This window comes from Methanothermobacter marburgensis str. Marburg, from assembly GCF_000145295.1.
Classification (GTDB): domain Archaea; phylum Methanobacteriota; class Methanobacteria; order Methanobacteriales; family Methanothermobacteraceae; genus Methanothermobacter; species Methanothermobacter marburgensis.
Genome location: NC_014408.1, coordinates 440,001 through 494,018 on the forward strand (window position 1 = coordinate 440,001; position 54,018 = coordinate 494,018).

Genomic DNA, 54,018 nt, shown 5'->3' on the forward strand with positions numbered 1-54,018 from the left:
CATCCACCTTAAACACCACACACGGGTTTAAGACGTTCCATGGCCTCCTGGATAAGCTCATAGGATGTGGCATAGGACATTCTAACATAATCTGAACCAGCCTCTCCAAATGCAGATCCAGGGACAACTGCAACACCGGCATCCAGAGCCCTTTCTGTAAAACCCCTGGAGTCACCCACCTGTGGGAACATGTAGAATGCACCGCCTGGAAGAATACACTCGAGCCCCATCTCAGTGAGGGACCTGAACATGAGGTCGCGCCTTCTTTTGAACTCATCCACCATCTCCTTCACACAGTTCTGGGGGCCCCTGAGGGCTGCAAGGGCAGCAACCTGCGACACAGATGGTGCGCAGGCGGTATTGTACTGGTGAACCTTGAGAAGCTCCTCAATTATATCCTCACGGCCAGCAACGTAACCTATCCTGAGTCCTGTCATGGCATAGGTCTTTGAGAAACCATTTATCACAAGGGCATTATCTGTGAAACAGGCGGGGCTGTAATGTTTTCCATCATAGATGATCTTTTCATAGATTTCATCGGAGATTATGATTAGATCCCTGTCCTCTGCTATTTCAGCGACCCCCTTAATGTCATCCTTACCCATGACGCTACCTGTTGGATTGGATGGTGAATTCATTATTATGACCCTTGTATCGTCTGTGATCAGTGATTCAACCCTTTCAGGGGTCATGGAGAATCCGTCCTCCATACTCAGGGGCACAGGGACACTTATGGCCTCTGCCAGCTTCACACAGGCATCGTATGATAGGAAACCAGGGTCAGGTATCAGTGCCTGGTCCCCCCTATCAAGAAGGGCCTGTGTGCACATGAATATAGCTTCACTGGCACCAACGGTTATTATTATTGATTCAGGTTCAACATGCACTCTATTCTCTGTTCTGAGTTTCTCTGAGATGGCCTCCCTGAGTTCATACATGCCCATGTTTGAGGTGTAGTGTGTCATTCCCTCGTCCACAGCTTCCTTGAGGGCTTCCCGCACATGTTCAGGTACATTGAAATCAGGTTCACCTATCCCGAGGTTTATTGTGTCCTCAACTGCCACTTCAAACATTTTCCTTATCTCTGAGAGCCTTATGTCCCTTATTCTTGAAGCAAATTCTGTCATCTTAATCGCCCTTCCTCCTGCCATGAACAGTGATCCATGCATCCATGGCATCCTGACTCCTCACACCATGGTGTTACTTTCTCCTCCTCCATCCTAATGTATTCTTTCATGAGGAAGTCCTTCCTCAGCCCGAGGTTGATATTATCCCAGGGGAGAACATCGCCCGGGTTTCTTCTGCTGCAGTGGAGCTCCCATTCCCTGAGGGGTACCTTTGAGAATGAGGCCCTTTCAATGAGTTTTCCGGTTTCAGGACCGCCTGTGGAGAGCACATACTGTATGAGTCCACTGAGGGGACTTCCAAATTTAACAGGAACCCCCCCGGTGAGTTTCCTGAGGAGTTTGATCTTCCTCTTCATTCTCCTCATGTCATATTCCATCCACTGGAGGGGGGTGTGCGGCTTGGGAATGAGTGGGTTGATGCTGAAAGTAACCATTCCCCTTCTTATTTCATGAAGTCCACGTATGAGGCGCGTCAGGTCCTTTAAGTCTTCCTCTGACTCCCCGGGGACTCCTGTAAGGAAGTACATTTTAACACGAAAACCCTTTTTTATAGCCTCTTCTGTTTTTTTAAATACCATACTATCGCTTATGGGCTTGTTAAGTTTTCTTCGCAATTTAAGGGTTGATTCTGGTGCCACTGTAACTGTTTTAAGTCCCCCTTCAAGTAACGTGTCCATGAGGTGGGCTGACAGTGATTCTATTCTGAGTGATGGCATTGAAACCATGAAATCCATATCCACGAGTCTGGAGGAGAGTTCATCTATACGTGAATAGTCAGAGGCAGCGGCACCTATAAGTGAGACCTTACTGTAACCTGTGGCATGACGGCCCCTCTCTGCAACATCAAGGAGCCTGGGGAGTGATGTCTCACGTTTGGGGCGGTATAGGTAGCCGGACATGCAGAAACGGCAGCCCCGTGAACAGCCCCTTGAAACACCCAGAAGGAATGACCTCCCCAGGGAGGGAACCATCCTTTTATCCTCTGTAACGGGAACTATCTGTCTTACCGGGTGGCATGCCCTGTCCATATCCTCAACAATGACCCTCTCTGCAGGGTTGTCGGGAATGTAAACACCCTTTATGTCCATGAATTCATCAATCTCACGGCGAGGATCATCCAGCTCAAGGTACCGATCCATTAACCTGTTGAGCACAGGTTCAGCCTCACCTATTATGAAGAGGTCAATGAAATCTGAGAGTGGAAGGGGGTTGGATGTTATGCAGGGCCCCCCTGCGATTACAAGGGGACCATCGCGTTCATCCCTCCTCGGTGAAATACTGCCATCCCTCAGCATCTGGAGGATCCTGAAATAGTCCTCCTCGTAGTGCACAGTGAAGCTGATTACATCAAAGTCCCTCAGTGGACTTCCAGATTCAAGGCTTCGTTTGTAGGGGTGTATCACCCGCTCACACCATGCATCATCCCTTGAATTTATAAGATGATAGATTATATGGTAACCGAGTGAGGACATGGCGGTCCTGTAGGGCCCGGGGTAACAGGATGCGACCCTGACATCAACCATCCGGGGGTTCTTGATGATGACATTGTATTCCCGAAGCTGCATGATCTATACTTTATAAAGTCATTGCACTTAAAGTGGCCATAATGGCAGGCTGCCGCATAATATAAATTTAACTCCAACATAATTAGGGTATTGGCTTCTGAAGATGATAGGATGAAGGTGAAGAAGTACTCACTTGTTGCTGTTGGAGGAACCTTTGACAGATTTCATAAGGGCCACAGAAGGCTCCTTGATGAGGCGTTTCGTATTGGGAATACCGTTATGATTGGTGTAACATCAGATGAATTTGCATCTGCAAAGGGAAACGATATAGAACCCTGCAGTGTCAGAATGAAGAACCTTGAGGAGTATCTTTCAGATAAGGATACTGAGTACCATATAATGAGGCTGGAGGACCCCTATGGCACCACAGTTACCGATGAAAGATTCGATGCCATAGTGGTGAGCAGGGAGACCGAGCCGGTTGCCCATGAAATAAATGAAATAAGAAAAAGAAAGGGATTCAGGGAACTTGATATCATAACCATTGACATGGTGCCCGCAGATGATGGCATACCCATCTCATCCACCCGGATAAGGAGGGGAGAGATAGACAGGATGGGCCATCTCCTTGAGAGGATACGCCATGCAATAAAGAGGAAGAGAAATCAGTGAATCCCGGGGTGTTTACATGAGGGTTAATGTGGGATCAACAAATCCAGTTAAGGTTAAGGCCACAGAGAATGTCCTTGGGAAGATATTCGATGAACTTGAGGTCAGGGGTGTTGAGGTTGACTCAGGAGTATCTGATCAGCCAGTAGGTCTTGAGGAGACTGTGGAGGGGGCCATCAACCGTGCAAGGGGGGCTTTCAGCAACTGTGATCTGAGTGTTGGCATCGAGTCAGGTCTACACAGGGTGCCGGGGTCAATCACGGGATTTGTTGACCTCCAGTGGTGCGCCATCTATGATGGTGATCATGTAACACTGGGGGTGAGCGCAGGCTTTGAATACCCTCCCCTGGTGGTTGAGGAGGTCCTCTCAGGCAGGGAGGTTGGGGACGTCATGGATGAACTCACAGGCGTGGATGAACTGGGCAGGAAGAGGGGTGCTGTGAGTTTCCTTTCCCATGGGCTGCTTGACCGTGTTGGAAATACCGAGCAGTGCGTCCTCATGGCCATGATACCCCGCATGAACCCATCACTATATGGTCTTGAATAGGTGGTGTTTTTCCTGGAAGTCAATGAAAATGTGAAGATCTTCCTTCTGATGGTACTCATATTCTTCACGGGTTTCATTCTGAGAGCTGAGACTGTTCATCTTGTAGACATCAATGGTACTGAGGGGCTATATCTTACAGATGATCAGGGCCTCCCCTACATGTACGAACTGGACTCCTACTACAACTACCGCATCACAGAGAACTACCTGAAAAACGGCCATCCTGGGGATACACTGAAAGCAGGGATTCCATGGGACTCCTATTCCTATTACCCCCCTGGAAGACCCGCTGTCTATCCACCAGTGATATCATGGGTTTCGATAATGCTCTACAGGCTTCTTGACCCCTTCACAGATATGAGCCTCTACGAGCTCTGCTTCTGGCTGCCGGCTGTTGTGGCACCCTTTGCAGGTACTGTGATGTTCTTCCTCATCAGAAAATATGCTGGTGACGCTGCAGGGTTCGCCGGGGGCATACTGATGGTCACAGCACCACTCTACTTTGCAAGAACCATCCCCGGGTTTTTTGATACAGACATGTTCAACTGTCTTATGCCAGCTTTAATTGTGCTTTTCTACACGAGTGTGGTGGAATCCAGGGATAAATATGGCTGCCTCGCTTCTGGGCTACTCTTTGCGGTTTCTATGCTGCTTTTTTCCCTTTCATGGACAGGATGGCCGTTCATGCTCTATGTTACCCTTGCATCGGCCTTTATTTATTCGATCATATCATGGAGGATGGGGGCGCTTGATTTTTTGTGCATCAAGAGGCTCTTCCTTCCAGTTTTACTGGCAATTTTTCTAATAGGATTATTCAATGGCCCCCAGCAGCTTTCAGGGATCAACCCAATCGCCATCCTTGACTCAACATCATCGACAGGACCATGGCCAGATATCTATGAGTCGGTCTCAGAACTTGGCCACCCCTCAGTTGAGGTGTTTCTCTCTGCTGCAGGACCCCTCAACCTGGGTTTCGGTGTTTTCGGGGCTCTTGTGATTATCAGCATCTTCATAAGGGGAGATATGAGGAGGAAACATCTCCCATCATTCAACCCATTCATCCTCACCCTTTCACTGGTATGGATGCTGTCAGGGCTTACAGCATACTATATCAGTGTTCGCTTCGGTATTCTCGCAATAACCCCCCTCACATTCATATCAAGCATATTCCTTGGCGTTGTCTTCTCATATATGAGGGTCCTCAGTGGTAGGTGGAACTTCAGGGCGGATATTCCTGTGGTTCTCCTACTGGCCCTCATAATCTCAGTGGCCACCATCGAGGCTGCTGAAGTCAGGAGGGTTCCATTTATAAATGATGATTTCTCGGATGCTGCGGCTTTCCTGAAGGATGGGACACGGGAGGGCACAGTTGTTGTGACTGAATGGAGCTATGGCCACTACATCACAGCCGCCGCAGAAAGACCGGTTCTTTTTGATGGGGGATCACAGAACACGCCAAGGGCCTACTGGATTTTCAGGGCATTTGAGACAGACAATGAGAGTTTATCTACTGGGATATTAACGATGCTCACATCGTCGGGTGACTCAGCAGTATCACTTCTTGAAAACAGGACAGGAAACACTTCACTAACGGTTCAGATACTCAACGATGTCCTTGGTGTTAACAGAAGATCTGCGGAGGAAATCCTCATCAGAAAGTACGGCCTTGAAAGGGGGTTTGCAGAGAAACTCCTTGTATATACCCATCCAGAGAGAAGGAACTATGTTATTCTAACAGCAGAGGGTATGAGGTACGTAGGTTACTGGTACCTTTACTATGGCTCATGGAACTTCACCTCGTTTACCCCCAGACCCCTCTACGAGGTTGTGGATACAGGGAGGTCTGAAATGATGAAATCTGTTGATGAGGGCTCATGGAGGGGTAAGAGACCCTACCGTTTCATAATAAAAGACGGGAACTCTGTGAAAAGGGTTGATGTGGATGAATCCAGCAATTTTTCTGTTATATTCCTCCCAGATGAGGGGGAGGTCATAATTATAGATAGAAGATTTGATGATTCCCTATTCGTGAGACTGGTACTCCTTGAGGAGAATTCCAAATACTTCAGGAAGTTATATAATAATGGCAATGTAATCATATGGCAATTAAAATAGATTGACAATTTTAAAGTAATGGTGGATGTGTTATGCAAGAGTCTCTTAAGGTATTCTTATTTATAAGCATAATATTTTTCACTGGATTCATTCTAAGGGCTGACACCGTTAATCTTCATCACTTTAATGCAAGTGAAAAGGATTATCTGACGGATTTTCAGGGTCTTCCATATATGTATGATGCGGATTGTTACTACAATTATCGTGTCACCCTAAATTATTTCAAAAATGGTCACCTGGGAGATAAGTACAATGGAAAATTCAGGTGGAATATTTATTCATATTATCCAGAAGGAAGACCTGCAAATTATCCCCCATTCATCGCATGGTTGGCTGTTTTCTTTTACAATTTTCTTGCTTTATTTGTGAATATAACCCTCTATGAGGCATGTTTTTGGTTGCCGGCAATTATAGCACCATTTACGGGTATAATGCTATTTTTATTAATGAGAAATCATGTTGATGACATTTCAGCATTTATTGCTGGTATTTTGGTGGTCACAACACCCATCTACTTCTCAAGGACAGTAGCTGGTTTCTTTGATACGGACATGTTAAATGTTTTAATTCCTCTTATAATAGTATTATTTTTTCATGGAGGCATTAGAACTGAAAATCTGTTTAAAAAGTATATTAAATGCATTCTTGCAGCGGTTTTTCTACTCCTCTTCTCGCTAACATGGAATGGCTGGGCATTTATTTTTATAATCATAGTTCTAACGTCTTTAATCTATGTCATAGTTCTTAAAGGTAGCGACAAGAGCTCAACGCCTTTCATTCAATTTTTCGCGGTTTTTATTTTGTTTTCTATTTTATTTATAGGGATGTTGAAATTATTCGGCGCGGGTATTTATTTAAATTTTCCCAACACTTCGCTTTTTTTAAAATCGAATTTTAATAATAACTGGCCAAACGCTAATTTATCAGTCTCAGAACTTTCGAAACCATCTTTCATTGAGTTTGTTTGGTTTTTAGGCGGTTTGAATATAGGTTTCGGTATTTTGGGTGTAATTGTAGTGGTCTTAAATTTATTATCAGCAAAGCTGAAGGATAAATCAGATTTGTTTTTCTACCTACTGATGTCAGTATGGCTTTTTGTGGGTCTGATTTCTTATTCTATGAGTATAAGATTCGGCATAATTTCATTCATACCCCTTGTAGCCTTTTCATCGATTTCTATCAACAAAATAATTGGAACTGTTTTTAAATTGAAAAATAACTTTATTAGAATTTTTATATTATTTTTAATTATTTCATCCTTGTTTGTAATTTCAGTAGCTCAAACCCAGGTATTTAAACTGCGACCAGCAGTAAACGATGATTTTGTAGATGCAGCAGCTTTTATAAATAAAACATTTTCATCCCCACCTGTTTTAGTAATGGACTGGAGTTATGGTCATTATTTCACTTCAGAGGGCATCCCAGTTTTAATGGATGGGGGCTGCTTAACTCCTCAAAGGAATTACTGGATTAGCAGAGCACTTTCTACAGATAATGAAACGCTTTCAAAAAACATATTAATAATGTTATCCTGTAGTGGGGATATTCCTATAGAAATGTTATATAAAAGGACAGGGAACATTTCTTTGACAGCCACTATATTGAATGAGATACTCTCTATGGATAAAAAAGATGCAAAATCAATTCTAATGGAAAAATATGGTATGAATCCTAACTTTTCGAATCAATTACTAAATTTCACCCATCCCTATCCAAAGAAAAGAATTGTTATTCTTACAGGTGACCATGAGATAAAAAGTGGCTACTGGAATTTTTATTATGGATATTGGAATTTTGCTAAATCTCAACCTCAGAAATTTGTTTATTCAGAAGGCGAGATAACATCAACAAATGATACATTAAAACATTATTCAAATAACATGTCTTTGGACTTAAAAAAAAGGTTCGCTTCTTGGAATGGAAAGAGACCTTATGAGGTTATATTGGTATATAAAAACCATAAAGATGAATTTAGGGTTTATAATGAGAGTAATCTAGTTTTCATAGTTTTCATGGAAAAAAATAGAGCTTTGGTGGTGGACAAAAAATCTAAAAATTCCCTTTTTATAAAAATTTCTGTCTTGAATGAAGGTACAGAACACTTTAAAAGAATCTATGCCAATGGACATGTTAGTTTATGGGAACTTAGATAATTTAATTTGATAAATATCCATAATTTAAAGGAAAAAAGCAGAGTCACTCAAGGACTAAATATCTAAAAAAATTTTCAAAGTTTGTTGATCGTGGAGTCACGGGCGGTGTTGATTACTTCGCTGATATTTCCCGCTATTGAGCCTGAGATGTTGAAAATGTAGGAGCCTACGGCTATCACGATTACCAGAAGTGCTCCTACGATCAGTATCATTTCAGCGCTTATCTGCGCCTCTTCCTCGATCAACAATTCAATCGGCTCTTAAATTGATGCACCGCTTCTGGCGTTCTGCCTAACTTCGCTTATGTCCTCTGCGGCGTTTAGGTTTGATTTGCTGAAGTATGCTCTGTAGATCAGTAGTGCGACGATTGCTATTACGATTACACCACCAAAGAGCAGTATGTATTCAGCTGCACCCTGTCCGGCTTCATCTTTCAGGAATTTCATAATTTCACACCTCCATTAATTCACCAGTTCTGGCTTGTTTCATCTTATGTTGTTAACCACTTATAAATTTAGCGGATAACCTTTCCGGTTTAACCATTCATTTCACATCGATATAAATATATTTAAATGGTTTTGTTCATAGTATCACAAAGGTGATGTGATGCCTCGGAAGTACAACATTGACAGGGTAATACTTGAAATCCTCCAGGAGGGTGATCTGAGCAGGGCAGAGATTGTGGATAGGATAAGATCCAGAATCGAGTTCAGTGTCACCGATAAGACAATAAATGAGGCCATCTTCAAGCTGCTCAAGGCAAGCAGAATAACTGTCACAGGCTATGACCTTAGCATATACAATGGCATTGATAGGGTGCAGTCCCTTAAACCTGACGGCATAATATTTGGTCTTGTGCAGAGGGATCCCCTTGAGATGAACCTCTTAATAAGAAAACTTGAATCTGAAAACCTGCATGAATCAGAATCAGCACTCAACAAACTCAGAAAAATCTTCAGGGCTAAAACGGCTGAGATTGGAGTTGACGCAGAAGCCATATTTGGAATGATAGTAAATGAAATACTGTCCCTGGACCCTGACCAGAAGCGTATCCTGACACAGAAACTTGCCTATGCCCTGAGTGACGAGGATGATGCCCCTGAACAGCTCAGGCACCTTATAACATACTTCGAGATCAGGGCAGGGAACATGTGATCATCTGCTTTTTACGCTTTCCCTGACATTGTTGAGGTCCGTGGTCACATTAAGAGGATTTGTTGTTTTTATGTACTCTGTATAGATAATAAGAGTTGCTATCGCAATAACAATCACACCACCAAAGAGAAGTATATACTCAGCGGCTCCCTGACCGCATTCATCAAAAACTATTATCACTGAAATCCACCCCAATTTTTATTTATATGGGATCTATAAAAACCACATTATAAATTTTCACCCTAAAAACCTTTTATAAATGAATGCAGATAATAGAATATTAATTTAAACTCTAGTAATTCCTGGGAGCGGGAGGCATTCAATGATATATTTACTGGTTACATTTGCTGGAATCCTAATGATATTTGCTGGCCTTTACTTCATGTCACTTGGCTTTGCAACACCGCCGGATATTTTGATGTTCTTTCTGGGCCTCATTCTCTTTGTACCTGGTCTTATAATCACCCTTCTATTTGCAGGAAGAATAGATCTTGAATCTATTAAAGCTGCATCAGAGAAAAAAACCCCTAAAAAGAAGGTTAAACCTGCTAAAAGGGCTCCTGTTAAAAGACAGCCAGCCTTTAAGGCCCCTGAGGCTGTTGAGGGGGCTCCTGAGAAGAAGGTTGTTGGTGTTGGGCGTTCAACTTTGAGGGCTCCTGAGGGGGCTCCAAAGAGGAGAGTTCCTTCGGCACTTAAAGAAAAACCAGAAAAGGAATCTGAGGGTTCAGAAAAGAGTATCCCTGAGATATCAACTGGAGCCAGACCGGTCACATCCGAAACACCCACGAAGGAATCAGAGGATATAAAATCCTCTACTGGGGAGTCATCGGCATCAGAGCCCATCGCTTCAGAGCCGTCAAGGATAGCCCCTATCAGGAAAATCACTCCTGAAAAGGCAATAAGACCTGCTCCCAAAAAGAAATCTCCTGACATGACTTCAGAAGGCGTTTCTAAATCTAAAAGCACTGAAACTCCCCGTAAAAGGCTGTTCAGCCTTCCAAAACTGAGAAAGGGTAAGGAGGATGAATCTAAAAAGGGCAGGGGTTTACCACCTAAAAAGAAAGCACAGAAACCAGTAAAACCCGCCCCAGTCAGAAGAACACCCTCAAAGACAGATAACAGCTACGTGACAGAAAGGCTCAAGAAGCTCAAGCAGGAGTACATCGAGAATGTTGATGATGTTGAGGACCTCCTGGAGGACAGGCTGGATTCATTCAAGGGGGCCATAAACAGGATAAGGGCTGAAACAAGGGAGCCGAGCATAATATGGTCATTTGATGCATCAGATGTGCAGGATGCAATGAGGGAGACCATAACGGCTGCTGAAGAAAGTGTTGTCCTCATGTACCCCTGGATAAGGAACATAGATGTCTCGGTGCTCAAGAAATTCATGGATACAGAGAGCCGCCTGATAATACAGGAGGCAAGTCTTGATGATGAGGCCTCAGTGGAACTTATAAAGGTTTTAATGGACAATAACGTTGAGATAAGGACCATGCCCCATATACATACCGTTGCAGCGGTTGCAGATGATAAGAACGGACTTATAATATCAACTGACCCGATATATGAGAGTTTCGAGGTTGGTGTTATCTACAAGGACAAGAAATCCATATCTGAAATTAAAAAACTCTTTGAGGAGGCATGGAATCTTTCAGATGAAATCAACCTGGAGGGAGTTTAGTGAAAATTCAGTGGTTTGGACACTCGGCATTTGAGATAACATCGGATGACACAAAAATACTCATAGACCCGTTCATAAGCAACAACCCTGTCTGCAGCACTGCGGTGGAGGAATTTGACCCTGACGTCATCTGTGTAACCCATGGTCACGCAGATCACCTGGGCGATGCAATGGAAATAGCCGACAGGTCAGGTGCCATTTTAATAGCTAACCACGAGCTCTCGGTTTTCTTTGGAAGGCAGGGGCTTGAAAGTAACGGTATGAACATCGGCGGAACTGTTTCTGTTGACGGAATCACCATAAGGATGGTGGATGCCAAGCACTCCTCAGATATAGACTTCACAGAGGAGGTCACATCAGGTGGAAGCGCCTGCGGTTACATCATTGAAACCCCTGAGGGGAAGGTGTACCATGCAGGTGACACAGGACTGTTCGCGGATATGAGGGATGTTATAGGTGCAATTTACCGGCCCGAAATTGCACTTCTACCCATAGGGGACCGCTACACGATGGGGCCAGAGGACGCATCCATCGCCGTGGAATGGATAAAACCAGAAAGGGTGTTTCCCATGCACTACAACACCTTTCCAGTAATTGAACAGGACCCGGAGATCTTTGCTGAAATGGTAGGGAGAACCTCCCCTGAGACAGAGGTCGTTGTCCTTGAGGTTGGGGGAGTCTATGAAGATTAATCATAAAGAAGTGATAAGGATGGCAAATTTTTTCACCAATTTCCTTGATAAACTGCTCGGAAGAAACAAGAAACTGAAGATAGGACTCTACGGTCACCCAAATTCCGGTAAAACAACCCTTGCAAACAGGATGTGCGAGGACTGGCTTGGAAAACCCCTTGGGCTGACCTCAGAGATACCACACGAGACAAGAACGGTGTATAAACAGGAGAGAATCACCATAGAGAGGGATGGGGCGGAGCTTGACTTTGACATCATTGACACGCCTGGAATAGCAACAAAGGTTGACTACAAGAACTTCCTTGAATTTGGGTTGTCAGAGCAGGAGGCCAAGGAACGGGCCAAGGAGGCCACCAAGGGGATAATAGAGGCAATAAAATGGCTCGATGATGTTACTGGGGTACTCCTTGTCATGGATTCATCACAGGACCCTCTGACACAGGCGAATATAACAATAATAGGGAACCTTGAGGCGAGGAAAATACCCTTCCTCATAGTTGCAAACAAGATAGACCTTCCAGAGTCATCTCCGGAGAGGATAATATCGGTTTTCCCCCAGCATACGGTTGTCCCTATCTCAGCACTGCACGGTGAAAACACAGAGGACCTTTACATGCAGATGGTTAAAAAATTCAGGTGAGGGGTTAAAAATGGATGGCTTGAAAATGGATTTTCTTTCATCAGAGGCTCTTGAGGATAAAAGCAGCATGGAAAAGATCTCAATGATCATAGACCGTGTGAAGGATGGGGACATACTGGTTCTGGAGGGAAGTCTTTCACCCTCAGAGGAGGCTGAACTCATAGAGACCACCATGAGGGAGATCGACATTGAAAACTTTGTGGGAATAGACATATACACACTTGAAAAGGATGAGAAGGCATTTCTGGGACTCTCAAAAAGAAGGACAGTTGGACTCACCATAATAGGACCTGCCAATGTAATGCGAACAGTCAAGAGGAAGTCAAACTTCCTCTCAATGATTGCAGAGATCGGTGATTCAGGTGCATCAGTGCATTAAGTGCGGGGAGAAGTTCAGGTCTTCAGAGGAACTAAAGAATGGATGTCCAAAATGTGGAAGCAGGTACTTCAGGTATGTGGCCGACAGGAGGGCCCCTGAACCGGTGGGGGACCCCATTGAGACCATAATGGTCAGGAAGAACGGTATATATGAGGTTAACCTAACCTCCCTGCTTGAGGATGACTCAATAATCGTCTCTGATGAGGAGGGCAAATACTTCATTGATCTGAACTTCCTGCTCAAGAAGAACCTTAAGAGGAGGGTTAAATAACCTAATCTCCCGTAACAATGTCACCCTTTCCAGGTGGAAGGACCCTTACAAAGTCCTCAAGCTGGAATAGATTCTCAGGATCGATTTTTGATTTTATGGCCTTTGCAAGGGCCTCTTTTTTGGTGTAACCGGGTTTTACCACGACAAAATTATCTGTTCTTTTTTTCACCGCTGATGGGGGGCCGCACATCACCCTCTCCCCATCGTGGTCCACCACACCAACAGCCACCTTGAGGGGAACACCCCTTATGTAATTCCTGGTGCCCCTTATGATGAAGGCCCCCCTTGCTACGAATTCCCCGGACCTGGGAGTCTTTGAAACCTGTTCTGGATGGACCCAGTAGACATCCAGGGATGTGAACCCCCGGGTCCAGGCACTTGAAAATGACGCTGCAAAAACCGCGGCTTCCTGAATGGTTGTTTCGGGGACCTCCCGACCCTCACTTTTTATAACCACCGATGGAGCACCATGGATATCTGAGTGGAGGTATATGTCCCTTGGCTCCATATGCCTCTTCACCACCATCTCGTTGGTGCCGGCGTCCCTTCCACCAATTACAAGGAAGTCGTCTGATGAGATGAACCAGCGGAATTTTTCAAACCAGCGGAGTTTCCTCTTAACCCTTTTCTGCGGGACCATGATGTTTCTGAGTGCGTCGTCCCTTCTCTTCTCAACCTTCTCAATTTCTCTCTCTGTTTTCTCGATTGCCTGGAGCACACCCTTTATTTTCCTTTTGGCTTTCTTGGCCTTTTCATAGTAGACCTCTGCGTTCTCTGGAACCCCCAGCGTCGGGTCAATCCTTATCCTTTCACCGTCAATAAGAAGTGTCATGTTTCCCATCCCATCGATCTCCTGGATCATCTGGGCCTCCACCATTCCCTTACTGCGGGCATCAGCTATTATCTTCCGTATTTCCTTCCAGGAGTATTTTTCACGGGCATCCCTTATTGTTCTAAGCACATCCTCAACGGCTGCGTAGTGTGCATATAGGAGGTCGCCCTTTCTTGTTGAGGTATCTATTGTGTCCTGGAATTTCTGGAGGGTCTCCCTCTGTATCCTGAGTCGCTTTCTGAATTTCTCAACCTCTTTCTCCCACTCAGCCTCATGGACCTTCCTGAGTTCCTCCCTGAATATTGAACTGAAGAACTCGTCTGCAGCCTCGTTGAAGGTTTCAAAGTACTCCCTCTCCCTATCACGGTACACCATGAGTTCAATGGGGAGCACGTCACCCTCACCGTTCTTTATGATGTGGGGGTTGAATTTGAGGTCCCTGAGCGGCTTGAAGAGTTCATTTATTGCAGACTCGATTTTTTCTATCTCATCTCTGCTCAGGGTGCTGGCTGCTCTTTTCTTGTCGAGACCGGACCTCAGGATGATCTCCTCTGCATAGAGGCCCCCAAACCCGTTTCTTGCAAGGGTCCTTATGAGGTCGGTGTCTGAGTTTTTCAGCATCTCCTCAAGTTCACCTATCTCATATCTGAGGGGGTGGATACCCCTTGAGGGGGGGTACTCATACCTTTCACGGGACGCTATTCGACGGTCACTCCAGGTTTTCCGTTTAAGGGGCAGTATTATCTCCCCTTCCTGGTTCAGGAGTATTATGTTCCCCTTTGAGAACAGTTCCACCACGAGGGTGTATTTCTGCTCCTTCTCGATTTCTATCTCCACTATCCTGTCAAAGCTGTGCTGCCGGACCTCCCTCACGATTCCACCCCTGAGGTGCTTTCGGAGGAGCATGGGGAATGATGGGGGAATCTTTGGATTTTCAGGGGGATAATCTGTTCTGTGTATCCTGACACCTGCCTGCATAACCACATCCATCCTCCCCTCGCCCGGCACATGGAATCTGATTATCACAGTGTCCCTGAGGGGTTGATAGGCCTTATCCACCCTGGCACCACTTAGAATATCATTGAGTTCCCTGGTAACTGCAAAAACATCAACGTTTGACATTGTCTTCATATTCAACACCTCGCAAGAAACAGAAGTCCGACGGCTTTAAGTATTTAATGATGGTATAATAATATCTTTCCATGGTTCGATGTCTTTCCATGGTTCGATGGAAAAGTTTTAAGACCATCAAGATAATAAAAACTCTCTGGAGGTTTTAATATGGATATTGATGCTAAAATGACTGCTCTTCACGTTCCAGCAGGTATAGTGGCTGCTGTGGTGTCATTTTACCTTTCAAATGGTTCAATAGCAGTTCTTGGAAAAAATCAGGCGCTCGGCACCTTCGTGGGCCTTGTGATTCTGTTGATTGTTGGAAATATTGCAGAAAGGTTATTCGGTAAGGAAGAGGTTGGGGGATTCAAGGGGTGGCTCTGGAGCGGTATAGTGCCATTTCTCTTCATCTGGTTCGTTGTATGGGCAATACTCATAACTTCAACCACAATAACCCCATAGATTCCTTTCAACAACATAACTCTATGGATTCCTCTTTTTTCAGGCCCAGTAGAATATCCAGGCAAAGACGAATATAAGTGCAAGTACGAATATGAGGGGTGCTATCAAACGGCTCACAGCAACGATTGAACTTATGGTTGATACGAGTTCCGTTGAATTGGTGGGGCCGAGGGTATTCAGACCCCTTATTCTAACGACCCGGCACCCTGCCCTTACCTCCTCAAGGTCATCAACCGCCTCTGAAACCGCCTTTTTGATCTCTTCTATGATCTCATCCCTTCTGTGTTTTCCGATGGGGTTGTGGCCTCCTGAAAGGGTGTTCACAAAGTGGGTGTCGGTTGTCATAACCTCGGCTTCATCTATGTCCAGCTTCAGAAGTTCCTCCAGTATCTCGTCCCTGAAGCCCATGACCATGTTATTGGCGTCAAGGAGCACGTAGGCAGTCCTCTGTTCTCCGGCCTCAACCACCATGACCATAACTCCGCTCTGTCCAATACCATCCTCCTTTGAGAGTCCATCCATTTTCCTCTGGGCACAGCCAACCCTCAGCTTATGGTGGCGTGGAGGGCACTCAATGGAGTCCACAGCATCAAGTAGGTCGAACATTTCAGGGTTACCTGCAAGTATCCGGCCTGTTTCGCCCTGGAATGAGTTGTGACAGTCCACAACAACCACATTTTTTGATCCGCAGCGGCCCCCTGCAAGGTTCATCATTGAAAGCCCCACACCAAATTCTATGTCATCAAATCCACTGGGGGCCATTGTTGCAAGGATCAGCATGCCATCGCCAAGGAACTGGACTCCGATGGTGGCGCTGTTTCTGGTGTATCTCCTGAATTTACTGGCGCCCTCATGGTACTCCATACCATCAAGTGCCTCCCTGACGGCACTCTCAACCTTTTCCAGTTCCCGCACGGATACCGGGTTGAAGTCATGGGTTGAAGGGCCATGGGCCACCATTGTGAATGTGTCAAATCTCTCAGAGAGTATGGTGGGCATGTTGGCACCGCCTATGGTCCCTATTGGACCCGGGTGTACAGAGGGGCTTATGAATAGGGCCTTTATATCGGAGCCCCTCTGGAATGCCACCACGCCCGCAAGGGTGTCCACGGGTTCACCGATCTCACTGAAGATGCTTTCAAGTTCAGGCGAATCCTCGGTTATATGTGAGAGAAAGAGGCTCAGGAACTCCAGTGAGCCGACTCCAAGGTTCTTTCTCATTGGTGACTCAACCACCATGACAAATGAGTAGATGGCAAGTATGAGCATTGCTGAGGCAACAAGTATCTTCAGTAAAAATCCTATCACACTGAAGTAGCCAATGTTTGTGGCGAGGCTCAGGAATGCCACAACGATGTTCATGCTCACTATTAGAACTGGTTGCACAGAGGATATCAGGGTTGAATTTGTGAAGCTTATGTTTGAGGTTCCCCAGATCACCAGCAGGCGGAAGGCGAATATAACAGCAGAGGCGAGTATTATGGAGTTGAGTATGAGGTCGCTCTGCAGTAGGGATGATGCCAGGCACCCCCCAAGGTAGATGAGGGAGAAGATCATCATGGAGAAGAATGCCAGGAACATGGACTGCTTCATCTTCATCCTTCTACCACCCAGCGAGTTGACCCATGGCTGGGTGATGGCACCGGCCATTATTGATGAAAATCCAAGGACAAGCACTCCATTGGTTCCCCCATAAAGTATGTCATGGAGTACGCTTATCCCAGGGACCATATCGATTATAAACCCCACAGCACCCACAACGAAGCTTATAAATATCATTGAGAGGAGTGATATTTCGGTTTTCGGGAGGGTCATGATGTACTTTGAGAGATCAGTCACATTCTTTGTGCTTGACATATTCTACCTCAACAAGTTCTGGGATCTACTGGAGAAAGATATTTAAAAATTTGATCCATATTAAATTTATTCAGCAGCATCACTCTTGGCATGCTCTGGAGTTTAACTTTAACTGATGAATGATCCACGTCGTTCTGCAGTGCATCCCACTGATCGCTTTATACAGGCACGGGAGATGTTTTTATGGAGATAAAACTTAAAACACCACTTTCAGATGAGGTAACCGAACTTAAAGCTGGTGACATCGTTTACATCACAGGAAAAATATTCACGGCCCGTGACAGGGCCCATAAAAGGATAATTGAGAGGGGAGCCCCCTTTGATATTGAGGGCTCTGTTATATTCCATGCAGGACCCATAATAAGGTTTGAAGAGGAACCTGATACCAGCGCTGAGTCGATAACTGAACCACCCGCACGGCTTGTGGTTGTGGGGCCCACCACAAGCGGGAGAATGAACCCCTTCCAGCCAGAGGTTATAGAGATGGGTGTGAGGGCGGTTATAGGTAAGGGGGGAATGGATGATAGAACCCGGAATGCCCTCAGAAAAAAAGGCGCTGTTTACCTTGCAGCCGTGGGGGGCTGTGCGGCACTCTATGGCTCGGCAGTTAAGGGTATAGCAGCAGTGCACTGGCTGGACCTCGGTGTGCCTGAGGCGGTATGGGAACTGGAGGTCGAGGACTTCGGGCCCCTCATAGTTGCCATGGACTCGGATGGTAGAAGCCTCTATGAAACCTCAGATGATGAATACGACCTTGAGGTCCAGAGGATACTCGATTGAGTGTGTGAGCGGGATGTTTGACTTCAGCCTCTCGGAGCACATTAAACTCGATGGACTTGTGGACACCCATATCCACACAGCCCCCGATGTGAGGGATAGATTCATGAATGACATTGAACTTGCTTCCGCCGCACTCAGGGAGGGTATGGAGGCTGTTGTGATAAAGAGCCACACTGAACCCACCTCAGGGAGGGCGGCGCTGGCCTCTGAGGTTACGGGTATGCGGGTCATTGGGGGCGTTACACTGAACACTCCGGTGGGGGGCCTCAACCCGGACGCGGTCCATGCCGCAGCCATGATGGGCGGAAGGTTCGTCTGGTTACCCACGGTCTCGGCCGGGAGGGCTGAGGGTGACCTTGATGGTGTTATTTCTGCTGTTGCTGAACATGACATGGTCCTGGGAACCGGGCACCTGAAGCCCCCTGAGATATTCCATGTGCTTGACCTTGCTGCAGATTATGGTGTCGGTAAAATTATCATTAACCATCCACTGACGGGTGTTGTGGGTGCCACCCTGGAGGAGCAGAGGGAGATGTCAAGGCGGGCTTACCTTGAGCACTGCCTTGTGGCCTGCATGCCCCGCCATGATGGACTTGACTTTGAACGCATAGTCGAATCTGTGAGGTATGTTGGTTCTGAAAGGTGCATAATGGCTACTGACTTTGGGCAGGGCCACAATCCATCCCCCATTGCAGGCATGAAGCAGTTCATATACCTCATGAGGGAGCATGGATTTTCCCACTTAGATATAACGATGATGTGCCGGGATAACCCCCTTGAACTGATATCCTGACGTTTTTTAAGAAAATCAGATTTATTAACCTTATCTTTCTGCTATCAAAAATTATATATGAGAAATTGGATTAAGGGTGAAATCAACCTTTATAACTGTGCGAGTGATATGATGTCCGATAAAAAGATTGAAAAGGAGCTTAAAAAGAGAATAAATCAATTTAAAAAGCTTTTGAAGAATGATGATGAACGTGAGAACTTTTATAACAACATATGTGGTTCCGAAATCCTTGTGAGGATTGAAATATTTCTCCCCTCAAGCAACCCTGAAAGGTACTATGACGGGCTTTTCCTTTACCTCAATGATGAGGGCAGAATAGTGAACGCAGAGTACTACTACAATGAGGGCGGCGAGGGGGCCATCACACAGCTCGACGATAAATCCCTTGAGGTTGTAAGGGAGCTCTTTGAGGATGAGCTATCCCTTGAGATCGAATGATCCTGGGATTTTTTGGGGGGCTACACCAGACTTAAGAAACTTTAACTTTATTTATAATAACTTCAATAATTATTATGATTAAATTTTTTTAGTGGAGGATTCAATACCATGCGAAGTTTTGAAAAACTGACTTCCCTTAAGGAATACATTCCCATCAAGAAAAAGGAGGGCGGTGAAAAGAACATTGGCCTTCTTGTGGATGGGCCGAACATGCTCAGAAAGGAATTCAGTCTGAACCTGGACCTTGTAAGGAAGATAATGTCTGAATACGGGAATATGCGTGTTGGAAAGGTTCTTCTGAACCAGTACGCCTCTGATAAACTGATAGAGGCCATTGTGAACCAGGGCTTTACACCAATTGTCGTGGCTGGAGATACCGATGTCTACATGGCTGTTGAGGCCATGGAACTGATATACAACCCTAATATTGATATAATAGCCCTCATGACACGCGACGCTGATTTTCTACCCATAATAAACAAGGCAAAGGAAAATGGTAAGGATACAATTGTGATAGGCGCCGAGCCAGGTTTCAGTGCTGCACTTCAGAATTCTGCGGACCATGCCATAATCCTGAAACCGGAGAATGGCAGGCCAAGGAAAGGGAATGTTGCCGGGGAAACTGATTGAATGGGTGATTTGATGTTTCATGATCACCTGAATGAGGTTAAGCGCAGGGAACACGCCCTCCAGATAATAGGGGAGCGTATTGCCAGCGGGGGCCGTGAGGGAATATATGATCTCACAGGTCTTTCAGGGGGCTTTCCCCTTGAGATGGAGGATATTGGTCTTCTTGAGACGTACGTGGGACCTGCGGTCTTTGAGGAGAGACTCCAGACAGCTGGCAGAAAGCACATGGGTGGTGAGATGGTGGCCGCCTTTAACAGGACAAGCAGCGCAATACTTGCATCCATACTGGAACTTGCAGAGCCAGGTTCACTGGTTGTGCACTACCTCCCGGAGCTCCCATCCCATCCATCCATCCCGTCAAGCACCCAACTGGCAGCAGCAAGGTACCATGAGACAGATGACTTCACCGAGGATATACCCGAAAACACATCTCTCGTGGTTGTGACAGGTTCGACAATGGACCACAGGGTGGTTGATGAATCGGAGCTCCAGCAGATAATTGAAAGGGCCCACTCTGCTGGGGTCCCGGTACTTGTGGATGATGCATCAGGCGCCAGGCTGAGGACGGTTCTATTTAACCAGAAGAGGGCATGTGACCTGGGAGCAGACCTTGCAGTTACAAGCACCGATAAACTGATGCACGGGCCAAGGGGGGGTCTTCTCGCAGGAAGATCCGACCTTGTGGAGCGGGTTAAATCAAGGGCCTACCGGTTCGGACTTGAGGCCCAGCCACCACTTATCGCTGCAATGGTGAGGGCACTGGAGAGCTTTGACCCATCTGAAATTCTCAACGCCCTTGAGAGGAAGGGGTACCTTCTTGAGGCTCTGAGGGACCTCAATGTGGAGGAGACACCCACGGGTATCATGATAAAACCTGATTCACTGGAGGAACTCTATGATTCCACATGCACCGGTGATGAAATCGCCGTGGCCCTTTCAATGCTGCTTCTCTCTGACCATGGAATAATAACCATACCCGCTGTGGGGATGCCAGGGGCATCAAAGACACTGAGGTTTGACCTGGCATCAAGGGATGCAGAGAGGCTTGTGCCTGAACTTCTGAGGGAGGCAATTGAGGACGCAGTGGATAAACTTTCTGGCATCATCAGCGACAGGAAAATGATGGAGAAACTTATCTTCGGGTCATGAGGTTTGTGGGCCTTCATGCGCTGAATGGGTTCTCAATGCCAGAATAATTTTTTTTATTCAAATCAAATTCCTACATTAGCACAAAAACTGAAAATGGGTACATCTGAACGATTCTGAGTTTATCAGGGAGGTGTCAGGCTGATAGTTATTGATGGATCAGAGGGTGAGGGCGGGGGAGCCGTTGTAAGGGTTTCCACAGCCCTTGCAGTCCTGAAATCACGCAGGATACGGATATGCAATATCAGGGCCCGCAGGCCAAGGAAGGGACTGTCACACCAGCACCTCACTGCTGTGAGGGCAATTGCAGAGATAAGCAATGGCAGACTCAGTGGGGATGAACTCGGGTCAATGGAACTTGAATTTTCACCGGGACGTGTTAGTGGCGGGAAATTTGAATTTGACATAAAAACCGCTGGAAGCACGGGACTTGTCCTCCAGGCCATAATGATAGCTTCCACAGCCTCCAGAGGGGAACTGGATGTAACCGTGAGGGGCGGCACCGATGTCCTCTGGGCACCCACAGCAGACTACCTCAGGGAGGTGACGCTCCCCATCCTTGGTATGATGGGTTACACCGCAAAACTTGAATTAATTGAGAGGGGCTACTATCCCGAGGGTGGGGGTGTGGTCAATGCAACCATTGAGCCATCCACCCTCAGACCCCTGGTACTTGAAGGTGCAGAAATTCACTGTATAAGGGGTGTTTCCCACTCCAGGAACCTTCCGATCCGTGTTGCTGAGAGGCAGGCGGAATCAGCCAGAAGGATCCTTGAGAGAACAGGGCTTGATGTTAATATACGTGTTGAGGACGCCTCCGGTTCACTGGGAAGGGGCTCGGGCATCACACTCTGGGCCGAGGGCAACACAAGGCTCGGTGCCACTTCACTGGGGAAACCAGGGAAGAGGGCAGAACTGGTTGGGGCAGAGGCCGCAGAGGAACTTCTGGGTTTCATAGAATCTGGCAGAGCCCTTGACAGGTACATGGGCGATCAGATCATCCCCTACATGGCCATCGCAGGAAATTCAAGAGTTTCAACTTGTGAACTCACACTTCACGCAGAGACCAATATAATGCTTGCAGAAAAGATAACCAGAAGGAAATTCAGGGTGAATGGTGAACGTGGGGGTCCAGCCAGAATAGAGGCCCTCTGATGGGTATTCAAAAAAATCAGGTTAAAGGTGGTAGCTAGAGGGCCACCACTATCAGAGGTGTATGCATTCACCGGATATTACTTTGCGGAGTGTTCCATCGTCCAGTTCCAGTATGAGGGCACCCTCACTGTTGATGCCGATGGCCTCACCACGGACGACTTCACCAAGCTGCTTCCTTATTTCAACACGTCTGCCAATTGTCTTTGACATCCTCCTCCATTCTCTTAGAATTTCATCCATTTTACCCTCCTTGAAGGAGTCATAGACGTCCTCAAAGTTTTTAAGGAACCTTGATATCAGTTCACTGGATTTTATGTCCCTCTGGAGTTCATTCTTAATGGAGGTTGCCCCTTCCCTGAGGTCCTCCGGGAAGTGGCTGATATCCACGTTGGTGTCGATTCCCACACCGACAACAACATATTCGAGGGTGTTGAACCTTGCATGGGCCTCTGTGAGTATTCCACATACCTTTTTATCACCGATGAGTATGTCATTGGGCCACTTTATTCCCACGTCCAGGCCACATTCCTCCTTCAGTGTCCGGGCAACTGCAACACCGGTTACCAGTGTTAGGAGGGGGGCCGTTGATGGGTGAACCTCTGGCCTGAGTATGATGGACATCCATATCCCGCCCTGAGGTGATATCCAGGGTTTACCCCGCCTACCCCTTCCACGGGACTGGGTCCTTGCAATTACAACTGTACCCTCCGGGGCGCCATCCTCTGCCATCCTCTTGGCCACATTGTTTGTGGAGTCCACCTCATCGAAGCATTTCACTTCATGCCCTATGTACCTGGTTTTTACCTCAACTTCGCATGGATCATAGTAATCCTCCATACCATCACCCCCTTCTTGAGTGCATGTATGCCCCTATGGCTGCAGATATTGCTGCAACCTTCTTTGGTGGTAGAAATGTTGAGTGGAGGCGTTCGACCATCTCCTGGTCCTCTTTGACAATCTTCTGCATCTCAGCGTCTATACCCCGCCTGTATTCATCCACGAAGTGTGTGTGAAGTTCCCCCCTCTGGAATGCCTCATTTTTCATTATTGCCTTGTGGAAGGGGATTGTGGTTCTGACGCCCAGTATGATGTACTCACTGAGGGCACGCCGCATCCGGTTTATTGCCTCCTCACGGTCCATTCCCCATACTATGAGTTTGGATATCATGGAGTCGTAGAATGGTGGTATCTCATAGTTCATGTAAACCCCACTGTCAACCCTGACCCCTATTCCGCCGGGGGACCTGTAACCTGTGATCTTACCGGGGTTCGGGGCGAAATCTGATAGGGGGTCCTCTGCATTTATCCTGCACTCAATTGCATGGCCCCTTATTGTTATGTCCTCCTGTCTGCAGGAGAGTTCCTCCCCTGAGGCGACCCTTATCTGTTCCTTAACAAGGTCCACACCGGTGATCACCTCGGTTATTGGGTGCTCAACCTGTATCCTGGTGTTCATCTCAAGGAAGTAGAAGTCCCCGTTTGAATACAGGAACTCAACCGTACCTGCGTTCTCATAACCTATATATTCGGCGGCCTTAACTGCTGCTGAACCCATTCTTTCCCTCAGTTCAGGGGTCATGATGGGTGATGGTGCCTCCTCCACCAGTTTCTGGTGCCGCCTCTGTATTGAACACTCCCTGTCTGCAAGGTGGATAACGTTTCCATGTTCATCTGCCATCACCTGGAATTCAATGTGACGGGGCTTTTCAAGGTACTTCTCTATATATACTGTTGGATCCCCGAATGCTGATGCCGCCACAGACTGGGTGGACTCCATGGCCCTTATGAGTTCGTCCTCCTCGTAGACGGTCCTCATGCCTATTCCACCCCCACCTGCTGACGCCTTTATGATGACCGGGTAGCCGATTGAATCGGCTATCTCAGCGGCCTCGTCAGGGTCACTCACACCCTTATCGGTTCCAGGGATCACAGGGACCCCCGCCTTCTTCATGAGCTTCTTTGATGTTATCTTATCCCCCATGGCCTCGATGACGGAACTTTTGGGACCTATAAGTTTGATTCCGTGTTTCTCACACTCCTCCCCGAGGCCAGGGTTCTCTGCCAGGAAACCGTAACCTGGATGGATGGCCTCGGCACCGCTTTCCTCGGCCACATCGATTATCCTGTCTATTCTCAGGTAGCTCTGGGATGGGGATGGTTTACCTATTTCGTATGCCTCATCGGCGTACCTTGTAAAGAGCGCATTCTTATCGGCTTCGGAGTAAACAGCCACGCTTTTTATCCCGAGCTCCCTGCATGCGCGCATAACTCTTATTGCTATTTCACCACGGTTTGCAACGAGGATTTTGCTGAACATCTGACTGCACCCTGAAATTTATAACACATATATATTATATTGGGGTAACTCTTTTTAAGTCTACCACCTTCAGTTATGGTACCATGAGGAGAAAGAGACACCTTGAGATGCTTCTTGAGCGCATCCCTCCCCACCCCCACCCTGACCCGGGCCTTGAACAGTACCTCACCCCGGCACATGTGGCAGCGGAGGTCCTCTGGGCAGCCAGGACCATGGGGGATATTGAGGGAAAAACCGTTGCGGACCTTGGATGCGGTACGGGTATCCTGGGTATTGGGGCGGCACTTCTTGGCGCAGAGAGGGTTTACTGTGTGGATGTGGATGCGGCTGCACTTGAAGTTGCAGAGGGTGCGTCAGAGGATCTGGGCCTGGGAAACATCCAGTTCATCAAGGCAGATATCCGTGATCAGGGGGATCTGGTTAGGGTCACAGGGAGGGTTGATACTGTAATCCAGAATCCACCCTTTGGTTCACAGGAAAGGGCTGATAGGGGTGCCGACAGGGTTTTCATGGAGGCAGCATCAGCCATGGGGAGGGTTGTGTACTCATTCCACATGGCAGGCTCTGAGGACTTTGTGAGGCGCTACTATGAGGGTCTGGGGGGGAGGGTGACCCACAGACTCCCTGTTGAATTCCCGATACGCCGCACCTACAGTTTCCACAGAATGGAGGTCTCCAATGTGGATGTTGTGGTGGTGAGGGTTGTTTTTGGGTGATCTGTTGTTTTGGGTGGTTTGCTGGTTGAGGGTGTGGATGTTGTGGTGGTGAGGGTTGTTTTTGGGTGATCTGTTGTTTCATGTGGCTGCTGGTTGAGGATCTGCCTCTGAAGTTTAAGCATGGGATTATTTTAGCGCCACGTGTGGGACCTCCAGCGGAAACTTTAAATATGGTTACTGTACAATTTTTAGTACCTATTGCAATCTGCGGTGGATCCGCTCACATTGTATAACGGGATATACGATGTGGTCTGTGGTTTTACTTGCCCAGTCTGCATTGTGGAAATATTTATAAAAGATTAGGACAAAGATTAATAAATGAATAGAGTAGATTTGTCCATATTTATCCCGGATTCGCTGACGGCAGAGACAGGGGATCTCAAAATAAAGACCTACAAGGTGGGTCTTATTGGAAGGGCTGCAGCGATATTCGGGGTTAACCGCATAGTGATCTATCACGATGATGCAGACGGAGAGGCAGGATTTATCAGGGATATCCTGAACTATATGGATACCCCCCAGTACCTTCGCAGGAAGGTTTTCCCGATAATGAAGGAGTTGAAACATGTGGGTATACTCCCACCTCTGAGAACTCCTCATCACCCAACTGGAAAACCCGTGGCTGGAGAATACAGACAGGGATTAACAGTTAAAAGGGTAAAAAAAGGAACTCTTGTGGATATTGGCGCAGATAAACTTGCACTGTGCAGGGAAAAACTCACTGTAAATAGGGTAATGAGTTTCAGGGTTATCCGGCTGGGTAAGGAAATACTGATAGAGCCAGATGAACCAGAGGATAGATACTGGGGATATGAGGTTCTGAGCACCGAACAGGGCCTCTCAAAAAGCCTGAAAACAGTGGATGCCGATGTTGTGGTGGCAACATCAAGGTATGCTTCGCCCATTACTTCTATTCTGGATGAAGTAAAGTCAAAGGTGGAGGGCGCCCGCAGGGTGGCCATCCTGTTTGGCGGTCCTTACAAGGGATTACCAGAGATCGATGCGGATGTGTGGGTTAACACCATTCCAGGACAGCGTACAGAAACTGTAAGGACTGAAGAGGCTGTTTTAGCTACTCTCTCAGTATTCAATATGCTAACTCAGATTGATGAAAAATGAATATGAATGATGTAAGGAGGTAAACTTAAATGGCTAGACATCATCAACCAAGAAAAGGATCAGTTGCATTCAGTCCAAGAAAAAGGGCGGCAAGGGAAACCCCCAGGGTCAAGTCATGGCCCCAGGTGGATGAACCTGGACTGCTTGCCCTGGCAGGCTACAAGGCAGGGATGACCCACGTAATGATGGTTGATAACCAGAAAAATTCCCCTACAGAGGGGATGGAGGTTTCAACTCCAGTCACAATACTTGAGGTCCCACCCCTAACCGTGATGGCCGTTAGGGCCTATGAAAAGACAAGCAGGGGCCTTAAGACCCTTGGAGAGGTCCTGGCCACCGAGACAAAGGAGGACCTCAGAAGGAAGCTCACCCCACCTGCAGAGGACTATGACCAGGAGGCCGCAATCGAAAGGATAAGGTCAAACATGGAATACGTTGCAGATGTCAGGGTTATTGTACACACAAACCCCAGACTTGCAAGCGTGCCCAAAAAGAAACCTGAGGTCTTTGAGTGCGGCCTTGGAGGTAAGACCCCTGAGGAGAAATTCGAATACGCACTGGGAATCCTCGGCAAGGATGTGAGGGCATCAGAGATATTCTCCGAGGGAGCCTTCGTTGATGCCATAGCCGTGACTAAGGGTAAGGGATTCCAGGGTCCCGTTAAGAGATGGGGTATAAGGATACAGTACGGTAAGGCTGCAAGAAGCAGTAAGGGAAGACACATAGGGTCACTGGGTCCATGGACACCATCAAGGACCATGTGGACAGTTCCACAGGCAGGGCAGATGGGTTACCACAGGAGGACCGAGTACAACAAACAGATACTCAAGATCGGCGATGCCAGCGAGGCAGACCAGGTAAACCCCAGCGGCGGATTCGTAAGGTATGGTCTTGTCAGGAACGATTATGTAATGGTTAAGGGGTCAGTTCCAGGCCCAACAAAGAGGCTTGTGGTGCTCAGGAAGGCCATAAGGGCTGCAGGTAAGCAGGAAGAGGCACCCCAGATAAACTACATCAGCACAGCATCAAAACAAGGAGTATAAGAGTGGTTCAAAATGAAGATCAAGGTTTATTCCCTAGAAGGTGAAGCCATAGATGAAATGGAACTTCCTGAAATTTTCAATGAGGAGTTCAGGCCCGACGTGATAAAGAGGGCCGTTCTATCAGCACAGACCGCGAGGGTACAGCCATGGGGTCCAGACCCAATGGCAGGTAAAAGGACCTCTGCCAAGTCCTATGGTGCCGGGCGCGGTGTTGCAATGGTTCCACGTATAAAGAATGGTTCAAGGGCAGCCTTCGTTCCCCAGGCAGTTGGCGGTAGAAGGGCCCACCCACCGAGGCCACAGAAGAACTACCATGAGAGGATAAACAGAAAGGAAAGGAGACTGGCAATAAGGTCCGCCGTTGCAGCAACAGCCATGAGGGACCTTGTGGAGGCAAGGGGTCACCGGATAGAGAATGTACCCCAGGTGCCCCTGGTGGTTGACGATGAACTCTCCAGAATCAAAAGGACAGCAGATACAAGGGAAGTCTTCAGGAAACTTGGAATCATGGACGACATCGTGAGGGCAAAGGAAGGTAAAAAGATAAGAGCTGGAAAGGGAAAGATGAGGGGAAGGAAGTACAGGACACCCAAAGGTCCGCTCATAGTTGTTGGTGATGATAAAGGTATTGCGCTGGGCGCAAGAAACCACCCTGGCGTGGACGTTGTTACAGTGGAAAACCTCAACGCGGAACTCCTCGCACCTGGAACCCACCCTGGAAGACTGACCGTCTTTACAAGATCAGCAATAGAAAAACTTGAGGGACTCTTTCAGTAAAAATTAAGGTGACGGTGTAATTATGGATCCATATGCTGTTATCATGAAGCCACATGTCACAGAAAAGAGCATGAACCTTATAGACCAGAACAACGAGCTGGCATTTGTGGTTATGAGAAAAAGCACAAAAAAGGATGTTAGAAGGGCATTCGAGGAACTCTTTGCAGTTAAGGTTGAGAGGGTTAACACCCAGGTAACCCCAGGGGGTCAGAAGATTGCCTACATAAAACTGGCAAAGGAACACAGTGCAGAGGATATAGCTGTTAAACTGGGAGTATTCTAAAGATAATGAGGAGGATATTCAGATGGGAAAAAGGTTAATATCACAGAGGAGAGGAAGGGGAACTCCCACTTACAGAAGTGCATCCCACCGCTTCAAGGGCAAAATAAAATACCGTGCATACGACTCCCTTGAAAGTGACGGATGTCTCAGGGGAAAGGTCGTTGACATAATGCACGACCCTGGAAGGACAGCCCCTGTTGCCCTTGTGAAATTTGAAAACGGTGAGAAGAACCTCATCCTCGCACCTGAGGCTTTAATGCTTGACGAAGAGATTGAGTGCGGGGCAAAGGCAAAGGTCAAACCTGGAAACTCACTCCCACTCAGTGAAATTCCAGAGGGGACACCCATATACAACATTGAAAACAGACCCGGAGACGGAGGCAAACTGGTGAGGTCCTCCGGTACCTACGCTTCTCTAATCACCCATGATGCTGACAAGGCGGTTATTGAACTCCCATCAGGTGAACTCAAGGCACTCAACCCACAGTGCCGTGCAACCGTCGGTGTCGTTGCTGGAGGAGGAAGAAGGGAGAAACCATTCCTCAAGGCAGGTAAGAAGTACCATGCCCTTAGGGCCAAGGGTAAGAAGTCAGTTACAGTCAGGGGTGTTGCAATGAACGCAGTCGACCACCCACACGGTGGTGGAAACAGACAGCACCCAGGTAGGCCAACAACTGTCTCAAGGCATGCTCCTCCAGGAAGGAAGGTTGGTTCAATAGCTGCCAGAAGAACAGGGAAAAGGAGATAAAAGAAGGAGGTGACCTATTGGCACGTAAAGAATTTAGGTATCGCGGCTACACCTTGGAAGAACTGCAGGAGATGCCACTTGACGATGTAATCAAGTTGTTCCCATCAAGGCAGAGAAGATCCCTCAAGAGGGGATTCCTACCAAGGCAGAAGAAGGTACTTGAGAAGATAAGGAAGATAAAAAAAGAGGGAAAAACTGAGGGAAGACCACCGGTCATCAGGACACACTGCAGGGACATGATAGTGCTGCCTGAGATGGTTGGGATGACCTTCGGCATCCACAACGGAACCGAATTTGTGGAGGTCACAATCCAGCCAGAAATGATCGGCTGCTACTTCGGCGAATTTGCACCCACAAGGAAGAAGGTTGAGCACGGAGATCCCGGTATGGGAGCTACAAGATCCTCAATGTTCGTGCCTCTTAAATAAGGAGACTAGACAATGGCTAAGGTTAAATACGCTTATAAAGAGGAAGACAGGTCAAAAACAGCCAGGGCTTCAGCGACTCACCTCAAAATTTCACCAAAGCACGCTGTGGAGATATGCGGGGAGATCCGGGGAATGGAACTCGAGAAGGCCAAAAGATACCTTGAAGAGGTTATCAGGATGGAGAGGCCGGTGGCATTCAAGAGATACAACCGGAAGGTCGGGCACAGGAGGGGCCTCAGCGGATGGGCCAGCGGCCGTTACCCTGTTAAGGCAGCAGGTCAGATACTGAAGGTCCTTGAAAATGCCGAGGCCAACGCAGAGTACAAGGGACTCGACACCGAGAAACTCAGAATAGTCCACATATCCAGCCACCGCGGGCCAGTTATAAGGGGCTGGATTCCAAGGGCCTTTGGAAGGGCCACACCATTCAACACACCAACAACACACGTTCAGATAGTTCTGGGGGAGGCATAGATTTTGATAGAGAAAGATTTTGTCGTTGAAGGGCTCAGAAGGACAAGGATAGACGAATACCTTGAAAAGGAACTTGAAAGGGCAGGCTACGGTGGCATGGATGTTCAGGTCACCCCTATGGGTACAATGGTTGTCGTTTACGCTGAAAGGCCAGGTATGGTAATTGGACGTGGCGGTAAGACTGTGAGGGCAATTACCCAGAAACTCAAAAGCAAGTTCAACCTTGAAAACCCCCAGGTTGAGGTCAAGGAGGTTGATGTGCCTGAACTCAACCCCCGCATAATGGCCCACAAGATAGCCGCCATGCTCCAGAGGGGCATGCACTTCAGGAGGGTTGCATACACCACAATGAGGAGGATCATGGCTGCAGGTGCCCAGGGTGTTGAGGTTACCATCTCAGGTAAGATAAGGGGTGCCCGTTCAGCCACAGCCAAATTCACAGACGGCTACATAAAGAAGTGCGGCGAACCCTCAACCAAACACGTCAAGGAAGGATTCGCAACAGTGCAGCTCAAACCAGGTGTTCTGGGGGTATACGTCCGCATAATGCCTCCCGAGGTTGTACTTCCAGACAAGGTTGAAATAGAGGCTCCTAAAGTAACTGAAACTCCCTCAGAAGAACCTGCAGAACAGGTTGAAGCTGTTGAGGAGATTGAGGATCTTGAAGAGGTCGAGGATCTCGAGGAGCTAGAGGAGATTGAGGATCTTGAGGATCTTGAGGATCTTGAGGAGATTGAGGATCTTGAGGAGGTCGAGGACCTCGAGGAAGACCTTGAATCAGCGGAAGAAACAGAGAAAGAGGACACAGATGGTGAAGAATCTGAAAAGTAATATATATGGACAGATTCATATCAGTGAATAATAGAAAGGGATTGAAATGGCGATACTTAGGAGCGAAGAGATAAGGGAAATGGATAGGGAGGAACTCCAGAAGAAGCTGGATGAACTCAAGGCAGAATACGCCAGATACATTTCCAAGAGCGCTGCTGCCGGGATCCATGAAAACCCTGGCAAGATGAGGGAAATCCGAAGAACAATAGCCCGTGTTCTCACCATCATGAATGAAAAATAGAAGGAGAAATAAATGAAAATCTGCGATGTTTGCGGTCTTCCGGAGGAACTTTGCGTCTGTGAGGAAATAGCACGCGAAGTTCAGACATTAAAGGTATACACAGTGAGGCGAAGATTCGGTAAAGTGATGACCATCATAGAGGGCATCGATGAACACGATATTGACATAAAGGAGCTCACAAAGATACTGAAGGCAAGATGTGCCTGTGGAGGTACTGCCAAGAAAGGCCAGATAGAACTTCAGGGGGACCATAAGAAGAAGGTCAAGGAAGTTCTAGCGGATATGGGCTTTTCATCAGACACGATAGAGATAAGGTAGGGGTTTACATTGATAACCCCCCGTAACATTTTCAGACATGAGCTTATTGGCCTTTCTGTGAGAATAGCCAGGAGTGTTCACAGGGACATTCAGGGAATATCGGGAAGAGTCGTGGATGAAACCAGGAACACCCTTAAAATTGAACTGGAGGATGGCAGGGAGATAACGGTTCCAAAGGGAATAGCCGTCTTCCATTTCAGAACACCAGAGGGTGAAGTGGTTGAGATTGATGGTGGAGCTCTGGTAGCTCGTCCTGAGGAGAGAATAAAGAAGAAATTTAGAAAACCATAGTGGTGATAGAATGGTCGGCATTGATGTTCCAGAACCTAAATCTAAATGTAGTGATCCTAACTGTCCTTTCCACGGGGACCTCCCATTGAGGGGTCAGATACTGGAAGGAACTGTCGTCAGTGACAAGGCAGAAAGGACAGTAACCGTTGAAAGGAGTTTCTACAAATTTATACGCAAATATGAGAGATACGAAAAGAGAAAATCCAAGATAAAGGCTCACAAACCTGACTGCATAGATGTCAGGGTAGGGGACACAGTGAAAATTGCTGAATGCAGACCCCTCAGCAAGACTAAGAACTTTGTAGTGGTCGAGGTGAAGGGGGAAGAGTAAGATGAAGGCAATAGCATCCAAGGTTACAAGGGCTTTACCTGTAGGGGCCAGACTTCAGTGTGTTGACAACACAGGCGCAAGGGAAGTTGAGATAATCTCTGTCAGAGGATACAAGGGTGTTCGCAGGAGACTCGCAGCAGCCGGTGTTGGCGACATGGTCGTGGTCTCTGTGAAGAAGGGAACAGTGGACATGAGGAGGGAAGTCCTCAACGCTGTTGTTGTGAGACAGAAAAAGGAATACAGAAGACCTGACGGATTGAGGGTGAAATTCGAGGATAACGCTGCAGTTATAGTGAGCCCAGAGGGAGTCCTCAAGGGTTCAGAGATAAGGGGTCCTGTTGCAAAGGAAGCAGCCGACAGGTGGCCCAGCGTGGGAAGTGCAGCCAGCATAATAGTATAGGGTGATAGAATGTCAAAACAACCCAGAAAGCAGAGGAAATACATTTATGAAGCACCATTACACGCTCGTCGCAAAATGATGAGCGCAGCCCTAAGCAGGGAACTCAGGGAGGAATACGGTAGAAGGTCCCTGCCAGTGAGGAAGGGAGATAAGGTTGAGGTTCTCCGCGGTGACTTCAAGGGACATGAGGGTAAGGTCGAGAAGGTGGACCTCAAGAGGTACAGGGTCTACGTTGAGGGCGCCACAATACAGAAGGTGGATGGGACCTCAGTTTACTTCCCGATACACCCCTCAAACATCAGAATAATTGACCTCAACCTTGACGATGAGAAGAGAATGAAAATATTAGAACGGAAGGGATAAACATGGCGATAATGGCATCAAGAAAGCACCTTAAACGTTTCAGATCACCAAGTCACTGGCCCATTCATCCCAAGGAATACAAGTGGACCGTAAAGCCATCCCCGGGTCCCCATGCAATTGAGGCATCATTACCTCTGATGATTATTGTGAGGGACATCCTTGGGGTTGCAGACAATGCAAGGGAAGCCAGGAAGATCATAAACAGTGGTGAGGTCCTGGTGGACGGAAGGCCAAGGAAGAACTACAAATTCCCTGTTGGGTTCATGGACGTTGTGAGCATACCCCGCACAGGTGAGGTCTACAGGGTTCTCCCTGATGAAAGGGGAAGGCTGGTCTTACATCCCATTGGTGAGGAGAACGCGGGCTTCAAGCTCTGCAAGATAGTTAACAAGACAACCATCAGGGGCGGGAAAACCCAGCTCAACCTCCATGACGGCCGCAACTACCTCTCAGAGGACGAGTTCCGCGTGGGGGATGTTGTGAAGCTGGCGGTGCCTGAACAGGAAATCCTTGAGAGGATACCCTTTGAGAAGGGCAGCCTTGGCCTTGTAACAGGGGGCCGCCACACAGGTGAAATTGGAAGAATCAAGAAGATAAACATAACCAGGTCATCAATGCCAAACACAGCGGTCATTGAGACCGAAGCAGGGAAGACATTCCTCACACTCAAGGATTACGTGTTTGTCATTGGAAAGGACGAGTCAGTGATCTCACTTCCAGGAGGTAAATAGATGAACCCCATGGAGGAAGTAAGGATATTCAAGGTCACCCTTAACATAGGTGTCGGTGAAGGGGGTGAAAGGCTTGCAAGGGCTGAAAGGCTTCTTGAGGAGATGACAGGCCAGAAGCCTGTGAGGACCCACTCAAAGGTCACAAACCCCGAGTTTGGTATAAGGAAAAAGCAGCCCATCGCATGCAAGGTCACCCTCCGCGGTGAAAGGGCCGAAAAGGTACTCAGAATGTTCCTTGAGGGAATAGGGAACAGATTGAAGGCCAGCCAGTTTGATGAGTACGGCAATGTTTCAATGGGTATCGAGGAACACATCGACATACCTGGAATGAAGTACGACCCTGAGATAGGGATATTCGGTATGAACCTTTCTGTAACCTTTGAGAAGCCGGGTCACAGGATAAGCAGACGAAGGATACAGCGCAAAAAGGTTCCTGAAAAGCACAGGGTCAGCCGTGAAGAGGCAATTGACTTCATGAAGGAAAAATTCCAGGTTAAAATAGTCTGAAGGTGATTGTTTTGCCAAGGAAATATGGAAAGGCATCAAGGAAATGCTCAAGATGCGGGGATCACTCTGCCCTGGTCAGAAGATATGGATTAATGCTCTGCAGGCAGTGCTTCAGGGAACTCGCACCTAAAATCGGGTTTAAAAAGTACAACTGAAAGAGGTGTTTACTGTGACTCTTATGGATCCTCTCGCAAACGCCCTGACCAACATAAGGAACAATGAGATAAGGGGTAATGTCAAGTGCAGGATAACCCCTGCATCAAAGCTCATAGGGCGTGTGCTGAGAACAATGCAGAAGGAAGGCTACATCGGGGAATTTGAATACGTTGATGACGGCAGGGCCGGAAAATTCATCGTTGAACTTGAGGGAAACATAAACCAGTGTGGGGTTATAAAACCCAGACACGCTGTTAAGAAGGACGAATTCGAAAAATTTGAGAAAAGATATCTGCCAGCTAAGAACTTCGGGATAATAATCGTATCAACCCCTGAGGGAATAATGACCCATAAAGAGGCCAAGGACAGGGGTATCGGCGGTAGACTGCTGGCTTACGTCTACTAGGTGATAACATGGTTCTAGCAGCTATGATCCGGGAAGAAATACCCATCCCTGAGGATGTTAACGTCACCATCGATGGTGAAGTTACGGTTAAGGGTCCAAAGGGTGAACTCTCCCGAAAATTTAACCACTCAGAGATATCAATGGCCGTTGAGGACGATAAGGTGGTCCTTGAGGTTAAATTCCCAAAGAAAAAGGACAAGGCAATGATAGGGACAGTTAAGGCCCATATAAACAACATGATAAGGGGCGTCACCGAGGGATTCACCTACCGCATGAAGATAGTGTACGCCCACTTTCCAATGAGTGTGAAGGTGGCAGGGGATAAGGTTTTAATAGAGAACTTCCTCGGGGAACGCCACCCAAGGACTGCAAAGATAGTGGGAGATACAAAGGTCCAGGTAAAGGGCGACGAGGTTGAAGTAACAGGCATCAACAAGGAACACGTGGGACAGACAATGGCGAACCTTGAACAGGCCACCAAGATTAAGGGAAGGGACCCAAGGGTTTTCCAGGACGGCATATACCTTGTGAGCAAGGAATAGGGATGGTGATTCGATGAGGAAAAAATTTAAACGACAGGAATACGCCCGATACAAAAAACTGGGGGAAAAATGGAGGAGGCCCAGGGGTAAAACAAGTAAAATGAGAAAATATGAAAAGGGCAAACCTGCAATGCCTGCGATTGGCTACAGGAAGCCAAGGGACCAGAGGGGTCTCCACCCATCAGGATATGAGGACATCCTTGTTTCCAGCATGAGGGAACTTGAGGAACTGGACCCTGAAAAACAGGCTGCAAGGATAGCATCAACTGTGGGTGCCAGGAAGAAGACACTCATGCTTGAAAAGGCAAGGGAACTTGGCATAAAAGTTCTGAATCCATAATATGGGGCTGGAAGGGGTCTTATTTTCCAGTCCAGGGAAAACACTTTAAGGGGATGCCCGATTTTTCGGGTCTATCAGCAAATTGCTGAACACAAGGAGGTTTCTTGAATGAATCTTACTACTCAGAAAAGATTAGCTGCAGACATACTGAAAGTAGGGGTTAACAGGATATGGATTGACCCTGAGAGGATCGATGAGGTCTCAAGGGCAATAACCAGGGACGGTGTAAAGCAGCTAATAAAGGACGGCGCAATAAAGGCTAAACCAAAAAAGGGCATAAGCAGTTACAGGTCAAAAAAGATAGCCCAGCAAAAAAAGAAGGGAAGAAGAAGAGGACCTGGAAGCATAAAAGGTGCTAAGGGCGCCAGAAAACCAAGGAAAGAGGAATGGATGACCACGATAAGGGCTCTGAGGAAGGACCTCAGGGAGATGAGGGACAACCGTGAAATAAACAAGAGCACCTATCGTAAACTCTACAAGATGGCAAAGGGCGGAGCCTTCAAGAGCAAATCTTACATGAAAACCTATGCCCGGGACCACGACATGCTCAGGTAGGAGGGATCTGATTGGCACATGGACCAAGATACAAGATGGCATTTAGAAGACGAAGGGAAGGTAAAACTGATTACCGGGCCCGCTATAAGATGGTGGAAACAGGCAAATCCAGGCTTGTTGTCAGAATAACCACGTATCATGTTATTGCACAGATAATCAACGTGGGAATGGATGGGGACGAAACACTGGTCTCAGCCCACTCAAAGCAGCTCCAGAAAATGGGATGGCTTGGAGGCACAAGCAATACAGCAGCAGCATACCTGACAGGATACCTCTGCGGTAAAAGGGCTCTGAAGGCAGGTATAGAGGAAGCTGTCCTTGACATAGGACTCAGACCTGCCATAAGGGGTTCAAAGGTATTCGCAGCACTTAAAGGGGCTGTTGACGCAGGGCTCAAAGTACCACACGGTGAATCAGTACTTCCCGACGAATCAAGGATAAGGGGCGAGCACATAAAGGAATATGCAGAATCCCTTGACGAGGAAGAACGCAAGAAGAGGTTTTCAAGGTACCTTGAAAGGGGTCTTTCCCCTGAGGACCTGCCTGAACACTTTGAAGAAATAAAAAACAGGATAGATGAAGAGGTATGATTATGAACTTCAACATGGAGGAATGGGAGCCAAGGACCAACCTTGGACGCCTTGTGAAGGAGGGTGTCATAACAAGTATCGATGAGATCTTTGAAGAGGGACACCCAATAATGGAACTTGAGATAATCGATGCACTGCTTCCTGACCTCGAGGAGGAGGTCATTGACGTTAACCTTGTCCAGAGGATGCACAAATCAGGAAGGAAGGTCAACTTCAGGGTCATAGTTGCAGTGGGCAACAAGGACGGATACGTTGGACTCGGACAGGGCAAGGCCAGAGAGGTTGGACCTGCAATCAGGAAGGCAGTTGACGATGCAAAATTCAACCTTATAAAGGTCAGGAGAGGCTGCGGTGACTGGGGATGTGTCTGTGGAAGGGAACACACGGTACCCTTCAAGGTCTCAGGCAAGAGTGGAAGTGTCCGCGTAACCCTCATACCAGCACCGGGTGGTGTTGGACTTGCAATAGGTGACGTTGGCAAGACCATAATGAGGCTTGCAGGTATAGATGATGTATGGTCACATACACGTGGACAGACACAGACCACAGTCAACTTTGCCAGGGCAACCTTCGATGCCCTCAAACAGCTGAGCAAGGTAAAGGCAAGCGAAAAGGACCTTAAAAACCTGGGTGTTTGCAGTACCTGAAGGTGATTTCAGATGTTCGCAGTAGTAAGGGTAAGGGGATCAGCGGGTGTCCGAAGGGACATAGCTGACACCATGGAGATGTTAAGACTCAACAGGATAAACCACGCAGTACTGGTTGAGGACACACCCAGCCACCTTGGCATGCTCCAGAAGGCCAAGGACTACATAACCTGGGGTGAAATTGACCAGGAAACCCTGACAGCCATGATAGCCAAGAGGGCAAGAATCATCGGAGGGGAAAGGTTAACCGATGAATACATAAAGGAAAACACAGAGTATGATTCAGTGGAAGAATTTGCAGGGGCTGTCTTCAGGGGTGAGGTTAAACTTGAGGACGCAGGAATAAAACCTGTGTTCAGGTTACACCCCCCGAGAAAGGGATATGAGGCCATAAAAAAGGCCTTCAATGAGGGCGGAAGCCTCGGATACCGTGGCGAGAAGATAAATGACCTCTTGAAGAGGATGATCTAAGCGGAGGAATTACTCATGATCCGAAAAAGACGAAAGATCACAAGGATGAGGGGCTCACGTACCGTCGGTGGAGGATGCTCCAAGAAGAGAAGGGGAGCAGGTCACCGCGGAGGTAGAGGACAGGCCGGTGGACACAAACACCACTGGACATGGATCGTCAAGTACGACCCAAAACACTTTGGAAAGTACGGTTTCAAAAGGCCCCAGAAACTCATAAAGAGGCTGGAAACAGTTAACCTTGCCTACATCGACGAAAGGATTCCTGGCCTCCTTGAGAAGGGAATCGCATCTGAAGAGGACGGAATGGTGGTTCTGGATGTGAGGGACCTTGGCTTCGAAAAGGTCCTTGGAAGCGGAAGGATCACACGACCCGTCCACATTAAGGCCCTTGAGTTCTCTGAGAGTGCCGTTGAGAAGATCACAGAGGCCGGGGGAAAGGCTGAAGTGATAGAGTAAACCAGCATTGACAAGGAGTGGAGCAGTTGAAGGAAAAATTTGAGCCCATATTCTCAGTCCTGCCACAGGTTAAATCACCTGGCTACAGGGTACCATTCAGGGAGAAACTCAAATGGACAGGTATAATCCTTGTCCTCTATTTCTTCCTGGCCCAGATACCACTCTACGGTTTAAGCCCAAGGGCTGTGGACCAGTTTGCCCAGCTGAGGGCTGTTCTTGCAGGAAACTTCGGTTCAATACTCACACTGGGTATAGGACCCATTGTGTCAGCATCAATCATACTCCAGCTTCTGGTTGGAGGTAAGATACTGAAACTGGACCTCTCGAAGCATGAGGATAAGGCCTTTTTCCAGGGACTGCAGAAACTCCTTGCCATCGTATTCACCTTCTTTGAGGCACTGATATTTGTACTGACAGGGTCACTGGCACCATCAGCCCCCCAGTTTGTCTGGATACTCATACTGCAGCTCACAATTGGAGGAATACTCATAATATTCCTCGATGAGGTTGTATCCAAATGGGGCTTTGGTAGCGGTGTTGGACTTTTCATTGCAGCAGGCGTATCCCAGGAGATAATTGTGGGTGCCTTCAACCCCCTCTCTGCACCCACGCAGCCAGGGGTACCCGCCGGTAGAATAACAGGTTTCCTCTACCTCCTCTTCACAGGGCAGAGTCCTGATTTCCAGTACTACGTCCTGCCTGTACTGGCCCTCATTGGAGTTTTCCTCGTCGTTGTCTATGCCGAGAGTATGAGGGTGGAGATACCCATATCCATGGGAGGGGGTAAGAGGCTCTCAAGGGGCGCTGTCGGAAAGTATCCCCTGCGTTTCATATACGCCAGTAACATGCCGGTTATACTGACAAGCGCACTCCTCCTGAATGTTCAGTTAATGGCGAACGTATTCCAGAAACTTGGCTACCCCATACTTGGTACTGTAAGCAATGGGCAGGCGGTTGATGGGCTCGCATATCTTCTCACGGCTCCACGCTCAATCGACGCCATCATACTGGACCCATTCAAGGTACTGTTCTATGCGGTTGTATTCATAGGGCTCTGTATCCTCTTTGCCTGGCTCTGGGTTGAGATAAGTAACATAGGTCCAAAGCATGTTGCAAAACAGCTTTACCAGATGGGTATGCAGATTCCTGGTTTCAGGAGCAGCAGGGGGCAGTTCGAGAAGATACTGAAACGCTACATACCCACGATAACGATCCTGGGAGGGGCATTTGTGGGGCTCCTTGCATTCGTAGCTGACCTGACGGGTTCTCTTGGTGGAGGTACAGGTGTCCTTCTAACGGTGGGTATAGTTTACAGGCTCTATGAGGAGATTGCCCAGGAGCAGCTGATGGATATGCACCCCATACTCAGAAGCTTCCTGGGAGATTAGGATAATCTTTTAATCCATGGGAGTGGTACAATGAAGGTTGTTGTAGTTGCAGGTATACCTGGTTCAGGAAGCACGACGGTCCTTGAGAACACCCTCAGGGAGCTTGACTATCTCAATGTGAATTACGGGGATGTCATGCTTGAAATAGCCCGTGAAAAGGGACTTGTTGAAAACAGGGATCAGATGAGAACCCTTGAACCTGGAGTTCAGAAGGAGATACAGAGGGCGGCTGCGAAAAGTATAAGAGAAAGGTCACTGGAAAATAATATAATCGTCGATACACACTGCACCATAAAGACGCCTGCTGGTTTTCTGCCAGGTCTTCCAGTATGGGTTCTTGAGGAACTGGAACCTGACATGTTTGTGCTTGTGGAGGCTGATCCAGAGGAGATCTTCACAAGAAGAATTAGTGATACTTCCAGAAACAGGGATATGGAATCCCTGCAGGAGATCGACCTCCATCAGCAGATGAACAGGGCGGCTGCAATGGCCTACGCCACCCTCACAGGCGCAACAGTTAAGATTGTTAAGAACCACAACAACCAGCTTGAGTCTGCAGTCAGTGAGATGAAGAACATTCTGGAGTAAGATAAAGAGGAAACAAAAATGGTTCTTGAAGTCGTATACGGGGCACTGAACGCTGTATTCGGTCCATTCATTGCAATGGACCCGAATCCACAGAACCCCATCCTCACGGTATTCCTGATATCAGCAATAGTGGCCTTTATCATCACACTGGCAAACAAGTTGCTCGTGGACCAGGAAAGGCTCGAAGAACTTAAAGCTGAAATGCAGGAATTCCAGCAGGAGATGATGGAGGCAAGAAAGAAGAATGACATGCAGGCGCTTGAGGAGATCCAGAAAAAACAGATGGAGTTCATGGACAAACAGCGCGAAATGATGACCATGTCATTCAAACCAATGATAGTCACATTCGTGCCCATAATCCTTGTCTTCTACTGGATGGGACAGGAACCACACATAGTCAAGACACTGGTGATATTGCCCCAGATTGCATACTATGTCCTCCTTGTCCCCCTGTGGCATATGTTCTATGGCATGCCACCAAACGCCCCATCCTATGCCATAGGATGGCTTGGCTGGTACATCTTATGCTCCTTTGCAATGTCCCAGATATTCAGAAAGTTCATGGGACTTAAAGGTGGAATGTAACTTTATGGAGAGATTGAAATGCCAGAGTTAAGATACAGATCCAGATCATATAAGAGAATCTTCAAGAGAACTCCTGGAGGAAGGACGGTTATACATTACCGCAGAAAGAAACCATCAAAGCATGTATGTGCTGGCTGCGGAAAGCCACTCCATGGTGTTCCAAGAGGAAGACCCTACGAGATAAGAAAACTCTCAAAGTCCAAGAAGAGACCCAACAGACCATACGGTGGTTACTACTGTTCAAGCTGCGCACGCAAAGTCTTTAAGAAAGAGGCAAGGTCATAATGATCATAACCATCGGTGGTCTGGCCGGCACTGGCACAACAACCGTTGCCAGGATTCTGTCTGAGAGGACCGGGATACCCTGTGTATCTGCAGGTGATGTGTTCAGGCAGATGGCTGCTGAGAGGAAACTTGACATACTGGAGTTCAGCAAACTCGCAGAGGAGAATCCAGAGATAGACATAGAGATCGACAGGAGACAGGCCAGACTTGCAGATGAACATGAGGACCTCATACTTGAGGGAAGACTCTCTGCACACTTTGCAAGGGCGGATCTGAAGGTTCTGCTGATGGCACCCTTTGATGTGAGGGCACAGCGAATAAGTATCCGGGAATCCAAGGACCTGGAGACGGTCAAGAATGAGATCCGGATACGTGAGGCCAGTGAAGCCCAGAGGTACAGGGAGATTCACGGTATAGATGTGGATGACCTTGAGGTATACGACATTGTGATAAACACCAGCCATTTTGACGCTGAAGGCGTGGCTGAAATCATACTAAAAGTTACCGAGGTGATTTAATGGCAGCAATAGAAGTTGGAAGAGTATGTGTGAAAACCGCAGGTAGAGAAGCCGGTGAAAAATGCGTGATACTTGATATCATCGACAAAAACTTCGTTGAAGTTGTGGGTGTCAATGTTAAGAACAGGAGGTGTAACATAGGACACCTTGAACCAACAGAGAAGAAGATAGAGATCAAATCCGATGATGTCGAGGAAATAAAGAAGGAACTTGAATCCCTTGAATAAATCCACCTCTTATTTTTGCAGGTATCCCTCATGGCAGAATTCATAGAGTTAAAGGAGTCACGCACGGACCCTGCATATGGGTGTCCGCCCCACGAGAGGGACATTGAGACCCACATATCACATGGCGTTGTTAACCTTGATAAACCATCTGGCCCCACCTCCCACCAGGTGGATGCATGGGTTCGGGACATGCTCCACGCAGAGAAGGTGGGGCATGGGGGCACACTGGACCCCAAGGTTACAGGTGTTCTGCCCCTGGGCATAAACAGGGCGACAAGGGTCATGCAGCTCCTCCTTGAGGCCCCCAAGGAATACGTATGCCTCATGAGGGTTCACAGGGAGGTGGATGAGGACAGGATAAGGGAGGTACTGGGGGAGTTTCAGGGAAAGATCTTCCAGATACCCCCCCTCAAGTCAGCTGTTAAAAGGGAGCTCCGTGTAAGGACAATCTATGATGTTAATATACTTGAGATTGATGGGCAGGATGTTCTCTTCAGGATAGCCTGTGAGGCAGGGACCTACGTGAGGAAGTACTGCCATGATGTAGGTGAGGCCCTTGGTACAGGGGCCCATATGGCTGAACTCAGACGGACACGTGTGGGTCCCTTCACAGAGGAGGGGCTGGTAACACTCCACGACCTCAAGGACGCCTACCAGTTCTGGGTTGAGGATGGTGATGAGAGATTTCTGAGGGAATGCACTCTCCCAATGGAGTTTGCAGTATCCCACCTCCCCCGTGCCGTCATCCTTGACTCTGCAGTTGATGCAGTATGCCATGGTGCCGACCTTGCACGTGGGGGCATAGCGGGCCTGGATGATAACATAAAGAAGGGCGACACAGTTGCGGTGATGACCCTTAAGGGGGAACTCGTGGCTGTTGGTGAGGCACTGATGCCGTCCCTTGATATTGTGGCCGCAGACAGTGGCCTTGTGATTGAGACAGATAAGGTCTTCATGAAGCCCGGGACCTACCCCCGGATGTGGCGCCAGTCTCTGTAGCAGTGCTTTGGATGTGGTGTCATTCCACACACAGCAATACTTAAATAGGCTTCAATCCATACACTTAAAATGATACATCATATGCCGGGATAGCCTAGCCAGGTAAGGCGCAAGACTGGAAATCTTGTGGAGCTTTGCTCCTCCTGGGTTCAAATCCCAGTCCCGGCGTCGGTTAAAGCAACAATGTTGCACCTACGACTGTTATCTGGAATTCGCAACCCCCGTCCCGCGAATTCACTCTTACTGGAGGTTAATGAATGGAAGAAGAATTCAAACATATGGTTCGTATTGCCAGAAAGGACATTGATGGTAATAAGACCATGGAAAATGCCCTTACAAGTATAAAGGGCGTTGGAAAGGCTCTTTCAAGGGCAATAATCATGTCAGCAGGATACGATCTTAACCAGAGGATAGGCTACCTTTCAGATGAGGAAATAGAGAGGCTTGAAGAGGCCATAAAGAACCCTGCAAAGTACAACATCCCATCATGGATGATCAACAGGCGTAACGATTACGAGACCGGTGAGGACAAACACCTCATAGAGTCAGACCTTGACATGTGCCTCAGAGAGGACCTGAACCGCATGAGGAAAACAAGAAGCTACAAGGGAAGAAGACACGAACTTGGACTACCTGTCAGGGGACAGAGGACAAAGTCCACATTCAGGAAGGGCTCCTCAGTTGGTGTGAGAAGGAAGAAAAGGTAGATAAGGAGAGGTTAAAATGGGACACCCACGTAAGGCAAGAAAAAAGTATGACACTCCACCTCACCCATGGAACGCTGAAAGAATAAAGGAAGAAAACAGGCTCGTGGCAAAGTACGGCCTCAAGAACAAGAAGGAAGTCTGGAAAGCAGAAACAATGGTGAGGAGATACAGGAGGGATGCAAGGTACCTCCTGGGTATATCAGGTGAACACACAAAGAAGGAGAGGGAACAGCTCCTGGGACACCTTGTGAGGGCAGGAATACTCAACGAGGGCGCAAACCTTGAGGACGTCCTTGACCTCACAGTGGAGGACGTGCTCAGGAGGAGACTCCAGACACTGGTTCACAAGAGGGGACTTGCAAGGACGGTGAACGAGGCCAGACAGATGGTGGTTCACGGCCACATAGCCCTCGACGGCAGGAAAATCGACGCCCCGGGATACATAGTTAAAAGGGGAGAAGAGGACAAAATAGGATTCTACCCATCATCCCCAATGAAAAAACAGATCGAAGCAGCCCAGGACGCTGAATAAATTCAGGGAGAGATAAAATGGCTGAAAAGGAAAAATGGGGAATCGCAAATATTTACTCATCATTCAACAACACAATAATCACCATTACAGACATAACCGGTGCAGAGACCATCACACAGTGGTCCGGTGGTAAGGTTGTGAGGGCTGACCGTCAGGAGTCATCACCCTTCGCTGCCATGGAGGCTGCAACAAGGGCTGCTGATGATGCAAAGGAGAAGGGTATCGTCGGCCTGCACATCAAGGTGAGGGCCCCAGGTGGAAACGGCCCAAGAACACCGGGACCAGGTGCACAGGCAGCCATAAGGGCCCTTGCAAGGGCAGGAATGAAGATAGGCAAAATTGAGGATGTAACTCCCATACCTCATGATGGCACAGGAAGACCTGGAGGTAAGAGGGGAAGAAGGGTCTAAAATGGATATTGCTCTTAAGGAAAAAACTGATACCGAAATGGTCTTTGTGGTCACTGGCGTAACCGTTCCATTCATAAACGCCATAAGGAGGATCTGCATGATGGAGGTCCCCAAACTGGCAATCGAGTACGTTAACATGTACAGGAACGACGCCAGGATGTTTGATGAGGTACTCGCCCACAGGCTTGGACTGGTACCCCTCAAAGCTGACCCTGAATTCATTGAGGGCCTGAAAATGCCTGAGGAGTGTGACTGTGAGGAATACTGCTCCGAATGCAGTGTATCATTCACACTCAAAAAGAAGGGTCCCGGTGTCGTCTACTCCCGGGATCTTCTATCAGAAACACCTGCAGTTGAACCAGTATATCCCGATATCCCCCTGGTGAAGCTTGGGGATGAGGATGAGGTTGAACTGGAGGCTGTTGCACAGCTCGGCGTGGGAAGGGATCATGCCAAATGGGAGCCCACAACAGCATGCGCATACAAGTACTACCCCATGATAACATTCACAGAGGAATGCGATGAGTGCCTGGAATGTGTGGATGCATGTCCAAGGGGAGTCCTTGGGGATGAATCAGGGAAACCTGAGGTACTTGACGTTGAAAACTGTTCAATGTGCAAGAGCTGTGTGAGGGCATGTGATAAAGGGGCCATAATTGTGGGATATGAGGAAGGCAAGTTCATATTCAGGATAGAGACCGACGGATCAGTTGACCCTCAGGATGTCCTTCTTAAGGCATGTGACATCCTCAGAGACAAGGCTGAAAGGGTAATAACATTTTGTGAAGGAGGCTAAGCCATGGCTAGGAAGATTACCAAGACAAATCCCAATCTCATAAAACTCATACGCAACCTCAGAAAGAAATCATCCCAGGAGGGCGCGGCGATCTGGAAGGACGTTGCAAGGAGGCTTGAAAGACCCACAAGGAACAGGGCCGCGGTTAACATTTCCAAGATAAACAGGTACACAGATGAAAATGAAACCGTCGTTGTACCTGGAAAGGTCCTTGGAAGCGGGAGCCTCGACCATAAGGTTCAGGTTGTCGCCCTATCGTTTTCACAGACAGCCAGGGATAAGATAGAGGGCGCTGGTGGAGAGTGCCTGACACTCGGAAAGATCGTTGAAGAGAATCCAGCCATAAAGAACATCAGGATAATCGAATAAAGGTGTTGCTCATGATCATCAATGGAGAAGGACATATCCTTGGAAGACTGGCAAGCGTGGTCAGCCAGAAACTCCTGGAAGGGGAGGAAGTGGTTGTCCTCAATGCTGAGAAAATCATAATCACAGGCTCAAAGCAGTGGGCATACAGCAAGTACAAGCAGAGGATTGACAGGGCCAGCATATCAAACCCCCGCAGAATGGGTCCAAAGTACCCGAGAAGACCCGATGACATATTCAGAAGAACCGTGAGGGGAATGCTCCCCTACAGGAAATCAAGGGGCAGAGAGGCCTTCAAGGGACTGAAGGCATATGTTGGCGTTCCAAGGGAATTCAAGGACGAAGAAATGGTTGAAATACCTGAGGCAAGGGCAGGTAACATAAAGAAGGGAATGGAGCTTGGAGAGATCTCAGAACTTCTGGGCGCTAAATTCTAACTTAGGGAGTGTAATCATGAGGAAGGTTATTCACACAAGCGGCAAAAGGAAAACCGCCATTGCAAGGGGAACCATCAGCGAAGGTAAGGGTAGAGTGAGGATCAATAAGGTGCCTGTGGAACTCTACACCCCTGAACTTGCAAGGCTCAAGATCATGGAACCACTGCAGCTGGCCGGTGACATCGTTAATGATGTGGACATAAACATCAAGGTCGTCGGAGGCGGAATCGTAGGTCAGGCAGAGGCTGCAAGGATGGTCATAGCAAGGGGCCTCGTGGAATGGACACAGGACATGGACCTCAAGGAGAAGTTTGTCAGGTACGACAGGACAATGCTTGTAGGGGACCCCAGGCGTTCAGAGCCCAAGAAGTACGGTGGACGCGGCGCCCGTGCAAGGAGACAGAAGAGTTACAGGTAGATCAAGCGATAACTTTATATATTTTTATTTTATAAAATTAAAGAGTAGAATGATTCAGTATGATTCCAGTAAGATGTTTAAGCTGCGGAAAACCGGTATCAGCCTATTTCAATGAGTATCAGAAAAGAGTGGCTGATGGAGAGGACCCAAAGGATGTCCTTGATGACCTGGGTCTTAAGAGGTACTGCTGCAGACGAATGTTAATTTCACATGTTGAGACATGGTAAGGGGACCGTAGGGTAGCTTGGTCCATCCTCCCAGCCATTGAAGAAGTTTCAGTGCTTTTCAACTGGAACGGGGATGGTCAGCACCGGAACGCTGGAGACCCGAGTTCAAATCTCGGCGGTCCCATCAAAACAATCCAAGAACCTCTATTTTAAGTTTTTCTTGGAGGCAATGAAATGGCGTCAAAAAAACTCACACGTTTTGAAAGGGCTAGGTTAATAGGTGCCAGGGCACTCCAGATATCAATGGGTGCAAGGCCCCAGGTTGATATTCAGGAGTCACTGGACCCTGTTGATATAGCCAGGAAGGAACTTGAAAAGAAGGTAATGCCACTGGATGTTAGAAGAGACAAATAAACTCTAATAAACCACTATTTTTCCATGTAGAGTTTATTGTGAGGTGTTTTTGTGGAAAGTATAATTGAAGATGTTAGAGTAAGAAAAATTCTTGATAGCAGGGGAAACCCAACGGTTGAGGTTGATGTTATAACCTGGAACGGCTTTGGAAGGGCAGCAGCCCCCAGCGGTGCAAGTACAGGTTCTAGGGAGGTCACCGCCTTCCCATCAGGTGGGGTTGATGAGATCATAACAGAGGTTGAGGATATAATCTCATCAGAACTCATAGGAATGGATGCCGTTGACCTGCAGGACATAGACCTCGTTTTAAAGGAGATTGATGGAACCGAGAACCTTTCATCACTTGGTGGAAACACTGTGGTGGCTGTCTCAATGGCAACCGCCAGGGCGGCTGCGTCATCATACAACATGCCACTCTACAGGTTCCTTGGCGGCAACCTTGCAACCGCCATACCATACCCTCTGGGCAACATGATAAACGGCGGAGCCCATGCCGGAGAGAACGCACCTGATATACAGGAGTTCCTTGTGGTGCCTGTGGGTGCAGAGGACATAACAGAGGCAGTTTTTGCAAATGCAGCAGTCCACAAGAAGATAAGGGAACTAATACAGAAAAAGGACCCCTCCTTCACAGGGGGTAAGGGTGATGAGGGAGGATGGGTGCCAAGCCTATCAAACCATGATGCCCTTGAGATCCAGGTAACCGCTTGTGAGGAGGTCACAGATGAACTCGGCGTTGAGGTCAGGCCATCACTGGACCTTGCAGCAAGTGAATTCTGGGACCCTGAACTTGAAAAGTACGTCTACAAACAGGAGAAGGTCCAGAAGGACACCGGTGAACAGATAGAGTTTGTAAGGGAGATCATCGAGACCTACGACATGTACTATGTTGAGGACCCATTCCATGAGGGCGACTTCGAGGGCTTCGCGGAACTCACATCACTTGTGGGGGACCGCTGCATAATCTGCGGTGACGATATCTTCGTAACCAACAGGGAGATACTCAGAGAGGGCATAGAGATGGGTGCCGCCAATGCAATAATCATTAAACCAAACCAGATAGGTACACTCACAGACACCTACCTGACAGTCAAACTTGCCCGTGAGAACCGTTACACCCCTGTGGTCTCCCACAGGTCAGGTGAGACAACAGATGATACAATAGCCCACCTTGCAGTGGCATTCGGTGCACCATTCATCAAGACAGGTGCCATAGGCGGCGAGAGGATAGCCAAACTGAATGAACTCATACGCATACAGGAAGAGATTCCATATTCCACCATGGCTGAACTGCCATTTTAACGTCAAACTTACTGAGGTGATATATTGTCAGAACTACTGATACCACTAGACAAATACCTTGCAGCAGGACTGCACATTGGAACACAGCAGAAGACAGCTGATATGGAGAAATACATCTACCGTGTAAGATCAGATGGACTCTACGTCCTTGATATAAGGAAAACAAATGACAGGATAATAGCGGCCTCAAAGTTCCTTGCAAAGTATGAACCAGACGATATACTGGCCGTATCAACGAGGCAGTATGGACAGGAACCTGTCAGGAAATTCGGTGAGGTGACAGGTGCAAGGACAATACCGGGCAGGTTCATCCCCGGGACACTGACAAACCCCAACTATGCAAAGTTCATTGAACCACAGGTGCTGGTTGCCACTGATCCAAGATCAGATTCACAAGCAATAGTCGAGGCCAAACAGATAGGCCTGCCTGTTGTGGCACTCTGCGACACAGAGAACCTCCTTGGAAATGTTGACATTGCAATACCCGTCAACAACAAGGGTCGTAAGGCCATAGCCCTTGTTTACTGGCTCCTGGCAAGGCAGCTGCTCAGGGAGAAGGGTGTGCTCAAGGAGGATGAGGACCTGGATGTGCCTCCCACTGAATTTGAACTGAAAATTTAGAGTGGTTCTATGAAAAGAAGACCTGCAGTGGCGGGAGCTTTCTATGAGCGGGACCCTGCAGCGCTCAGAAGACGAATTGAGTGGTGCTTCAACCATGAACTGGGGCCAGGTGGCCTGCCAGCCAGGGGTTCCGCCAGGAAAATAAAGGGGGTGATCGCCCCCCACGCAGGTTACATGTACTCAGGACCTGTGGCAGCCCACGCATACCATGAGCTGGTATCAGACGGTATACCTGAAACATTCGTGATAATCTGCCCCAACCACACAGGCATGGGGTCAGGCGTCTCACTGATGCAGAGGGGAGCATGGGAAACACCCCTCGGTGTCGTGGATATTGACAGTGAACTTGCAGAGGTCATTGTAAGGGAATCCGGTATCATTGATATTGATGGGACAGCCCACCTCGGAGAGCACAGCTGTGAGGTCCATGTACCATTCATCCAGTACTTCACAGATAGATTCAGGATAGTCCCCATCACCATGTGGATGCAGGACCAGGAGACAGCCACAGACGTTGGACATGCAGTGGCTGCAGCGATTGAGAGGACAGAAAGGGACGCGGTTGTCATTGCAAGCACTGACTTCACCCACTACAGCCCCGCCGATGTTGCAGGATCCATTGACAGCAGGATAATTGAGAGGATAACCGAAATGGATGATACAGGCATGTACGGTGTTATAACGGAACTCAATGCAACCATGTGTGGTTACGGGCCAGTGGCCGCCAGCATCACAGCATCCAGGATGCTCGGAGCCAGTGAGTGCAGGCTCCTGAAGTATGCCACGAGTGGTGATATAACAGGGGACCAGAGTTCAGTTGTGGGCTATGCCTCCCTTGTCCTGAGAGGCTGAGGGTGAAACATTGAAGTCACGGGCATCAGCACCTGCCAAGGCCATTCTTTTTGGTGAACATGCCGTTGTATATGGGAAACCGGCGATTGCAGCTGCAGTAGATAGAAGGGTGACTGTAACCCTAGGGGATTCATCTGAAAACCGGGTTACCATACCATCCCTGGGAGTTGATTTCAGGTCTGAATCCAGCCCAAGGGGAGGTATTCTTGACTACGTTGGGAAAACCCTCAAACTCTACCATGACGGGTCACCACTCAGTATCCAGATCGAAATGGAGATACCGGTGGGGTCGGGCCTTGGCTCATCAGCAGCACTCACAGTTGCACTCATAGGGGCCCTTGATGAATACCATGGAAGGGAATCAGAACCTGAGGATACCGCAGCGAGGGCCCACAGGGTTGAACTCGAAGTCCAGGGAGCCGCAAGTCCCCTTGACACCACAGTGAGCACATATGGCGGTCTGGTGTACCTTGACAGTCAGAGGAATGTGGAAAAGGTTAATGCGCGGCTTCATGATCTTGTAATAGCGCACCTGGACCATTCAGGTGACACCGCAGAGATGGTTGCAGGAGTCGCAGAGCTCCGAAGCAGATTCCCGGATGTCATGGATGGAATCATGGATGCAGTTGAGATGATAACCATGAGGGCATACAGGGCACTTATGAGTAACAGCCCGGAACCCATAGGGGACCTTATGAACATAAACCAGGGGCTCCTTGACGCCATGGGCGTGTCCACAGGGGAACTTTCAATGATGGTCTATGAGGCCAGGAGTGCAGGTGCAGCCGGCTCCAAGATCACAGGTGCCGGGGGAGGCGGAAGCATAATAGCATACTGCCCTGGCTGCGCAGAAGATGTTGCTGAGGCCCTTAACAGGAACTGGAATGCAATGAAGGCCAGGTTTTCAGAAGAGGGCCTGATCAGGTAAAACTTCTTATCACTTAAAGGGGCATCTTGATGATCATTCTCAAGGTAGGTGGAAGTGTAATTACCAGAAAGGACTCTGAGGAACCTGAAATAGATTCAGAAAACCTTCAGAGGATAGCCTCAGAGATTGCAGACGCTTCACCATTATCACTCATGATAATACATGGGGCCGGATCATTCGGCCACCCATTCGCAGGAAAATACAGGATAGGATCTGAAATAAAGGATGAGGAGGAATTCAGAAAGCGGAGATTTGGATCCGCACTCACACAGAACTGGGTCAGGAAACTCAACACACACGTCTGTGATGCGCTCCTTGATGAGGGAATACCGGCGGTCTCCATGCCCCCATCAGCATTCCTGAGGGCAGAGAATGGCCGCATCCGGGATGCTGATCTTTCAATGATAAAATCCTACCTGGAGGAGGGGATGGTCCCTGTAAGTTACGGTGACGTGATCCTTGACTTAAACACCAGTGTGAGGTTCTCTGTGATATCAGGTGACCAGCTCATAAACCACTTCTCCATCAGGTTAGGGCCAGAGAGGGTCATACTGGGAACCGATGTGGACGGGGTTTACACCAGGAACCCAAAGAAATACCCTGATGCGAGGCTTCTTGACGTTATAGGATCCCTTGATGACCTCGAATCCCTTGATGGGACAGTTAATACTGACGTTACAGGTGGAATGGTTGGTAAGGTGGGGGAACTCCTGGCCCTCGCAGAGAGGGGTATAGAATCAGAGATAATAAATGCAGGTGTACCTGGAAATATCCTGAGGGCCCTCCGTGGAGAGGCTGTGAGGGGCACCAGGATCAGAAAATAAATCATTCATATCACGATCATAACCTGATAGTTCAGGGTTACAGTTAAGGGAAATTTGAAGGCCAGATCATCGATTCAGATCATCAATTAAGGGAATTAAGACATGATCATAACCTGATAGTTCAGGATTATCAATTAAGGGAAATTTGAAGGGCGTTAAAATGATTTCGGATAGAAAACTGGAGCATTTGATCCTGTGCACAAGCTGTGACGTGGAGTACAGGAAGAGCACAGGCTTCGAGGAAATTGAAATGGTTCACAGGGCCATACCTGAGATAAACCGGGAAAAGATAGATATAGGACTGGATTTCCTGGGTAAAGAGCTTTCATCACCCATAATGATAAGTGCAATTACAGGCGGGCACCCTGCAGCCCTCAAAATAAACAGGGAACTTGCAAGGGCCGCAGAGGAACTCGGAATTGCACTTGGACTTGGAAGCCAGAGGGCAGGTGTTGAACACCCTGAGGTTGAGGAGACCTACGCCATAGCAAGGAAAGAGGCCCCATCAGCAATGCTCGTGGGAAACATTGGAAGCTCCCACATCGAATATGCAGAGAGGGCAGTTGAGATGATAGATGCAGATGCACTCGCAGTGCACCTCAACCCCCTCCAGGAGTCAATACAACCCGGAGGCGACGTGGACTCAACCGGGGCCCTCGAATCCATATCATCAATTGTGAAGTCCATGGATGTCCCTGTAATGGTCAAGGAGACAGGCGCAGGTATATCCTCAGAGGACGCCATAAAACTTGAAGCATGCGGGGTGGCGGCCATAGACGTTGCAGGTGCAGGCGGAACCAGCTGGGCCGCAGTTGAAACCTACCGTGCAGACGACAGATACCTGGGTGAGCTTTTCTGGGACTGGGGAATACCCACCGCTGCAAGCACAGTGGAGGTTGCAGAGTCAGTAAACGTGCCTGTGATTGCATCAGGGGGTATACGAAGCGGACTTGACGCTGCAAAGGCCATAGCCCTAGGTGCAACAATGGCTGGAATAGCACTCCCGGTACTTGAAGCTGCAGGCCAGGGTTACAGGGCCGTTATAAGGGTAATTGAAAGGTTCAACGAGGCACTTAAAACCGCCATGTACCTTGCAGGTGCAGAAACACTTGACGATCTCAGAAATTCACAAGTCATAATAATGGGCCGAACCAGAGAGTGGCTAAATGAAAGGGGCTTTGAAACAATAAAATACGCCAGGAGGTAATAATTTGAGCGTAGAAGTAATAGCGATCGGCGGATACGAGGAAGTAGGTAAGAACATGTCCGCCGTTAAGGTGGGGGATGATGTTGTAATATTTGACATGGGGATTCACCTTGACAGGGTTCACATACATGAGGACACAGACATTGCAAGGATGCACAGCCTGGACCTCATAGAGAGGGGTGTCATACCCGATGATACCCTCATGAAGGACGTTGATGGAAAGGTCAGGGCAATAGTGTTCACACACGGGCACCTGGACCACATAGGGGCGGTTGCAAAGCTGGCCCACAGGTACCAGGCCCCCATAATAGCAACACCCTACACAATAGCACTCATAGAGAGGACAATAAAGGCAGAGCGAAAGTTCAATGTCCTAAACACACTCCAGGTCCTCAATGCAGGGGAGAAGTGCCAGATATCCCCTGGTATAACACTGGAGTTCATACAGTCAACCCACAGTATACCACAGTCAGTTATAGCAGCACTCCACACACCGGAGGGTATAATAGTCTATGCACTTGACTTCAAATTCGATGACCACCAGAAGATATCACCACCACCTGACTACCACCGCCTCAGGGAGCTTGGAAGGAAGGGCGTCCTGGCAATGATAGTTGAAACAACCAGGGCCAACGAGAAGCAGGAGGTCAAGACACACTCAGAGAAGGTTGCAAGGATAGTCCTTGAGGATATAATGAAGAACCCCCTTGAGGAGAGGAACGGGATGATAGTGACCACCTTCTCCTCCCACATGGAGCGTATACAGGCCATAAGTGACATAGCATCACAGAGCGACAGGCAGATGCTCCTCCTTGGAAGGTCAATGGAGAGATACTGTGGACTCGCAGAGGCCATGGGCATACTCAAACTCCCTGAGAATGCCAGCATATATGGAAGTCCAAAGGCTGTTAACAGGGCCCTTGCACGTGCAGAGGCAAAGCGTGAGGATTACCTCCTCATCACAACAGGTCACCAGGGGGAACCCGATGCTCTGCTGCCTAGGATAGCCAATGCAAAGACCCAGTTCCGGATAAAGAGGGGTGACAATGTGGTGATATCAGCCCCCGTCATACCCAACCCCATGAACGTTGCAAACAGGAACCTCATGGAGCGTCGCCTGGCATCAAGCGGTGCAAGGATCTACACAAATGCACACGTATCAGGGCATGCAGGTAGGGAGGACCACAGGGACTTCATAAGGATGCTCAACCCCATGCACATAA

76 protein-coding genes and 2 tRNA genes (2 of these 78 running past the window's edge) are annotated in these 54,018 nt (G+C 48.1%); 68 read left to right on the plus strand and 10 right to left on the minus strand.

All coding sequences use genetic code 11. From position 1 onward, the window contains the following. The 3 genes in view from MTBMA_RS02280 to MTBMA_RS02290 are tightly spaced (at most 1 nt apart) and all read right to left on the minus strand, a layout consistent with a single transcriptional unit that may run on beyond the window. On the minus strand, positions 1–7 hold the 5' end (the start) of the coding sequence (locus MTBMA_RS02280; protein WP_013295284.1) for a cation diffusion facilitator family transporter. Its footprint begins 887 nt before the window's first position; only the first 7 of its 894 coding nucleotides appear in the window; it begins with the start codon at positions 5–7; the stop codon falls past the left edge of the window. Between the two features lies 1 nt (position 8). Then, positions 9–1,127, minus strand: coding sequence for a pyridoxal phosphate-dependent aminotransferase (locus MTBMA_RS02285; RefSeq protein ID WP_013295285.1), 1,119 nt, complete (start codon positions 1,125–1,127; stop codon positions 9–11). After that, positions 1,124–2,692 carry a radical SAM protein gene (locus MTBMA_RS02290; protein WP_013295286.1) on the minus strand — a complete coding sequence of 523 codons (1,569 nt, stop codon included), beginning with the start codon at positions 2,690–2,692 and terminating at the stop codon, positions 1,124–1,126. The genes MTBMA_RS02285 and MTBMA_RS02290 overlap by 4 nt, the downstream gene beginning before the upstream one ends. A 111-nt stretch (positions 2,693–2,803) precedes the next feature. Between MTBMA_RS02290 and MTBMA_RS02295 the strand changes: the two genes are divergently transcribed. The 4 genes from MTBMA_RS02295 to MTBMA_RS02310 are packed head-to-tail and all read left to right on the plus strand — an operon-like array spanning position 2,804 to position 8,116. Next, positions 2,804–3,304, plus strand: coding sequence for a phosphopantetheine adenylyltransferase (locus MTBMA_RS02295; protein ID WP_048901175.1), 501 nt, complete (start codon positions 2,804–2,806; stop codon positions 3,302–3,304). Between the two features lie 16 nt (positions 3,305–3,320). Further along, positions 3,321–3,848, plus strand: coding sequence for an inosine/xanthosine triphosphatase (gene yjjX / locus MTBMA_RS02300; protein WP_013295288.1), 528 nt, complete (start codon positions 3,321–3,323; stop codon positions 3,846–3,848). A 3-nt stretch (positions 3,849–3,851) separates the two neighbouring features. Beyond that, the gene (locus tag MTBMA_RS02305; protein WP_148215533.1) at positions 3,852–5,963 is read left to right on the plus strand and encodes an STT3 domain-containing protein; all 2,112 of its coding nucleotides are present in this window, start codon (positions 3,852–3,854) and stop codon (positions 5,961–5,963) included. Between the two features lie 32 nt (positions 5,964–5,995). After that, the gene (locus tag MTBMA_RS02310; RefSeq protein WP_013295290.1) at positions 5,996–8,116 is read left to right on the plus strand and encodes an oligosaccharyl transferase STT3 subunit related protein; all 2,121 of its coding nucleotides are present in this window, start codon (positions 5,996–5,998) and stop codon (positions 8,114–8,116) included. 74 nt (positions 8,117–8,190) lie between these two features. On the opposite strand, the gene MTBMA_RS08865 is transcribed toward MTBMA_RS02310, so the two are convergent. Together MTBMA_RS08865 and MTBMA_RS02315 are read right to left on the minus strand one after the other, a co-directional pair. Continuing rightward, positions 8,191–8,361 (minus strand): class III signal peptide-containing protein, encoded by a 171-nt coding sequence (locus MTBMA_RS08865; protein ID WP_231855303.1) that lies wholly within the window; start codon positions 8,359–8,361, stop codon positions 8,191–8,193. A 15-nt stretch (positions 8,362–8,376) separates the two neighbouring features. Further along, complete coding sequence (locus tag MTBMA_RS02315; RefSeq protein ID WP_013295292.1) at positions 8,377–8,562, minus strand: Flp family type IVb pilin; 186 nt, start codon at positions 8,560–8,562, stop codon at positions 8,377–8,379. A 160-nt stretch (positions 8,563–8,722) separates the two neighbouring features. Here MTBMA_RS02315 and MTBMA_RS02320 point away from each other — a divergent pair, with 160 nt between their 5' ends. Continuing rightward, positions 8,723–9,271, plus strand: a complete 549-nt coding sequence (locus MTBMA_RS02320) for a hypothetical protein (protein WP_013295293.1) — start codon at positions 8,723–8,725, stop codon at positions 9,269–9,271. Here the strand turns inward: MTBMA_RS02320 and MTBMA_RS02325 are convergent, their stop codons facing one another. Continuing rightward, a complete protein-coding gene (locus tag MTBMA_RS02325) occupies positions 9,272–9,451 on the minus strand; it encodes a class III signal peptide-containing protein (protein WP_013295294.1) in 180 nt (59 codons plus the stop codon). Positions 9,452–9,593: 142 nt separating this feature from the next. Here MTBMA_RS02325 and MTBMA_RS02330 point away from each other — a divergent pair, with 142 nt between their 5' ends. From MTBMA_RS02330 to MTBMA_RS02350, 5 genes are read left to right on the plus strand one after another with little or no spacing between them, the layout of a single operon-like run. Beyond that, a complete protein-coding gene (locus MTBMA_RS02330; protein ID WP_013295295.1) occupies positions 9,594–10,955 on the plus strand; it encodes a hypothetical protein in 1,362 nt (453 codons plus the stop codon). After that, the gene (locus tag MTBMA_RS02335; RefSeq protein WP_013295296.1) at positions 10,955–11,647 is read left to right on the plus strand and encodes a metal-dependent hydrolase; all 693 of its coding nucleotides are present in this window, start codon (positions 10,955–10,957) and stop codon (positions 11,645–11,647) included. The genes MTBMA_RS02330 and MTBMA_RS02335 overlap by 1 nt, the downstream gene beginning before the upstream one ends. 19 nt (positions 11,648–11,666) lie before the next feature. Then, positions 11,667–12,287, plus strand: coding sequence for an Era-like GTP-binding protein (locus tag MTBMA_RS02340; protein WP_048176708.1), 621 nt, complete (start codon positions 11,667–11,669; stop codon positions 12,285–12,287). A gap of 10 nt (positions 12,288–12,297) precedes the next feature. Continuing rightward, entirely contained in the window at positions 12,298–12,666 is a 369-nt protein-coding gene (locus tag MTBMA_RS02345) for a DUF2073 domain-containing protein (protein WP_013295298.1), read from the plus strand. Further along, complete coding sequence (locus MTBMA_RS02350) at positions 12,650–12,937, plus strand: Zn-ribbon domain-containing protein (protein ID WP_013295299.1); 288 nt, start codon at positions 12,650–12,652, stop codon at positions 12,935–12,937. Before MTBMA_RS02345 ends, MTBMA_RS02350 begins: the two co-directional genes overlap by 17 nt. A gap of 1 nt (position 12,938) precedes the next feature. On the opposite strand, the gene rqcH is transcribed toward MTBMA_RS02350, so the two are convergent. Continuing rightward, positions 12,939–14,900, minus strand: coding sequence for a ribosome rescue protein RqcH (gene rqcH / locus MTBMA_RS02355; RefSeq protein WP_013295300.1), 1,962 nt, complete (start codon positions 14,898–14,900; stop codon positions 12,939–12,941). Between the two features lie 150 nt (positions 14,901–15,050). Between rqcH and MTBMA_RS02360 the strand changes: the two genes are divergently transcribed. Then, a complete protein-coding gene (locus MTBMA_RS02360; protein ID WP_013295301.1) occupies positions 15,051–15,344 on the plus strand; it encodes an EMC6-like membrane protein in 294 nt (97 codons plus the stop codon). 39 nt (positions 15,345–15,383) lie between these two features. Here MTBMA_RS02360 and MTBMA_RS02365 read toward each other — a convergent pair whose 3' ends face one another. Then, a complete protein-coding gene (locus MTBMA_RS02365; protein WP_013295302.1) occupies positions 15,384–17,201 on the minus strand; it encodes a DUF2070 family protein in 1,818 nt (605 codons plus the stop codon). Positions 17,202–17,384: 183 nt separating this feature from the next. Between MTBMA_RS02365 and MTBMA_RS02370 the strand changes: the two genes are divergently transcribed. The 6 genes from MTBMA_RS02370 (at position 17,385) to rtcA (ending at position 22,143) form a co-directional block, all read left to right on the plus strand. Continuing rightward, a complete protein-coding gene (locus tag MTBMA_RS02370; protein WP_013295303.1) occupies positions 17,385–17,981 on the plus strand; it encodes a FumA C-terminus/TtdB family hydratase beta subunit in 597 nt (198 codons plus the stop codon). Further along, positions 17,956–18,774 (plus strand): DUF6282 family protein, encoded by an 819-nt coding sequence (locus MTBMA_RS02375; protein ID WP_231855305.1) that lies wholly within the window; start codon positions 17,956–17,958, stop codon positions 18,772–18,774. Before MTBMA_RS02370 ends, MTBMA_RS02375 begins: the two co-directional genes overlap by 26 nt. 171 nt (positions 18,775–18,945) lie before the next feature. Beyond that, positions 18,946–19,212 (plus strand): hypothetical protein, encoded by a 267-nt coding sequence (locus tag MTBMA_RS02380; protein WP_238523396.1) that lies wholly within the window; start codon positions 18,946–18,948, stop codon positions 19,210–19,212. 108 nt (positions 19,213–19,320) lie between these two features. After that, complete coding sequence (locus MTBMA_RS02385) at positions 19,321–19,842, plus strand: TIGR00288 family NYN domain-containing protein (protein WP_013295306.1); 522 nt, start codon at positions 19,321–19,323, stop codon at positions 19,840–19,842. Between the two features lie 12 nt (positions 19,843–19,854). After that, the gene (locus MTBMA_RS02390; protein ID WP_013295307.1) at positions 19,855–20,991 is read left to right on the plus strand and encodes a TIGR03576 family pyridoxal phosphate-dependent enzyme; all 1,137 of its coding nucleotides are present in this window, start codon (positions 19,855–19,857) and stop codon (positions 20,989–20,991) included. Between the two features lie 147 nt (positions 20,992–21,138). Continuing rightward, positions 21,139–22,143: an RNA 3'-terminal phosphate cyclase gene (rtcA, locus tag MTBMA_RS02395; RefSeq protein WP_238523412.1), complete on the plus strand. Its 1,005-nt coding sequence runs from the start codon at positions 21,139–21,141 to the stop codon at positions 22,141–22,143. 51 nt (positions 22,144–22,194) lie between these two features. Here rtcA and MTBMA_RS02400 read toward each other — a convergent pair whose 3' ends face one another. Both MTBMA_RS02400 and MTBMA_RS02405 read right to left on the minus strand, forming a co-directional pair. Continuing rightward, positions 22,195–22,980 carry a biotin--[acetyl-CoA-carboxylase] ligase gene (locus MTBMA_RS02400; RefSeq protein WP_013295309.1) on the minus strand — a complete coding sequence of 262 codons (786 nt, stop codon included), beginning with the start codon at positions 22,978–22,980 and terminating at the stop codon, positions 22,195–22,197. A 4-nt stretch (positions 22,981–22,984) separates the two neighbouring features. Next, entirely contained in the window at positions 22,985–24,460 is a 1,476-nt protein-coding gene (locus tag MTBMA_RS02405) for an acetyl-CoA carboxylase biotin carboxylase subunit (RefSeq protein ID WP_013295310.1), read from the minus strand. A gap of 83 nt (positions 24,461–24,543) precedes the next feature. Here MTBMA_RS02405 and MTBMA_RS02410 point away from each other — a divergent pair, with 83 nt between their 5' ends. The 51 genes from MTBMA_RS02410 to MTBMA_RS02660 form a co-directional block, all read left to right on the plus strand. Next, positions 24,544–25,176, plus strand: a complete 633-nt coding sequence (locus MTBMA_RS02410; RefSeq protein WP_013295311.1) for an METTL5 family protein — start codon at positions 24,544–24,546, stop codon at positions 25,174–25,176. Between the two features lie 318 nt (positions 25,177–25,494). Beyond that, positions 25,495–26,295 (plus strand): putative RNA uridine N3 methyltransferase, encoded by an 801-nt coding sequence (locus MTBMA_RS02415; RefSeq protein ID WP_013295312.1) that lies wholly within the window; start codon positions 25,495–25,497, stop codon positions 26,293–26,295. A gap of 29 nt (positions 26,296–26,324) precedes the next feature. Then, positions 26,325–27,338, plus strand: coding sequence for a 50S ribosomal protein L3 (gene rpl3p, locus MTBMA_RS02420; protein ID WP_013295313.1), 1,014 nt, complete (start codon positions 26,325–26,327; stop codon positions 27,336–27,338). Positions 27,339–27,350: 12 nt separating this feature from the next. Beyond that, positions 27,351–28,115 carry a 50S ribosomal protein L4 gene (gene rpl4p, locus MTBMA_RS02425; RefSeq protein ID WP_013295314.1) on the plus strand — a complete coding sequence of 255 codons (765 nt, stop codon included), beginning with the start codon at positions 27,351–27,353 and terminating at the stop codon, positions 28,113–28,115. Positions 28,116–28,137: 22 nt separating this feature from the next. Beyond that, a complete protein-coding gene (locus MTBMA_RS02430; RefSeq protein ID WP_013295315.1) occupies positions 28,138–28,398 on the plus strand; it encodes a 50S ribosomal protein L23 in 261 nt (86 codons plus the stop codon). Between the two features lie 22 nt (positions 28,399–28,420). Further along, a complete protein-coding gene (locus MTBMA_RS02435; protein ID WP_013295316.1) occupies positions 28,421–29,146 on the plus strand; it encodes a 50S ribosomal protein L2 in 726 nt (241 codons plus the stop codon). Between the two features lie 17 nt (positions 29,147–29,163). Beyond that, entirely contained in the window at positions 29,164–29,574 is a 411-nt protein-coding gene (gene rpsS / locus MTBMA_RS02440) for a 30S ribosomal protein S19 (protein ID WP_013295317.1), read from the plus strand. Positions 29,575–29,586: 12 nt separating this feature from the next. Further along, a complete protein-coding gene (gene rplV / locus MTBMA_RS02445; RefSeq protein ID WP_013295318.1) occupies positions 29,587–30,048 on the plus strand; it encodes a 50S ribosomal protein L22 in 462 nt (153 codons plus the stop codon). A gap of 3 nt (positions 30,049–30,051) precedes the next feature. Beyond that, positions 30,052–30,879 carry a 30S ribosomal protein S3 gene (locus tag MTBMA_RS02450; protein ID WP_013295319.1) on the plus strand — a complete coding sequence of 276 codons (828 nt, stop codon included), beginning with the start codon at positions 30,052–30,054 and terminating at the stop codon, positions 30,877–30,879. 46 nt (positions 30,880–30,925) lie between these two features. Beyond that, on the plus strand, positions 30,926–31,120 hold the full coding sequence (gene rpmC / locus MTBMA_RS02455) for a 50S ribosomal protein L29 (RefSeq protein WP_013295320.1): 195 nt from the start codon (positions 30,926–30,928) through the stop codon (positions 31,118–31,120). A 12-nt stretch (positions 31,121–31,132) separates the two neighbouring features. Then, positions 31,133–31,438: a stress response translation initiation inhibitor YciH gene (gene yciH, locus MTBMA_RS02460; protein WP_010875652.1), complete on the plus strand. Its 306-nt coding sequence runs from the start codon at positions 31,133–31,135 to the stop codon at positions 31,436–31,438. Between the two features lie 9 nt (positions 31,439–31,447). Next, complete coding sequence (rnp1, locus tag MTBMA_RS02465; protein WP_013295321.1) at positions 31,448–31,729, plus strand: ribonuclease P protein component 1; 282 nt, start codon at positions 31,448–31,450, stop codon at positions 31,727–31,729. A gap of 10 nt (positions 31,730–31,739) precedes the next feature. Beyond that, positions 31,740–32,060 (plus strand): 30S ribosomal protein S17, encoded by a 321-nt coding sequence (locus MTBMA_RS02470; protein WP_010875654.1) that lies wholly within the window; start codon positions 31,740–31,742, stop codon positions 32,058–32,060. A 1-nt stretch (position 32,061) separates the two neighbouring features. Beyond that, a complete protein-coding gene (locus tag MTBMA_RS02475) occupies positions 32,062–32,460 on the plus strand; it encodes a 50S ribosomal protein L14 (RefSeq protein WP_013295322.1) in 399 nt (132 codons plus the stop codon). A 9-nt stretch (positions 32,461–32,469) separates the two neighbouring features. Continuing rightward, positions 32,470–32,823, plus strand: a complete 354-nt coding sequence (gene rplX / locus MTBMA_RS02480; protein ID WP_013295323.1) for a 50S ribosomal protein L24 — start codon at positions 32,470–32,472, stop codon at positions 32,821–32,823. A 2-nt stretch (positions 32,824–32,825) separates the two neighbouring features. Beyond that, positions 32,826–33,554, plus strand: a complete 729-nt coding sequence (locus MTBMA_RS02485; protein WP_013295324.1) for a 30S ribosomal protein S4e — start codon at positions 32,826–32,828, stop codon at positions 33,552–33,554. Continuing rightward, on the plus strand, positions 33,555–34,061 hold the full coding sequence (locus MTBMA_RS02490) for a 50S ribosomal protein L5 (RefSeq protein WP_013295325.1): 507 nt from the start codon (positions 33,555–33,557) through the stop codon (positions 34,059–34,061). 2 nt (positions 34,062–34,063) lie between these two features. After that, positions 34,064–34,216 carry a 30S ribosomal protein S14 gene (locus tag MTBMA_RS02495; RefSeq protein ID WP_010875659.1) on the plus strand — a complete coding sequence of 51 codons (153 nt, stop codon included), beginning with the start codon at positions 34,064–34,066 and terminating at the stop codon, positions 34,214–34,216. 14 nt (positions 34,217–34,230) lie between these two features. After that, positions 34,231–34,623 carry a 30S ribosomal protein S8 gene (locus MTBMA_RS02500; protein ID WP_013295327.1) on the plus strand — a complete coding sequence of 131 codons (393 nt, stop codon included), beginning with the start codon at positions 34,231–34,233 and terminating at the stop codon, positions 34,621–34,623. Positions 34,624–34,631: 8 nt separating this feature from the next. After that, complete coding sequence (locus tag MTBMA_RS02505) at positions 34,632–35,165, plus strand: 50S ribosomal protein L6 (protein ID WP_013295328.1); 534 nt, start codon at positions 34,632–34,634, stop codon at positions 35,163–35,165. A gap of 13 nt (positions 35,166–35,178) precedes the next feature. Next, a complete protein-coding gene (locus MTBMA_RS02510; RefSeq protein WP_013295329.1) occupies positions 35,179–35,505 on the plus strand; it encodes a 50S ribosomal protein L32e in 327 nt (108 codons plus the stop codon). Positions 35,506–35,613: 108 nt separating this feature from the next. Further along, positions 35,614–36,060, plus strand: coding sequence for a 50S ribosomal protein L19e (locus tag MTBMA_RS02515; RefSeq protein WP_013295330.1), 447 nt, complete (start codon positions 35,614–35,616; stop codon positions 36,058–36,060). A gap of 11 nt (positions 36,061–36,071) precedes the next feature. Further along, positions 36,072–36,650, plus strand: coding sequence for a 50S ribosomal protein L18 (locus MTBMA_RS02520; protein WP_013295331.1), 579 nt, complete (start codon positions 36,072–36,074; stop codon positions 36,648–36,650). A gap of 2 nt (positions 36,651–36,652) precedes the next feature. Then, complete coding sequence (gene rpsE / locus MTBMA_RS02525; RefSeq protein WP_013295332.1) at positions 36,653–37,297, plus strand: 30S ribosomal protein S5; 645 nt, start codon at positions 36,653–36,655, stop codon at positions 37,295–37,297. Between the two features lie 12 nt (positions 37,298–37,309). Continuing rightward, the gene (gene rpmD, locus MTBMA_RS02530; protein ID WP_013295333.1) at positions 37,310–37,768 is read left to right on the plus strand and encodes a 50S ribosomal protein L30; all 459 of its coding nucleotides are present in this window, start codon (positions 37,310–37,312) and stop codon (positions 37,766–37,768) included. A gap of 15 nt (positions 37,769–37,783) precedes the next feature. Further along, positions 37,784–38,224, plus strand: coding sequence for an uL15m family ribosomal protein (locus MTBMA_RS02535; protein WP_013295334.1), 441 nt, complete (start codon positions 37,784–37,786; stop codon positions 38,222–38,224). 17 nt (positions 38,225–38,241) lie between these two features. Next, complete coding sequence (secY, locus tag MTBMA_RS02540) at positions 38,242–39,612, plus strand: preprotein translocase subunit SecY (RefSeq protein WP_083772482.1); 1,371 nt, start codon at positions 38,242–38,244, stop codon at positions 39,610–39,612. A gap of 30 nt (positions 39,613–39,642) precedes the next feature. Then, on the plus strand, positions 39,643–40,200 hold the full coding sequence (locus MTBMA_RS02545; protein ID WP_013295336.1) for an adenylate kinase: 558 nt from the start codon (positions 39,643–39,645) through the stop codon (positions 40,198–40,200). Positions 40,201–40,218: 18 nt separating this feature from the next. Then, positions 40,219–40,785: an EMC3/TMCO1 family protein gene (locus tag MTBMA_RS02550; protein ID WP_013295337.1), complete on the plus strand. Its 567-nt coding sequence runs from the start codon at positions 40,219–40,221 to the stop codon at positions 40,783–40,785. Between the two features lie 18 nt (positions 40,786–40,803). Continuing rightward, positions 40,804–41,070 (plus strand): 50S ribosomal protein L34e, encoded by a 267-nt coding sequence (locus MTBMA_RS02555; RefSeq protein ID WP_013295338.1) that lies wholly within the window; start codon positions 40,804–40,806, stop codon positions 41,068–41,070. Then, positions 41,070–41,588 carry a (d)CMP kinase gene (gene cmk / locus MTBMA_RS02560; protein WP_013295339.1) on the plus strand — a complete coding sequence of 173 codons (519 nt, stop codon included), beginning with the start codon at positions 41,070–41,072 and terminating at the stop codon, positions 41,586–41,588. Before MTBMA_RS02555 ends, cmk begins: the two co-directional genes overlap by 1 nt. After that, positions 41,588–41,815 (plus strand): 50S ribosomal protein L14e, encoded by a 228-nt coding sequence (locus MTBMA_RS02565; protein ID WP_013295340.1) that lies wholly within the window; start codon positions 41,588–41,590, stop codon positions 41,813–41,815. The genes cmk and MTBMA_RS02565 overlap by 1 nt, the downstream gene beginning before the upstream one ends. A 30-nt stretch (positions 41,816–41,845) precedes the next feature. Beyond that, the gene (locus tag MTBMA_RS02570; RefSeq protein ID WP_013295341.1) at positions 41,846–42,814 is read left to right on the plus strand and encodes an RNA-guided pseudouridylation complex pseudouridine synthase subunit Cbf5; all 969 of its coding nucleotides are present in this window, start codon (positions 41,846–41,848) and stop codon (positions 42,812–42,814) included. 83 nt (positions 42,815–42,897) lie between these two features. Next, a tRNA-Ser gene (locus MTBMA_RS02575) sits at positions 42,898–42,982 on the plus strand. A gap of 89 nt (positions 42,983–43,071) precedes the next feature. After that, on the plus strand, positions 43,072–43,521 hold the full coding sequence (locus MTBMA_RS02580) for a 30S ribosomal protein S13 (RefSeq protein WP_013295342.1): 450 nt from the start codon (positions 43,072–43,074) through the stop codon (positions 43,519–43,521). Between the two features lie 16 nt (positions 43,522–43,537). After that, positions 43,538–44,053 carry a 30S ribosomal protein S4 gene (gene rpsD, locus MTBMA_RS02585; RefSeq protein WP_013295343.1) on the plus strand — a complete coding sequence of 172 codons (516 nt, stop codon included), beginning with the start codon at positions 43,538–43,540 and terminating at the stop codon, positions 44,051–44,053. A 17-nt stretch (positions 44,054–44,070) separates the two neighbouring features. Then, positions 44,071–44,463: a 30S ribosomal protein S11 gene (locus tag MTBMA_RS02590; protein ID WP_013295344.1), complete on the plus strand. Its 393-nt coding sequence runs from the start codon at positions 44,071–44,073 to the stop codon at positions 44,461–44,463. A gap of 1 nt (position 44,464) precedes the next feature. Further along, positions 44,465–45,259, plus strand: a complete 795-nt coding sequence (locus tag MTBMA_RS02595; protein ID WP_013295345.1) for a DNA-directed RNA polymerase subunit D — start codon at positions 44,465–44,467, stop codon at positions 45,257–45,259. Positions 45,260–45,262: 3 nt separating this feature from the next. Beyond that, positions 45,263–45,628: a 50S ribosomal protein L18e gene (locus MTBMA_RS02600; protein WP_013295346.1), complete on the plus strand. Its 366-nt coding sequence runs from the start codon at positions 45,263–45,265 to the stop codon at positions 45,626–45,628. Positions 45,629–45,639: 11 nt separating this feature from the next. Beyond that, complete coding sequence (locus MTBMA_RS02605; RefSeq protein WP_013295347.1) at positions 45,640–46,062, plus strand: 50S ribosomal protein L13; 423 nt, start codon at positions 45,640–45,642, stop codon at positions 46,060–46,062. A gap of 16 nt (positions 46,063–46,078) precedes the next feature. Continuing rightward, positions 46,079–46,480 (plus strand): 30S ribosomal protein S9, encoded by a 402-nt coding sequence (locus MTBMA_RS02610; RefSeq protein ID WP_013295348.1) that lies wholly within the window; start codon positions 46,079–46,081, stop codon positions 46,478–46,480. Between the two features lie 59 nt (positions 46,481–46,539). Then, entirely contained in the window at positions 46,540–46,707 is a 168-nt protein-coding gene (locus tag MTBMA_RS02615) for a DNA-directed RNA polymerase subunit N (protein ID WP_013295349.1), read from the plus strand. 1 nt (position 46,708) lies between these two features. After that, positions 46,709–46,831: transfer RNA gene (locus MTBMA_RS02620), tRNA-Pro, on the plus strand. Between the two features lie 50 nt (positions 46,832–46,881). Continuing rightward, positions 46,882–47,061, plus strand: coding sequence for a DNA-directed RNA polymerase subunit K (locus MTBMA_RS02625; RefSeq protein WP_013295350.1), 180 nt, complete (start codon positions 46,882–46,884; stop codon positions 47,059–47,061). Between the two features lie 51 nt (positions 47,062–47,112). Continuing rightward, the gene (gene eno, locus MTBMA_RS02630) at positions 47,113–48,363 is read left to right on the plus strand and encodes a phosphopyruvate hydratase (protein WP_013295351.1); all 1,251 of its coding nucleotides are present in this window, start codon (positions 47,113–47,115) and stop codon (positions 48,361–48,363) included. 24 nt (positions 48,364–48,387) lie between these two features. Beyond that, a complete protein-coding gene (gene rpsB / locus MTBMA_RS02635) occupies positions 48,388–48,984 on the plus strand; it encodes a 30S ribosomal protein S2 (RefSeq protein ID WP_013295352.1) in 597 nt (198 codons plus the stop codon). Positions 48,985–48,993: 9 nt separating this feature from the next. After that, the gene (gene amrB, locus MTBMA_RS02640) at positions 48,994–49,836 is read left to right on the plus strand and encodes an AmmeMemoRadiSam system protein B (protein ID WP_013295353.1); all 843 of its coding nucleotides are present in this window, start codon (positions 48,994–48,996) and stop codon (positions 49,834–49,836) included. Positions 49,837–49,846: 10 nt separating this feature from the next. Next, positions 49,847–50,764 carry a mevalonate kinase gene (gene mvk, locus MTBMA_RS02645; protein ID WP_013295354.1) on the plus strand — a complete coding sequence of 306 codons (918 nt, stop codon included), beginning with the start codon at positions 49,847–49,849 and terminating at the stop codon, positions 50,762–50,764. Between the two features lie 29 nt (positions 50,765–50,793). Next, on the plus strand, positions 50,794–51,588 hold the full coding sequence (locus MTBMA_RS02650; protein WP_013295355.1) for an isopentenyl phosphate kinase: 795 nt from the start codon (positions 50,794–50,796) through the stop codon (positions 51,586–51,588). Positions 51,589–51,748: 160 nt separating this feature from the next. Beyond that, positions 51,749–52,795, plus strand: coding sequence for a type 2 isopentenyl-diphosphate Delta-isomerase (fni, locus tag MTBMA_RS02655; RefSeq protein WP_013295356.1), 1,047 nt, complete (start codon positions 51,749–51,751; stop codon positions 52,793–52,795). A gap of 4 nt (positions 52,796–52,799) precedes the next feature. Then, positions 52,800–54,018: the 5' portion of an RNase J family beta-CASP ribonuclease gene (locus MTBMA_RS02660; RefSeq protein WP_013295357.1), read on the plus strand. 134 nt of this gene lie beyond the right edge of the window; only the first 1,219 of its 1,353 coding nucleotides appear in the window; the start codon lies at positions 52,800–52,802; its stop codon lies off the right edge, out of view.

What these genes read in the sequence shown, in the direction of transcription:
- MTBMA_RS02285 (WP_013295285.1), bottom strand. Translation starts at nt 1,127, where the DNA reads ATGACAGAATTTGCTTCAAGAATAAGGGACATAAGGCTCTCAGAGATA.
- MTBMA_RS02290 (WP_013295286.1), bottom strand. Translation starts at nt 2,692, where the DNA reads ATGCAGCTTCGGGAATACAATGTCATCATCAAGAACCCCCGGATGGTT.
- MTBMA_RS02295 (WP_048901175.1), top strand. Translation starts at nt 2,804, where the DNA reads ATGAAGGTGAAGAAGTACTCACTTGTTGCTGTTGGAGGAACCTTTGAC.
- yjjX (WP_013295288.1), top strand. Translation starts at nt 3,321, where the DNA reads ATGAGGGTTAATGTGGGATCAACAAATCCAGTTAAGGTTAAGGCCACA.
- MTBMA_RS02310 (WP_013295290.1), top strand. Translation starts at nt 5,996, where the DNA reads ATGCAAGAGTCTCTTAAGGTATTCTTATTTATAAGCATAATATTTTTC.
- MTBMA_RS02315 (WP_013295292.1), bottom strand. Translation starts at nt 8,562, where the DNA reads ATGAAATTCCTGAAAGATGAAGCCGGACAGGGTGCAGCTGAATACATA.
- MTBMA_RS02320 (WP_013295293.1), top strand. Translation starts at nt 8,723, where the DNA reads ATGCCTCGGAAGTACAACATTGACAGGGTAATACTTGAAATCCTCCAG.
- MTBMA_RS02330 (WP_013295295.1), top strand. Translation starts at nt 9,594, where the DNA reads ATGATATATTTACTGGTTACATTTGCTGGAATCCTAATGATATTTGCT.
- MTBMA_RS02340 (WP_048176708.1), top strand. Translation starts at nt 11,667, where the DNA reads ATGGCAAATTTTTTCACCAATTTCCTTGATAAACTGCTCGGAAGAAAC.
- MTBMA_RS02345 (WP_013295298.1), top strand. Translation starts at nt 12,298, where the DNA reads ATGGATGGCTTGAAAATGGATTTTCTTTCATCAGAGGCTCTTGAGGAT.
- rqcH (WP_013295300.1), bottom strand. Translation starts at nt 14,900, where the DNA reads ATGAAGACAATGTCAAACGTTGATGTTTTTGCAGTTACCAGGGAACTC.
- MTBMA_RS02360 (WP_013295301.1), top strand. Translation starts at nt 15,051, where the DNA reads ATGGATATTGATGCTAAAATGACTGCTCTTCACGTTCCAGCAGGTATA.
- MTBMA_RS02365 (WP_013295302.1), bottom strand. Translation starts at nt 17,201, where the DNA reads ATGTCAAGCACAAAGAATGTGACTGATCTCTCAAAGTACATCATGACC.
- MTBMA_RS02370 (WP_013295303.1), top strand. Translation starts at nt 17,385, where the DNA reads ATGGAGATAAAACTTAAAACACCACTTTCAGATGAGGTAACCGAACTT.
- MTBMA_RS02385 (WP_013295306.1), top strand. Translation starts at nt 19,321, where the DNA reads ATGCGAAGTTTTGAAAAACTGACTTCCCTTAAGGAATACATTCCCATC.
- MTBMA_RS02390 (WP_013295307.1), top strand. Translation starts at nt 19,855, where the DNA reads ATGTTTCATGATCACCTGAATGAGGTTAAGCGCAGGGAACACGCCCTC.
- MTBMA_RS02400 (WP_013295309.1), bottom strand. Translation starts at nt 22,980, where the DNA reads ATGGAGGATTACTATGATCCATGCGAAGTTGAGGTAAAAACCAGGTAC.
- MTBMA_RS02405 (WP_013295310.1), bottom strand. Translation starts at nt 24,460, where the DNA reads ATGTTCAGCAAAATCCTCGTTGCAAACCGTGGTGAAATAGCAATAAGA.
- MTBMA_RS02410 (WP_013295311.1), top strand. Translation starts at nt 24,544, where the DNA reads ATGAGGAGAAAGAGACACCTTGAGATGCTTCTTGAGCGCATCCCTCCC.
- MTBMA_RS02415 (WP_013295312.1), top strand. Translation starts at nt 25,495, where the DNA reads ATGAATAGAGTAGATTTGTCCATATTTATCCCGGATTCGCTGACGGCA.
- rpl3p (WP_013295313.1), top strand. Translation starts at nt 26,325, where the DNA reads ATGGCTAGACATCATCAACCAAGAAAAGGATCAGTTGCATTCAGTCCA.
- rpl4p (WP_013295314.1), top strand. Translation starts at nt 27,351, where the DNA reads ATGAAGATCAAGGTTTATTCCCTAGAAGGTGAAGCCATAGATGAAATG.
- MTBMA_RS02430 (WP_013295315.1), top strand. Translation starts at nt 28,138, where the DNA reads ATGGATCCATATGCTGTTATCATGAAGCCACATGTCACAGAAAAGAGC.
- MTBMA_RS02435 (WP_013295316.1), top strand. Translation starts at nt 28,421, where the DNA reads ATGGGAAAAAGGTTAATATCACAGAGGAGAGGAAGGGGAACTCCCACT.
- rplV (WP_013295318.1), top strand. Translation starts at nt 29,587, where the DNA reads ATGGCTAAGGTTAAATACGCTTATAAAGAGGAAGACAGGTCAAAAACA.
- rpmC (WP_013295320.1), top strand. Translation starts at nt 30,926, where the DNA reads ATGGCGATACTTAGGAGCGAAGAGATAAGGGAAATGGATAGGGAGGAA.
- yciH (WP_010875652.1), top strand. Translation starts at nt 31,133, where the DNA reads ATGAAAATCTGCGATGTTTGCGGTCTTCCGGAGGAACTTTGCGTCTGT.
- MTBMA_RS02470 (WP_010875654.1), top strand. Translation starts at nt 31,740, where the DNA reads ATGGTCGGCATTGATGTTCCAGAACCTAAATCTAAATGTAGTGATCCT.
- MTBMA_RS02475 (WP_013295322.1), top strand. Translation starts at nt 32,062, where the DNA reads ATGAAGGCAATAGCATCCAAGGTTACAAGGGCTTTACCTGTAGGGGCC.
- rplX (WP_013295323.1), top strand. Translation starts at nt 32,470, where the DNA reads ATGTCAAAACAACCCAGAAAGCAGAGGAAATACATTTATGAAGCACCA.
- MTBMA_RS02485 (WP_013295324.1), top strand. Translation starts at nt 32,826, where the DNA reads ATGGCGATAATGGCATCAAGAAAGCACCTTAAACGTTTCAGATCACCA.
- MTBMA_RS02490 (WP_013295325.1), top strand. Translation starts at nt 33,555, where the DNA reads ATGAACCCCATGGAGGAAGTAAGGATATTCAAGGTCACCCTTAACATA.
- MTBMA_RS02505 (WP_013295328.1), top strand. Translation starts at nt 34,632, where the DNA reads ATGGTTCTAGCAGCTATGATCCGGGAAGAAATACCCATCCCTGAGGAT.
- MTBMA_RS02510 (WP_013295329.1), top strand. Translation starts at nt 35,179, where the DNA reads ATGAGGAAAAAATTTAAACGACAGGAATACGCCCGATACAAAAAACTG.
- MTBMA_RS02515 (WP_013295330.1), top strand. Translation starts at nt 35,614, where the DNA reads ATGAATCTTACTACTCAGAAAAGATTAGCTGCAGACATACTGAAAGTA.
- rpsE (WP_013295332.1), top strand. Translation starts at nt 36,653, where the DNA reads ATGAACTTCAACATGGAGGAATGGGAGCCAAGGACCAACCTTGGACGC.
- rpmD (WP_013295333.1), top strand. Translation starts at nt 37,310, where the DNA reads ATGTTCGCAGTAGTAAGGGTAAGGGGATCAGCGGGTGTCCGAAGGGAC.
- MTBMA_RS02535 (WP_013295334.1), top strand. Translation starts at nt 37,784, where the DNA reads ATGATCCGAAAAAGACGAAAGATCACAAGGATGAGGGGCTCACGTACC.
- MTBMA_RS02545 (WP_013295336.1), top strand. Translation starts at nt 39,643, where the DNA reads ATGAAGGTTGTTGTAGTTGCAGGTATACCTGGTTCAGGAAGCACGACG.
- MTBMA_RS02550 (WP_013295337.1), top strand. Translation starts at nt 40,219, where the DNA reads ATGGTTCTTGAAGTCGTATACGGGGCACTGAACGCTGTATTCGGTCCA.
- MTBMA_RS02555 (WP_013295338.1), top strand. Translation starts at nt 40,804, where the DNA reads ATGCCAGAGTTAAGATACAGATCCAGATCATATAAGAGAATCTTCAAG.
- cmk (WP_013295339.1), top strand. Translation starts at nt 41,070, where the DNA reads ATGATCATAACCATCGGTGGTCTGGCCGGCACTGGCACAACAACCGTT.
- MTBMA_RS02565 (WP_013295340.1), top strand. Translation starts at nt 41,588, where the DNA reads ATGGCAGCAATAGAAGTTGGAAGAGTATGTGTGAAAACCGCAGGTAGA.
- MTBMA_RS02570 (WP_013295341.1), top strand. Translation starts at nt 41,846, where the DNA reads ATGGCAGAATTCATAGAGTTAAAGGAGTCACGCACGGACCCTGCATAT.
- MTBMA_RS02580 (WP_013295342.1), top strand. Translation starts at nt 43,072, where the DNA reads ATGGAAGAAGAATTCAAACATATGGTTCGTATTGCCAGAAAGGACATT.
- rpsD (WP_013295343.1), top strand. Translation starts at nt 43,538, where the DNA reads ATGGGACACCCACGTAAGGCAAGAAAAAAGTATGACACTCCACCTCAC.
- MTBMA_RS02590 (WP_013295344.1), top strand. Translation starts at nt 44,071, where the DNA reads ATGGCTGAAAAGGAAAAATGGGGAATCGCAAATATTTACTCATCATTC.
- MTBMA_RS02595 (WP_013295345.1), top strand. Translation starts at nt 44,465, where the DNA reads ATGGATATTGCTCTTAAGGAAAAAACTGATACCGAAATGGTCTTTGTG.
- MTBMA_RS02600 (WP_013295346.1), top strand. Translation starts at nt 45,263, where the DNA reads ATGGCTAGGAAGATTACCAAGACAAATCCCAATCTCATAAAACTCATA.
- MTBMA_RS02605 (WP_013295347.1), top strand. Translation starts at nt 45,640, where the DNA reads ATGATCATCAATGGAGAAGGACATATCCTTGGAAGACTGGCAAGCGTG.
- MTBMA_RS02610 (WP_013295348.1), top strand. Translation starts at nt 46,079, where the DNA reads ATGAGGAAGGTTATTCACACAAGCGGCAAAAGGAAAACCGCCATTGCA.
- MTBMA_RS02615 (WP_013295349.1), top strand. Translation starts at nt 46,540, where the DNA reads ATGATTCCAGTAAGATGTTTAAGCTGCGGAAAACCGGTATCAGCCTAT.
- MTBMA_RS02625 (WP_013295350.1), top strand. Translation starts at nt 46,882, where the DNA reads ATGGCGTCAAAAAAACTCACACGTTTTGAAAGGGCTAGGTTAATAGGT.
- amrB (WP_013295353.1), top strand. Translation starts at nt 48,994, where the DNA reads ATGAAAAGAAGACCTGCAGTGGCGGGAGCTTTCTATGAGCGGGACCCT.
- MTBMA_RS02650 (WP_013295355.1), top strand. Translation starts at nt 50,794, where the DNA reads ATGATCATTCTCAAGGTAGGTGGAAGTGTAATTACCAGAAAGGACTCT.
- fni (WP_013295356.1), top strand. Translation starts at nt 51,749, where the DNA reads ATGATTTCGGATAGAAAACTGGAGCATTTGATCCTGTGCACAAGCTGT.